Here is a 55,833-nt window from a genome sequence, read left to right as displayed (position 1 = left end):
TCGCCGTAGCGGCTGCCGATGAGCGTGCCGAGGATCATCCCGACCAGCCCGACCCCGCCCGCGATGGCGGCCGCCGGGCCCTCCTGCAGGTCGTAGGCGCGCTGGTAGTAGCTCGGCATCCAGAAGAACAGTCCGCCGAGCCCGAAGAACAGGATGGTCAGGCCCGAGACGACCGAGCGGAGCGTCCGGATCGCCCACAGCCCGCGCAGCTGCTCCATCAGCGGCTCACCGGGCCCCTTCTCCGCGTCCGGGGCAGCCGCGGGCGCGGTCCCGCCCCGCCGGAGCGCCTCGACCCGGTCGGCGAGGCCGCGCACGGGTTCGCGGACCGTCAGGCAGGCCAGCGCGATCAGGACGCCCGGCAGGGCGATGAGGAAGAACATGGTGCGCCAGCCGAGCAGCTGGGACAGCGCCCCGCCCGCCATGATCCCGAGCGGCAGCCCGGCGAAGTAGGCGAAGCGCTCCAGGCCGAAGGCCCGGGCCCGGGAGCGGCCGGGATAGTAGTCGGCGATCAGGCTCGACCCCGACGGGTTGTAGAGCAGGCCCGCCCCGCCGAGCAGGACCCGGACGGTGAAGAGCATCGCGTAGGACTGGACGAGGCCGCTGCCCAGGGTGAGCAGCGACCAGACGGCCACGACGACGGCGATCGTCCAGGTCCGGCGTGATCTGTCGGCGAGCCGTCCGGCGGGGATGAGCAGCACGACCCCGGCGACGGCCGCGGCGGTGGCGATGGCCCCGCCCGCGGTGTCGCCGAAGCCGAACTCCTCTTGGATGTCGGGCAGGGCCCCCGCCATGAGGTTGGCCTCGACCCGGTCGATCAGCGCGACCAGTGCCACGCAGCCGGCCGGCCACCACCCGAAGGGCGCGGTGGCCGCCGGATCGACCTTGACGGGGGGCCTGCCTGCGAAGGCCTCGACCTCGGCGCTGGTCACGGCCATCTCAGGACGCTCCGGCCAGGGTCTCGATCGTCCCAGCGGACAGCTGACCCGAGTAGTAGGCGCCGCCGGGATAGTAGGAGGCGGTGTGGGTTCCGGTGAGGTCGTCGACGGCCCAGCCGACCGCGAGGGTCTGCAGGATCGCGATGTTCGCCGCCTGAGGGGTGCCGCAGGCGAGGGTGCCGACGGCGTCGGTGCTCGCGCCCTCGGCGTCGGTGTGGGCCCCGCCGAGGATCCGGACGCCGACGAACGGCCGGTGCAGCTTCGCCTGGACGGCGTCGGTGCCGCTGCCGCTGTTGTTGCAGATGCCGTCGGGTCCGGAGACGGTGCGGACCGGAAGGGCGATGGTGTCGAGACCGGCGAGGGCGGTGTCGGTGTTGGAGCCGATGAAGGACTTCACCGGGTCGAGGAGGACGACCCCGCGCAGGCCCGTCCAGGCGGCCGGGTAGGCGGTGCGGACCCTGTTCGCGACGTAGGCGACGGCCTCGCCGCCCGCCGAGTGGCCGGCGAAGACGAGGTTCGTGGGCAGGGACAGCTCGGGACGTCCGGCGGCGGACCTGGCCTTGGCGAAGCTGCGGCCGAGCTTGTCGGAGGGGTCGGCGGCCTTGCCGAACAGGTCGGCGACGTTGCCGAGGAACCCGGTGTTGTCTCCGATGTTCTGCAGCGTGCAGCCGAAGAGGTTCGCGGTCGGCAGGGTCGGGGCGAAGGCCACGAAGCCCCGCGCGGCGAACTTCGCCGCCAGGTCCCTGACGTGGTCGTTGGCGCGGGCGAAGCCGTGCTGCACCCAGACCAGGCCCTTCGGGGCGCCCGCGGGCAGGAACCAGTCGGCGCTCTGGCTGAGCGTGGTGAACGAGCAGCGGATGTCGACGGTCGTCGTGACTCTGGTGACGGCGACGTCCGCGTGGGCGGGTGCCGCCAGGGCGGCCGCGGCGAGCGCGGCGGCCCCTACCAGGCTGGGAAGCCTCATGATCCCTCCGGTGCGTTTCCCTCATGGAAACACTGTTGCCATTTCGACGACACCCATTAGCCCCCGGCGGGAGAGCTGAGTCAACCAGAAACCCGAACGCGGTTCAGTAACGAATCGGTCAGACCGGATATGCGCCGGGCGCGAGGCCGCCGCCGCCGGCCCGGAACGCCGCCGGAGCATGGACGACGCAGGTCTGGACGTACTCCGCCAGGCCCTCCACGCCGTACTCGCGGCCGAAACCACTGCGCTTCACCCCGCCGAAGGGGGCGCGCAGCGCCATCCCGGTCCGGTTGTGGGTGTTGACGAAGGTGAAACCCGCCTCGAACCGGCGGGCGAAGGCGAAGGCCCGCTCCTCGTCGGCCGACCACACCGACGCCCCGAGCCCCAGTTCCCCGTCGTTGGCCCTGGCCAGCACCGATTCCTCGTCGTCGTAGGTCAGCAGCGGCACGATCGGCCCGAACTGCTCCTCGCGGACGGCCGGGGCGTCGTCGGCGGCGCCGAGCAGCAGCACGGGCCGCACGAAGTGGCCGCGCGCCGGGTCGCAGGCCACGGTGCCGAGTTCCACGGCCGTGCCGTCACCACGCAGGGCCAGGACCCGCTCGGCAGCCTCGGCGCTGATCACCGGGCCGACGGTCGTCCGCGGGTCCAGCGGATCACCCAGGACCAGGATCCGGGCCGCCGCGGCCGTGTAGGCCTCCCGGAACTCCCGTTCCCTGCGCGCCGGGACGTACAGGCGCTTGGCCGCCATGCAGACCTGGCCCGCGCTGGCGAAGGAGGCCAGGACCAGGCGTTCCATCGCCGGTTCCGACAGGTCGGCGTCGTCGAGGAGGACCGCCGCGTCGTTGCCGCCCAGCTCCATGACCACCGGAGTGATCATCGCTCCGGCCGCGGCGCCGATGGCCCGGCCCGCGGCCTCGCCTCCGGTGAAGGCGATCTTGCGGACGAGGGGATGGCCGACCAGGGCCGCTCCGGTGGCCGCTCCCCCGTGGACGACCCGCACGAGGCCGTCCGGGAAGAGCCCCGCGACCGCGGAGATCGTCAGCGGGGCGAGGGGCGAGGGCTTCACCACCACCGTGTTGCCCGCCGCCAGGGCGGGCCCGAGTTTCAGCATCGCCAGGATGATCGGGGCGTTCCACGGGGTGATCGCGGCGACCACCCCGTAGGGACGCCTGCTCAGCAGGAGGCGTCCGGCCTCGTCGTCGACCTCCGCGTCGGCGTAGGCGGCGGGCGCCCGCTCGACGACCCAGCGCAGGTAGGCGGCCGAGAAACGCAGCTCGCCCCGGCAGTCGCCGACCGGTTTGCCGGTCTCCCGCGCCAGCAGGACCGCCTGCTCCTCCGTGCCGAGCAGGTCCGCGACCCGGTCGAGGGCGGCCAGCCGCTCCGGCAGGGGCGTCGCGGCCCAGGCCCGCTGGGCCGCGTCCGCGGCCCTGACGACGGCGTCCACCTCCGTCTCCGGGGTCTCGGGGACCCTGCCGGCGATCTCGCCGAGCCGGGCGGGGTTCTCCCGCTCGATCCACCCGGTCACGCGACGGGCCGCAGCGAGGCGATCATCGAGGTGCGGAGCAGGTGGGCGCGGGCGGCGACGGGATCGGCGGCCAGGGCCCGCAGGCCCGCCCGGTGCGCCTCCGGATCCCGCAGCTGCTCCCAGTTGGCGTGGGTGATCCGCTGGACGTACGACAGCGCCACGTCGCGGCGGCGGGCGGCCGCCGCGGTCAGGGCCTCGTCGTCGTCCCAGGCCTCGGCGTAGGCGACGGCGTCGTGGACACCGCTGTTCAGCCCCATGCCGCCGAGCGGGTTGTTGACGTGGGCCGCGTCCCCCGCGAGCAGGACGCCGCCGGTCCTGAACACCGAGGCCACCCGCTGGTGGACCCGGTAGAGGGTCGAGTGGGCGACCTTCCAGTCCCGGTCGGCGACGCCGCGCAGCCGTTCGGGCAGCCGGGCCAGCTCGACCTCGTCCGGGGTGTCAGGCGGGGTCGGGAACAGCACCCGCCAGTGGTCGGGCGTGCGCAGCAGGACCAGCCACTCGTCGGGGTCGAACACGTAGTTGACGGCCGCCACGCCGGGGATCAGGGACTCCAGGTCCTCCTCGGTGGAGGCGACCAGGAACCGCTCGGGATAGGTGATGCCCTCGAACGGCAGGCCCAGGGACCGGCGGACCGCCGAATGGGCTCCGTCGGCGCCGATCAGCCGCTCCGCCCGGTGCGTCCGGCCGTCGGCGGTCTCGACGACGACGCCTCCCGCGTGGACGGACGCCCCGGTGACGGCCGCCCCGAACCTGATCTCGCCGCCGAGCCCGCACAGGGCCTCCAGGAGGATCGGGGTCAGCTTCGACTGCTCGCACTGCACCCGGAAGGGGAACCGGGTGTCGCCCGCCAGCAGCGAGAGATCGAGTTCCGCGACGACGCCGCCGCCCCGGTCACGGTACTGGAAGGTCTCGGAGACCAGGCCGCGCTCCATCAGGGCGGGCAGGACGCCCAGGTCGTCCAGCATCTCCAGGGTCGGCGGATGGTAGGTCGAGGCGCGCGACTCCGTGGCCAGGGCGTCCCCGGCCTCCAGTACCGTGACCTGAACGCCCCTGCGGGCCAGCGCGAGCGCGGCGGTCAGCCCGACCGGTCCCGCGCCCGCGACGAGGACCCCGGTCACGGCTCCCCCGCGTGCAGGGCGAAGCCGCCCTCGACGCCGACGACCTGCGGGTTGGTGAAGAAGCGGAGCGTCTCCTCCGTTCCCTCCTCGCCCAGGCCGGAGGCGCCCCAGGCGGGACGGGGGGCGAACAGGTGGAGGCTCATGATGCTGGAGCCGTTCACCTTCACCTCGCCCGCCCGGATCCTGCGCGCGACCGCGAGCGCGAACTCCTCGTCGGTGCCGAAGACGTAGGCCTCGAGCCCGTAGGCGGTGCCGTTGGCCAGCGCCACGGCCTCCTCGACGCTCTCATAGGGATGGACGGTCGCGACCGGGCCGAAGATCTCCTCCAGGGCCCGTTCGGGCGCGACCCCGGCGACCAGGACGGGGGCGAGGTAATTCCCCACGTCGGGGACCTTCGTCGCCGAGTGCGGGAGCCCGCCCAGCTCGTCGCGCCGCCGGGCCACCTGGGCGCGGTGCGCGGAGTGGATGAGGGGGCCGAGATCGGTGGTCTCCTCCAGCGGCGGCCCCGCCGTCAACGCGGCGAGCCGTCCGGAGATCGCGGCCAGGAGCTCGGCCTCGAGGGCGGCGGGCACGATGAGGCGGCCCAGCGCCCGGCACCACTGCCCGTTGAGCGTGGTCAGCAGGTCGACCGCGGCCCTGGCCGCGGCGGAGACGTCGGCGTCGGGCAGGACCACGAGCGGGTTGTTGCCGCCCAGTTCGAGCTGGACGGGCTTCAGCCCCGCGGCGCAGGCCGCCGCGACGGACGCCCCGCCGGCTGCTCCTCCGGTGAAGGAGACCGCCCTGATCCTCGGATCGGCGGTGAGGGCCGCTCCGGTGCTCCCGTCGCCGTGCAGGAACTGGAACACCCCGTCGGGCACGCCGTTCTCGCGGAGGGTCGCGGCGACGACCTCGGCGAGGACCTGGCTGCCGTGCGGGGCGTACTCGCTGGCCTTGAGGACGGTGGGGCAGCCCGCCGCCAGCGCATTGGCGATCTTGTGCGCGGCCATCGGGGCGGGGGCGTTCCACGGGGTCAGGCAGAGCGCGGGACCCCACGGTCGCAGCCGCACCTCGGCCGTCCGGCCGTCGGGACGCTCGAGGACCCGTTCCAGCAGGCCCTCGCGCAGCTGTGCCGCGGCCAGCGCGAACGACCCCGTGACGATCATCCCGAGCGGGCCGGTCTGCCGGATCGGCACCCCGGTGGCGGCCGACTCCAGCGCGGCGATCTCGCCCGTCCGCGGAGCCAGCGCAGCCGCCACGGAGTCCAGGATCGCGGCCCGGTCGGCGGCGGGCGTCTCGGCCCAGGCGGTCGCGGCGGAGGCGGCTGCCAGGGCCCGTTCGATCCGGTCGCCGCCGGTGGCGCGCGCCGGGCCCAGATCCGCCCCTGTGGCGGGATCCTCCAGGCGCAGCCCGAGCTCGACCTCGGCGTCCGCCCACTCCCCCGCCACGAGATCGCGCTGCGGGCTCACGGGTTCACGCTCGCGAACAGCTCGTTCTCCTTGTCCGAGGTGATCATCTGGGCGGCCTCCAGCCTGCCCCGCTCGGCGGGGAAGGTCATGACCAGGCCCATCGCCAGGTCCCGCAGGCCCCGGCCGAGGGTGCCGTCGAGCGTGGCGGCGGAGGTGCCGCAGGCCTTGAACGCGCCCAGCGCCACCTGGAAGCAGGATTCGGCGATGTCCCCCTTCGCGATCCGCCACTGCCGGTAGACCTCGGGCTTGGGGCGCAGCGGCGGTTCGGACGTCTCCAGCTCGAGCTGGCGGCGGATCCACAGGTAGGAGGTCTCCAGGCGTTCGGTCATGTCTCCGATGATGACCTGGTGCATCGGCGAGGACGCCACCGGGCGGCCGCTGTCGGCGAAGGACTTGCGGGTCAGGCGCTCGATCGCGAAGTCGTAGACCGACTGCGCCACCCCCAGGTAGACCGCCGAGATCGCCAGCTGGTTGCCGACGAAACTGCCGCGGCTCATGGTGAGCATCCGGACGAACGAGCCGGGGACCGTCAGGGCCTCCTCGGCCGGGACGAACACGCCTTCCAGGGTGATGCCGTGGTTGGCCGACGCCCGCATGCCGAGGCCGTTCCACGGGTCGCGTGAGGCGACCCCGGGGGCGTCGCGCGGCACCAGGAACAGGGCCAGGCCGTCCGCGGTGGTCGTCCCGGCGACCCGGGCGGTCACCAGATAGGTGTCGGCCACCCCGGTCGCGCAGCCGAAGGACTTCACGCCGTCGAGCCGCCAGCCGCCGTCCACGGGGGTCGCCGTGGTGGCGATCGCGATGTTCGCGCCGGAGCTCTTGACCTCCTCGCTGGCGAAGTTCGCCATCCAGGTGCCGCCCGCCATCCGGGTCAGCACCTTGACGGCGAAGTCCCGGACGGCCGGGACGTCCTCCTCGGAGAACAGGCCAGCCTCGATCGCCTCCAGGGGGAGCAGGCCGCGCGAGGCGCTGGTGTTGTGGAAGAAGTAGGCCAGCGCCGTCGAGGGGCAGGCGGTGCCGAGGGTGTAGGTCGCGGCGGCGAGGTCGCGGAGCGAGCCGCCCAGGCCGCCGAACTCCTCCGGGACGACCAGGCCGAGCAGCCCGGCCTCCCGCAGCAGGGTCACGTGCCCGGCCGGGAACTCGGCCTCCTCGTCGGCCTTGACCGCGGCCTCGCGGAGCGCGGGCAGGACGCTCTCGACCTTCTCTGCCCTCGCCCGTTCCTGCGGGGTCATGCCCTCCACCAGCCGCTCGGCGATCAATCTCATGGGGTAGTCCTTCCGGAGGGGATGCGGTAGGTCCTGGCGGGGAGCGGCGCTCCCCAGACCGTGGCGAGCTCGGCGGCGGCACGGACGAGCACCGTCCGGTCCGCCGGGCTCGCCACCTCCAGCCGCTCCGCGAGATAGAGGACGTCGGCGGTGCACAGGCCGCCGTCGACGCCGCCGAGGGTGGCGTCGAAGTGACGGACCCCGCTCTTCATCGCGGTCAGCGCGTTGGCGAGGCCGAGGCCGCCCTGTTCGGTGAACCTGACCCTGACCGGCACGGCGGCGGCCTCGGCCATGGCGTCCTGGAGCAGCTCGCGCACCCGCAGGGGCGAGGCTCCGGGCGGTCCCTCGTCGAGGGCGATCTCGTCGCAGCCGGCGGCGGCCAGCTCGGCCAGCGCCTTGAGGACGCGGTCGTGGCCGTCCCCGGCGAAGGCGTCGGCGATCCGCCCGGCGGTGCGGGCCCCGAGGGCGGCCGCGCGTCCGGCGACGGCCTCGGCGTGGTCGCGGTCCCGGTAGCGGAACTCGACGATCTCGGCCCTTCCGTGGCCGTCCAGCTCCGCGGGGTCGTCCACGAGCACCGAGACGGCCGCGTGACCGGCGGGCCCGCCCGGCAGGGCGACCCGGGTGCGGACGTTGGCCGCGCGCACCGCCTCCAGCAGGGCCGCGGCCGGAAGGCCCCTGCCCCGCAGGGCGGCGGCGAGCCCGGTGTCGGCGACGGTGATCTCGGTGGGCAGGGGGTCGGCGAGCTGGCCCCAGCTGCGTGAGTGGAACAGCAGCGGGGCGGTGCGGCGCGGGGTGCCCGCCGCCACGATCTCGCCGACGAAGATGGTGTGGTCGCCGCCGGGGTAGGCGTGCACGACCCGGCAGTCGAGCCAGCTCAGCGCCGTTTCCAGGACGGGCGAGCCGGTGGGCCCCGCCCGCCAGGGGGCGTCGGCGAAGCGGTCGCCCTGGTGCCGTCCGGCGAACCGCTGGCCGAGGACGGCCTGGTCCTTTCCGAGGACGCTCACCGCGAACACGCCGCCGGCCGAGACCAGCTCATGGGTGTGGATGCGGTGGTCGAGGCAGACCAGGACGAGCGGCGGGTCCAGGCTGACGCTGGTGAGCGAGCTGGCGGTCATGCCGTGCCAGCCGTCCCCGGAGACGGTGGTGACCAGGGCCACCCCTGTGGGCCACTGCCCGAGCGCGGACCGGAAGGTCTCAGCGTCCACGGCCACCGGCGCACTCCTCGTCCCGTATCATGAAGCCCGTTCCGCTTATGGAAACGTTGTACCGCAGAAGGTAACAACGCCCGCGCGAGAGTGTCAACGCGTTTCCCCTGATGTTTCCCAAGGCGAAACGCTTTGCTCTAGACTCCATCTGACGGACCACCCCACGGAAAGGCGGCGTCGTGCCGAGGACAGCGACCACCGCAGGCACCACCGGTGACGAAGGAGAGGGGCAGAGCAGATCCATCGCGGCCGTCGAACGGGCGATGGACGTGCTCCTGCTGTTCGGCCGCAGCGCCCGGCCCGATCTCGGGGTCACCGAGATCGCGACGGAGCTCGGCCTCACCAAGGCGGCGGTGCACCGCATCCTCACCGCGCTGCGCAGCCGGGAGCTCATCACGGTCGACCCGGTCACCCGGCGCTACGCGCTCGGCCACGCCGCGATCTCGCTCGGCCGCGCCTACATGGCCCGGATGGACCTGCGCGCGATGGTCGCCCCCGAACTGCGGCGGCTCTCCCAGCAGACCGGCGAGACCGCGACCCTGTCGGTCCGGCGCGGCGACACCCGCATGTACGTCGACCAGGCGGTGCCGAACCAGGAACTCCGGATGGAGGTCAGCCTCGGCATCCCCTACCCGCTGCACGCGGGCAGCTCGTCCAAGGCGTTCCTGGCCTTCCTCGACGAGGCCGACGTCACCGGCTACCTGACCCGGCATCCGCTCCTCCCGGTGACCGACAAGACCATCGTCGAGGAGGACGCCCTGCGCGCCGAGCTCGCCCTGATCCGCAAGCGCGGGTACGCGGGCTCGCTCGGCGAACGCCAGGAGGGCGCCGGCTCCATCGCCGCCCCCGTCTTCGACCACGACGGCCGGATCATCGCGGTGCTGAGCGTCTCGGGCCCGATGACCCGCTTCAAACCGCACATGAAGGAGTACGCGCCGCTGCTGATCCAGGCGGCCGACCGGGTCTCCGCCCAGCTCGGCCACCACGGCGCGTAGCGGGTGCACGGCCGGCCTCAGGAGAGGTGGGCGCCCGGCTTGAGCACGCCGAGGACGGCGGCCAGCAGGACGCTCGCCCAGATGCCGAAGACGTACGGAAGGCAGCCGTCGACCGAGCGCTTCAGCGCCCTCTCCACGTCCGGGGTCGAGCCCGAGGTCATCAGCGCGCCGAACGCGGGCCCGAACGGGCGCAGTGTCAGCCGGATGCCGAGGCCGCAGCCGATCGCCGCCGTGTAGAGCAGGAGCTTGCCGCCGAGCCACTTCGGGTTCGTGTCGACCCCGAACGGCTCGGCGGCCAGCAGCGTGTAGAGGGCGAGACCGGCGAGCGCCGCGATCAGCGTGATCCGGACCGTCCAGTCGGCGCGCCGCACCCAGGGATAGCGGCCGTGGGTGCGGTGGTCGGCGATCGTGGCCGCCAGCCAGGCCAGGGCGAACACCCAGACGGCCACCACCAGCGGCCAGGCGAAGGGGTCGCGGCCGAAGAGGGTCGCCCCGTGCGGATCGGCCGCCATCAGCGTCACCCCGCTGGGCAGGAACAGCACGAGGCAGATCTTCGGCCCGAGATCGAGCCCGCTCATGATCTGCAGCGCGGTCGAGCGCGCGGGCGGCGACAGGTCGGGGCGCAGCACGAACCGGCTGGAGTAGAAGACGCCGAGGTCCCCGCCCAGCCAGAAGACGAACAGCACCAGGTGGAGAACGATCCACCAGCCGTGCGGATGCGGTCCCAAGGTCATTCTCCCGTGGTGAGTGCGAGCAGTGCGGAGGCGGAGCCGGAACCGGTGACGGCCTCGGCCAGGGCTCGCGCCCTCTCCTCCGGCAGGGCCCGGGCGGCGTTGAGCAGGAACTTGGTGCGCAGGTCGGCCGGTGACAGCGGATGGCCGGGGCCGCCCCGCGAGGAGTCCACGCGGTGCTCCAGGACCGCCCCCTGGACGGTCGTGACCCGCAGGACCGCCGCGAAGGAGGCCGGGAACAGCTCGCTCGCCCGGTCGTCGGCGAAGCAGCGGACCCGGGCGGCGAGCGCCAGCCGGGCGGGGTCCTCGTGCGAGCCCTCGGCGAAGTCGTCGAGGTGCAGGCCGAGGCCTCCGCCGCCGAGCAGGGCGGTGGCGACGGTGAAGGGGCCGGAGAACTTGCCGTGGTAGGCGCTGCGCGGCCGGATCTTCTCCTCCCGCGGTTCGGCGACCGTCCGCAGGACCGGCGCGGCCAGGCCCAGCTCGATCTCCGCGACGTCGGCGGGGTCGAGGCCCCGCGCGCGCAGGGCGAGGGCGCAGTCGATCGCCGGATGGGTGAAGTGGTTCGACGGATAGGGCTTGTAGACGGTGCGGACGGTCTCCCAGCGGGTGCCGAGGCCGTCCAGGAGCGCGGCGGAGTCGTAGCGGCCGCCGAGCCAGGCCTGGAAGAACCCGAAACGGCCCTCCAGCACGGTCGGCGGGCCGGTCACCCCGGCGGCGGCGAGGGCCGCGGCGGTCACGCCCGAGTGGGCGGCCCAGCCGCAGTGGACGCGCTTGACCGTGCCGCCGGTGCGGTTGGCCTCCAGCACGCCCGAGCCCATGCTCGCCGCGATGCCGATCGCCGAGGCGATCCCCTCGGCGTCGAGGCCGTGGAGCAGGGCGGCGGCCGCCGCGGCGCCGAGCGTCCCGCAGATGGAGGTGGCGTGCTGCCCGTTCTCGAAGAACCGGGAGTTGCGCAGCTCCGGCTCGTAGGAGGCCATGCCGAGGCGGTCGCAGATCTCGATCCCGGCGGTGACGGCGGCGACGAGGCCGGTGTCCGTGGAGCCGAGCTCCTCGGCGACGGCCAGCGCGGCCGGGACCACCGAGGCGCTCGGATGCAGCACCGAGGGCAGATGGGTGTCGTCGAAGTCCAGCGCGTGGGCGTAGGTGCCGTTGACCAGGGCGGCGTTCGGCGAGGGCAGCCGCGCCCCCGAGCCGATGACGGTCGCCTGCGGGGCACCGCCCCAGCCGAGGACGGTCGCGAGGACCGCGTTGCCGGGATCTGAGGCCGACCGTTCCTCCGCCCGTCCGGCCAGGCAGTTGCCCAGCACGTCGAGGATCCGGCCGCGGACGTCGGTGTCCACGTGCTCGGGCACTCCCCCGTCGCGCAGGCCGGCGGCGAACTCCGCCAGCAGCCGCACCGCCGTCGGCTCAGCCACGCGGAAGCACCGCCAGCGGCCGGACCGGGGCGCCGGTCGCACCGACCACGTTGAGCGGGTTGAGGACCAGCAGGAACTCGCGGACCCCGGTGTCGAGCAGCTCGGTGAGCCGCATGGTCTCGATGATGTTGATCCCGGCCTCCACGAGCAGGATGCGGTGGCCGGGAAGGGTGGCGTGGCCCCGGCCGGGGGCGATGTGCTCGAACGCGATGGTCTCGCCGCCGGCGGCGCGGACGCCGAGCCCGGCCAGCCAGCGGGCGGCGGCTGCCCCGGGTCCCGGGACACCGCCGGCCGTGCCCACGAAAGCGGCGGGGTCGTCCCAGCGCCGCGACCAGCCGGTGCCGACCAGGGCGACGTCGCCCGGCCGGATCTCCAGGCCGTCCGCGGCGCGTTCGAGATCCGCGACGGTCACCTCGTAGCCCGCCGGAAGGACCTCGACGCCGTGCACCCGGGCGACGTCCAGCAGGACCGCCCGGCCCACGTAGGGAGGGAAGGCGTCGATGCCCAGGTCGGCGAAGCCCCGGTGGCCGGACTCCGCGGGACGGCCCCCGTGCAGCAGCCCGTCCTGGGAGACGTGGGCGAGGGCGTCGACATGGGTGCCGACATGCCCGCCCGTGACGATGATCTCGTTCGCGGCCGAGCCGCCGTCGGCCCTGACCATGTCGCCGTGGCGTCGTTCCAGCAGCATCCGGAACGGGGGATGGTTCGGCGACTGGGGCATCCCGGTGCGCATCGGCTGCGCCAGGTCCAGGGTCCTGGCTCCGGCCAGTTCGTCCCACAGGTCCACGTGCTCAGATCACGCCCTTCGCTTCGAGTGCGGCGAGGTCGCCGTCGTCCAGGCCGAGCCCGGAGTAGACCTCGGCGTTGTCGGCCCCCCTGGCGCGGCCGGTCCAGCGGACGGAGCCGGGGGTGCGGTCGAGCCGGTACAGGACGTTCTGCATCCGCAGCGGCCCCAGGTCCGGGTCGTCTACCGTGGTGATGGAGTCCAGCGCCCGGTACTGGGGGTCCTCGAACACGTCGCGGATGTCGTAGACGGGGGCGACGGCGGCCTGCGCCTCGGTGAAGGCCCGGACGACCTCGTCGGCGTCGCGCTCGGCGATCCAGGAGCCGACGAGTCCGTCCAGGAGGTCGGCGTGCGCGGCCCGCCCCCCGCCGGTCGCGAACCACGGCTCCGCGCAGACCTCGGGATGGCCGACCAGGGTGAGGACCCGTTCGGCGATCGACTGGGCCGAGGTGGACACCGCCAGCCAGCGGCCGTCGCGGGTGCGGTAGGTGTTGCGGGGCGCGTTGTTGACCGACCGGTTGCCGGTGCGTTCCTGGACGATGCCGAGCTGGTCCCAGACGGTCGCCTGCGGGCCGAGCACGGTGAGCAGCGGTTCGATGATCGCCAGATCGACGACCTGGCCCTCGCCGGTGCGCGCCGCGTGGAACAGCGCGGTCATCACGGCCTGGGCGCAGGTCAGGGCCGCGATGCCGTCGGCGAGACCGAACGGCGGCAGGGTGGGCGGCCCCTCGGGCTCACCGGTCATCGCGGCGAACCCGCTCATCGACTCCGCCAGGGTGCCGAAGCCGGGGCGCCCGGCGTAGGGACCGAACTGGCCGAAGCCGGTGACCCTGGCGACGACCAGCCGGGGGTTGGCGGCGTGCAGCGTCTCCGGGGACAGGCCCCAGCGTTCGAGCGTGCCGGGACGGAAGTTCTCGATGAGGACGTCCGCGGTCGCGGCGAGCCGCCGGAGGAGGTCGGCCCCCTCGGGTGAGCCGAGGTCGCACGTGACGGTCCGCTTGTTGCGGCCGAGCATCTTCCACCACAGGCCGTGGCCGTCCTTGGTGTGGCCGTGGGTGCGCGACGGATCGCCCTTCGCCGGATGCTCGATCTTGATCACGTCGGCGCCGTAGTCGCCGAGGATCGTCGCGGCGAGCGGGCCCGCGAACAACGTGGCCAGATCGAGCACGACGACGCCCGTCAGAGGGCCTGAACGCACGGATGTCCTCCTCGAGGGTCGACCTATTTAGGGAAACGACGTTACCCTGTGGGGAACACTAAGCGAAAGGGCGGGTGCTCATGTCCCGATATGACCTGCTCGTCAAGGGGGGCCTCCTGGTCCTGCCGTACCACGGCGAGGTACGCGCCGACCTGGCCGTGCGCGGCGGAAGGATCGTGGCGGTGGGCGAGGATCTGCCCGCCTCCGACGCCGAGGAGGTGCTGGACGCCACCGGAAAGGCGGTCATGCCCGGCGCGGTCGACGCCCATTTCCATCTCGGCATCTACCGCGATCTCGGCGTCGACGCCGCGGAGGAGACGCGCTCGTCCCTGGTCGGCGGGGCCACCACGGTCCTGTCCTACTTCCGGACCGGGCAGCACTACCTGAACCGGACCGGTCCGTACGAGGAGATCTTCCCCGAGGTCCTGGCGGCGGTGGCGGGCCGCTCCTACACCGACTACGGCTTCCACCTGGCCCCGATGACGGTCGGCCAGATCGACGAGATCCCCGCGCTGGTCACCGAGCACGGGGTGACCTCGTTCAAGTACTACATGTTCTACAAGGGCTTCGACCTGGCGGCCAACAGCCGCGACGCCCAGGCCTTCACGATGGGCGACGAGTACGACCTCGGCCACCTCTACCTGATCATGGAGAAGCTGGCGGCCGTCCAGGCCGCCCATCCGGACCGCCGGCTGTCGCTGTCGCTGCACTGTGAGCAGTCCGAGCTGATGCGGGTGTTCATCGACCGGATCCAGCGCAGCGGGCGCCCGCAGAACCTGCGGGCCTACCACGAGGGCAGGCCGCCGCTCACCGAGGAGGTGGCGATCGCCGAGGCGACGACCCTGGCCGGGCACGCGGGGACCAACGTCAACCTGCTGCACCTGTCGAGCGCCGACGCCGTGCGCGCGGCCCGGACCGCCCGCGCCCAGCACGGCACCGACATGCGCCTCGAGGTGACCCTGCACCACCTCTGCCTGGACGTCGACGAGCTCGACGCCCGCGGCGGCCTCGGCGCCAAGGTCAATCCCCCGATCCGCACCCGGGCCGACAACGACTACCTGTGGGAACGCGTCGCGGACGGCACCGTGGACTGGGTCGCCTCCGACCACGCCTGCTGCATGGAGGAGCACAAGGGCGACGAGCTGTGGCCCGCCAGGCCCGGCTTCGGCGGGACCGCGCTGCTCTACCCCGTGCTGCTGTCCGAGGGACACCGCAGGCGCGGGATCCCGCTGTCCCGGATCGCGGAGGCCGTCTCGGCGAACCCGGCGCGCGCCTACGGCCTGTGGGGCCGCAAGGGCGGCCTGGCCGTCGGCTTCGACGCCGACTTCACGATCGTCGACCTCGAACTGGAGCGCGAGGTGACCACCGACATGCTGCTGTCGGGCCAGGACCACTGCCCGTTCGAGGGCGTCACGGTGACGGGCTGGCCGGTCGCCACGGTCGTCGGAGGGCGGCTCGCCTACACCCTCGACAAGGGCGTGATCGGCGAACCGTCCGGCACCTACCTGCACCGGGGCCGGTAGCAGACCCGTCCGGCCCGGTGGCGCGGCCGGGCCGGACGGGAGATCAGGGGAGACGCGCTTCCTCATGGACACCGGTGCCCGGGGATCCTAGGTCGTCCGCGGGCGGCTGGCGGAGAGTTCCGCGAAGACGACCAGGCGGTAGGCGGCCGAGTACTTCGGGTGGCAGGTCGTGAGGGTCAGGGACGCCCGGCGGGCCCGCTCGCCCGGGCGTCCCGGCACCGGGGCCAGCACCGAGAGGTCCGTCGGCAGCACGATCCGGTGGCCCGTCACCCGGTAGACGTGGGTGAGCGTGGCGGTGTCGACGAGGATCTCGTCGCCCGGCACCAGCTCCCCCATCCGGTTGAACGGGGCGAGATAGGTCGTGCGGTGCCCGGAGAAGACCGCGTTGCCGACCTGGCCCGGCTGCGCGGTCCCCGGATAGTGGCCGGGCCCCTTGGCCAGATCGGCGTCCGTGACGCCCTCGACCGCCGTGAAGTGCCACGACGCCCCGAACCGCGGCACGCGCAGGACCGCGAAGGGACGGCCCTTCGCCGGCGCGGGCGCCGGCGGCGTGACCGCGTGGGCCCTGCCCGGCTTGACCGCCACCACCGACTGGGCGCTCCAGACCTTGTCGAGTTCGTCGCTGAGCCCGCGCTGGGCGCGCCTGGTGTAGTCGTCGGTGCCCCATTTCAGGTGCGCCACCAGCAGCGCCAGGACCAGTCCGAACGTGACGAGGAGCTCCGCGATGACGCGGGCGACGGTTCGCATGAGCAGGGACGCTAGCTGTTGAAAAAGGAAACGGCGATCCCGAGAATGAAACAGTTGCGTTTCGCGTCGGCCCCCGCCCTTGACAGGGGCGCACCGGTCGATGTTGCCTAGGCCCAGTTGCGAAACCGAGTTTCCTCTAGCGAAACGGCAGCCCATGAGCGAGAGACAGAGCGTACTGCGCGGCCTGGCGGTCGGCATCACCGCCCTGGCCGCGACCGTCGCCCTGCCGGGGCCGGCGGGCGCGGGCACCGGGACGGTCGCCTACGACTGCCTGATCTTCACCACCCACTTCGACTACAACGCCACGGTCAAGGTCTCCGGATCCGGCTCCACCGGGGTCGGCGACACCGTCACCGTCGAGGCCGACTTCTCCGACCTGCCCGGGACCTCCCCCGTGGCCGTCGACTCCTGGAAGACCACCGGCAAGCTCCTGGCGTCCGGGGCCCAGGACGGCTCCTACGACCTGGCCGGGCCGAACAGGACCGGGCCGATCGCCGCCAAGGCTCCGATCCCGCTGGGCAAGCTGACCGCGTCCGTGCCGCTGACCGCGGCCGGGAAGGTCGACCTCACCGTCGGCGTCATCACCGTGACGGCCGTGGCGTTCGGCTCGTCCGTGCCGATCACCTGCACCCCGAAGGCGGGCGCGCCGGCCCTGCTCAGCCTGACCGTCACCGGGGCGTCCTCCCCGGTCACCGTCCTGGTCGACCCCGTCACCCTCGCCCCCGGCGGCGCCTTCACCGTCACCGGGACCGGCTGGGCGAGCGGGCCCGTCACCGTCGCGCTCTGCGACGGCGAGGGCGGCGGCTGCCAGGCCTCCGGGATCACCGGCAGCACCCTGGCCGTCGACGCCTCCGGCAAGCTCACCGGCGGCGCGAAGATCGCCGCAGGCACGGCCGCCGGAGCCCACCGGATCAGGATCAGCCAGGGCGGTGTCGCCAAGGACGTCGCGGTGACCGTCCGGGACGACACTCCCGCTCCGGTCGACCCCTGCGCGGCCAAGCCCAGCGGGCAGTGCACCGAGCAGAAGATCAACCTGACCGTCAACGGCGGCCGGCTGACCCTCGCCCAGGCGCCCGGCGAGGTCGATCTGACGCCCGTCACGCTCAAGGGCGAGGCGGAGACCGCGACCGGTTCGCTCAAGCGGGTCACCGTCTCCGACGCCCGCGGCGCCTCGACCGGCTGGTCGCTGGTCGGCACGCTCACCGACTTCCGCGGCCCCGCGGGCGCCACGGTCCCGGCGGGGAACCTCACCTGGACCCCGCGGTGCACCGCGCACCCCGGCGCCAGCCCCGTCACCACGGGAACCCCCGGCACGCTCGGGGCGACCGGCGCGCTGCTGTGCTCCGTCGCCGACAGCACCGCGGGCCCCGTCGGCGGCGTGTACGACGCCGACGCCGGGCTCTCGCTGTCCGTCCCCGCCGCGACCGCGGCGGGCGAGTACGACGCGGTCCTCACCCTCACTCTCTCCTGAGCCGCGCCCCCAGTCTCCCCGCCGGACGCCGCACCCGTCCGGCGGGGAATTCTCATCAGAACCGAGGTGTCCGTTGATCCGTCCGCTTCGCCGGCCGCTGGCCGTCCTGACCGTGGCGGGTGCGCTGCTGGGCGGCGCCCCGCCCGCCGCCGCGGCGGAACCCGCTCCGACCGGCAACGGCGCCTGGGCCGTCGGGCCCGCGACCAGCAGCAGGACCTACACGCCGCGGCTGTTCTTCTCCCTCGAGGGGCGGCCCGGCACCGCGATCCGCGACACCGTCCGGATCTGGAACCTGACCGCGAAGCGGATCTCCTTCGACGTCTACGGCGCGGACGGCTACAACACCCCGCGCGACGGCGCCTTCGCCCTGCGGACGGGCGCGGAGACCCAGTCCGGCGTCGGCGCCTGGATCAAGGTGGCCAGGAGCACCCTGTCGGTGCCGGCCCGCGGAACCCTCGACGTGCCGTTCGTGCTGACCGTCCCTGCCAACGCCACCCCCGGCGAGCACATCGGCGGGCTCGTGGCCCTGAACCGGAAGATCGAGGGCGTCCAGGACACGGGAGCGGCGCGGGTCGGGATCCAGCGGGCCGTCGCGGCGCGCGTCTACCTCAAGGTGGCGGGACAGCTCACGCCCGGGGTCAGGGTGGACGGGCTCGCCGTCGACCGCGGCTCCGCCCCCGGCGCGACGATCAGGTACCGGGTCACCAACACCGGGAACGTCCGGTTGTCGCCCGCCGCCCGGGTCCGCGTCACCGGCGCGTTCGGCCGGGTCCTGCGCGACTTCCCCTCCCGTTCGCTGCCCGAGCTGCTGCCGGGCCAGCATCTCGACCTGTCGCTCCCCTGGGCGTCGCCGCCGCCGCTCGACAAGGTGACGGTCACGGTCGAGACCAGCACCGCGACCGGCCTGATCTCCCGCACCCGCACCGGCTACGTGGTCGTGCCCTGGCTCACCGTCCTGATCGGCGCGGCGGCGATGGCGCTCCTCTGGTTCGGGGTCCCTCCGCTGATCCGCAGCTGGCGGCTCCGCGCCGGAATCGTCCGCCGATGAGTCTCCTTCGCGGCACGGCCGCGCTCGTCGCCCTGCTCCTCATCGCGGGTCCCGTTCCCGCAGCGGCCAGGGACGGGGCCGGAGCGAGCGCCGCGCCGGCCGACGCCGCCCCGGGAACGGTCGTGCGGGTCCACGGGGTCGGCTGGCCCGCCGGGATCTCCGTGCAGATCTCCGTCTGCGGCCGGATGGGCGTCAACGGCTCCGCCGACTGCGACGCCTCGGGCGCGGTGACCGTGCCCGTCGCTCCCGACGGCACTCTCGACGCCGGGCTGAGCGTCACCGCTCCCCCCGTTCCGTGCCCCTGCGTGCTGCATCTGACGACTCCGCCGGGTGTTCCCGAGCAGACGCTCAACCTGCCGTTCGAGGTGCTCGGCCATCCGCAGGCCGCGGTCGTCAAGCAGGCGGAGCCCGTCCGGGTGGACCTGATCGACGCCGAGCTGACCGGCGGCGGGACCTGGAGCGAACTGCTCGGCTGGCGGACCCGCAGGACCCTCGTGCTGACCGTCCGCAACAGCGGCGGGCAGAAGGTCGTGAACGCCCCGCTGGTCGTCGGGTGGGGCGCGGGCGGCGAAGCCGACTCCCCGGTGACCGCCCCGCCGACCGGCACCGTCGAGCCGGGGAGGACGGCCGTCTTCCGGGTTCCGGTGGAGCTGCCGCCCGCCTCCTACGGCACGTTCGTGGTCGGCGGGAGGTTCGCGGGCCAGGTGCCGTTCGAGACCTCCTTCAGCACCTATCCCTACGGGCTGTTCGGGGTGAACCTGGCCGCCCTCGTCCTGCTCGTGCTGGGGGTGCGGGCCGCGATCCGCCGACGGCGGCGCCCACCGGCGGCACCCGCGGCGGCCGTCGCGCCCGCGCTGTCCGAGCCGCTGGACCGGTCGGCGCTGCTCGGCTACCTCGAAAGCACCGCGGGCCGCGTCGACGGCGACACCCTCGTCATCGACCGGCCCGCGCTCGTCGCCTATCTGAAGGGCCCCCGGCTGGTGGATCCCGAAGCCCTGGACCGGTTCCTCGCCGGCCGGTCCCCCGACGGGCCGCGCGAGCTCGGGAGCGGACGGTGAAGGCGGCGCGCGTGCCCGGCGCCGCGGCCGCCGCCCCCGGCCTCGGCCTCGGCTCTCTCATCCTGCTCCAGGACGGCCTCGGCGGGATCGTCGGCATCCCCGGCGTCGTCGTCGGCTACATGGCGCTGTCCGGGGTCCTGCTCGGCACCGCCGCGCTGGCGTCGGCGGGAAGGCTCGCCCGCTCCCGGCGGCTCGCCCTCGTGGCCGCCGTTCCCGGCCTGCTGCTGGTCCTGGCCGCCGCGGTCCCCGCGATCCCGGTCTTCGCGACCCTCGTCCTGCTGGCCGGGGCCGCGCTGCCGCCGATCCTGGCCGCCACGCACGGCGCCGGGGCGGGCCGGGTGCCCGTCGGGGTGCTGGGCGGCCTGGCCGGGGCGGTGCTCGTCGCCGCGGTCTGGCAGGACATGCCGCGGCTCGGCCTCGCCGTGGCGGGGATCGGGTCGGCGGTGCTCGGCCTCACCGCGATCGCGGGCGAGGGCGGCCGGATCCGCGACCGGCTCCGGCACTCCCGGGCCGCGCTCGCCGCGCACGCCGGGGCCGGGTACGCCGTCGGCGCGGTCCTCCTGCCGGGGGCGCACCTGCTGCTGTTCCGGTGGGAGGTTTTCGGCGCCGACCGGATGTACCTGCTGCTCGCGGCCGTCGCCGCCGGGGCGCTGCTGGTGGTGCCGCTCGCCCGGCTCGTCGGCGACGTTCCCGCCCTGCTGGTGGTCGCGGCCTGCGGTCCGGTCCTGTGCGCGACCGCTCCGGCGCCCGCCGCGCTGGCGGCGGGCGTCGCGGCCGGGATCGCCGGGGCCGGGGCAGCCGTGGTCCGGCTCGACCACGGCCATCCGCCGGACGCCGCCTGCGCGCTGGTCCTGCTGGGCGGAGGCCTGGCCGGGATCGGCGGCGACGCCCTGGCGGCGGCCCTCACCGGGGCGGGCTCGGCGCTGACCGTCAACGCGATCCCGGTGGCGCTGCTGGCGCTCCTGTCGATCCGGACGCTTCCCGCGCCCGGCCGCACCGGGCCGCCGCTGGCGCTGCACCGGCTGTCCTCCCGGGAGCTGTACAAGATCGGCCTGGTCGCCCGGCCCGGCGAGATCGTCGCCCTGTACGGGCCCGGCGCGGTCGATCTGCTGGACCTGCTCGCCGGGGAGCGGCCCGCCGAGGGCGGCCGGATCCTCTCCGACGGGTGCGACATCACCCGCCTGGACGCCGCCCGCCGCGCCGAGCTGGGCATCTGCCGGCGGATTCCGCACCGGCCCGCCGCCGACCACCGGACGGTCGCCGAGCGGCTGAGTGTTCTGGGCGGCGTCGCGCGATCTCACCGGGTCCTCGACGCCTTCCCGTCGCTGCGTGCCCGGCGCTCCCAGCCGGTCGCCCGGATCGACGATGAGGGCGCCCTGCTCCTGGGCTTCGCCGAGGCGCTCCTGGCCGAACCCCGGTTCGTGCTCGTGGACGCCCGCGAACTCGACCCCGCCCTGGCCGTCGCGGTCACCGGCCTCGCCAGGACCGGCGCGGCCGTGGTGCTCGCCGAACCCGCGCTCGAACTCGCCGCCGCCCTGCCGTGCCGGGCGCATGTGCTGAAGCGCGGCCGGATCGCGAAGGAACTGGTGCGCCCCACCGAACGGCAACTCGCCGAGTGCCTGGAAGGACGACCGTGAAACGCCTCCCCCTGCTCCTCCTTCCCGCCCTGATCGTGACGGCCGTCCCGGCTCCCGCCCTTGCCGCCGCCCCGCCGGTGGTGAAGGTCAGCGCCGTCACCGGCCTCACCGAGGGCCAGAAGATCACCGTGACGGGCGAAGGCTTCCAGCCCGGGCTGAAGCAGATCGCCGTCGGCATGTGCCGGGAGGGCTACACCAACGGCCCGGACGACTGCGATCTCGACGGGGGCGCCGCGTTCGTCAACGCCGACGGGAACGGCAGGATCCGCACCGTCACCCTGACCGTCCACGCCGCGTTCAAGGGCTTCGACTGCCGGAAGCGGCAGTGCGTCATCGGCGTCGCCCCGCTCCCCGGCACCGTGCCGTCGGCGGTCGAGAAGGCCAACACCGCCGTGGTGAACGTGGCCTTCGAGGGCGCCGAGTTCCAGCCCGCCACCGCGGCGCCCTCGGCCGCCGCGACCACCGCGGCGTCCGACCCGGACGGCGTCGGCGGCCCGTCCTGGCCGCTGTGGCTGCTCACCGCCGGCCTGCTCGTCATCGTCACCGTCGTCGCCGCCAGGAACCAGTCCCTCAGGAGGATCACATGAAAGCCTTGAAGACCACCGCGGCCATCGCCCTCGCGGGCGCGCTGGCCTTTTCCAGTGCCGCTCACGCCGCGCCCAAGCTGAGCCTGAGCAAGACCACGGGACTGAAGGTCGGCGACGTCATCTCCGTCACCTCCCTGACGGGCCTGGCGCCCAATCTGCTGTCCGTCGCGGTCGGCCAGTGCAAACCCAAGGTGACGGGTACCAGCGACTGCAACATCAGCGGCTCGCTGCTGGGCACCGGTGACGCGAGCGGCAAGTGGAAGCCGGGAGCCAAGGGCACCAAGATCACCCTGGTCAAGGAGATCGGCGGCACCGACTGCACCGCCAAGGCCGGGGCCTGTGTGATCGGCGTGACCAGCCTGACCGACCCGTCCAACGTTCTCACGATGGTGCCGCTGACCTTCTCCTCGTCCTCCGGCACGACCCCCACGACCAGCAGCTCCGCCAGCCCCGGCACCTCCCCCTCCAGCACGTCGAGCCTGCCGAACACCGGAAGCCCCGATGGTGTCCCCACCTTCGCCCTCGCCGCGTCGGCACTCGTCCTCACCGGGCTCGGTGTGCTGTTCCTGCTCCCTCGCCGCCGCACCCGCTGACGGAGCACGTGAAGGGCCCCGGCCGATCCCTGGAGGACCGGCCGGGGCCTTCATGCTTCCGGTCTCACATGCCGTCGCCGTCCCAGCGGCCGGTGGAGCGGCTGCGGACGGGCAGGGTGGAGGGGATCGGTGCGGGGACGGGCGAACCGGGCTTCCAGGCGCGGCCGCGGCCGCGGTTGTGGGCATGCCCGTCGGTGCGCTCGTCGGGGTGCTCCAGGGCGCGGGGCTCGCCGTCCCAGTGGACGCGCGCGGCTCCGCCCTCGTCGTGCGAGTGGCCGCCCGAGTGGTCATGGGAGTGATCGTCGTGGGAGTGGTCGTGCCCGTGGCCGCCCTGGAGCGAGGCGGCGTCCAGGGCCTTGGCGATGGCGATCAGGCTCTTGTCGGTGCCCCGGCCGTGCGGGACGTAGGGGTCGTCGGACTCGCCCTGGGAGAGCTGGAACTCCACCGAGGCCGTCAGCTCGGCGACGTCGCGCTCCGAGCGGGGTGGTGAGCCCGCGCCCAGGTCGTGCGAGGACTGCGACCAGCGCATCCGGTCGGCGTAGTTGGCCGCCTCGCCGCCCCAGCGGATCCACTCGTTCTGGGTGTACCAGTTGAGCAGCTCCCCGTCGGAGCGCAGGAGCCAGGTCGCCCCGCCCTCCTGGGTGGTGAAGTGGCCGTGCTTCACCCGGGCGGGACGGAAGAAGTAGGTGCCGAGGTCCAGGGTGCCGAAGTTGTACTCCATGTGGCCCTGGGTCGTGTACGCCTCCTCGTAGCAGGGGTGGTGGGCCAGGCGGTGGTCGGTCCAGCCCTCCTGGGCGTGGACGAGCCGGGTGTAGAAGCCGGTCTCGGGGTCCACGTGCAGGTACTTGATGAACAGGCCCGGCATGGGGCCGGCGTTGGGCACGGCGTCCCAGGTCATGGCCTCGGTGTCCAGGGCGATCACCTCCTCGCGGGAGCCGTCGCGGCGGTCCGCTCCGGCGTCGAAACCGGCGTCGCCGTACTCGCGGTAGTGCAGCACCTTGGTGCCCTCGGCGAACACGAGCGCCTCGGCGGGAACGCCCTTCGGCACGTAGAGGTAGCCTCCCTTGCCGTACTCCCTGCCGTCGTAGGTCATCGCCCCGTCGAGGACGTAGAACTCGGTGTTCGCGTGGTGCACGCCGGGACCGCGGCCCCAGCGGGTGTGGAAGTCGACGCGCAGCGAGCAGGAGCCGTCCTCCTCGTCCACCGACAGCCGCCGCTCACTGGCCCGGCCTTCGCCGCCGACGAGCTCGGCGCCGTGCCACACATAGTCGTTCTCCTGGATCAGTTCCACATGCGGCCGCACGTCAGCCTTCCTTTCGCAGTTCTCGCTTGAGGATCTTCCCGGCCGCGTTGCGCGGCAGGGCGGTCACGAGTTCGATCCGGCGGGGCACCTTCGGCCCGGCCAGGACCTCCCGGCAGCGCGCGACGAGCGCGTCCGGGTCGGGGGCGGCGCCGGGCAGCGGGACCACGAACGCGGTGACCCGCTCGCCCCAGCGCTCGTCGGGCAGCCCCACGACGGCGGCCTCCGCGACGCCCGGGCAGCCGGCGAGGACCTCCTCGACCTCGCGCGGGGCGATGTTCACCCCGCCGGAGATGATCATGTCCTTCTTGCGGTCGACGATCGTCACATGGCCGTCGGCGTCCTGGACGGCGATGTCGCCCGAGCTCAAGAAGCCGTCGGGGGACGTGCAGGCGGCGGTGGCGGCGGGATCGTCCAGGTAGCCGTTCATCAGGAACGGTGAGCGCGAGAACAGCTCCCCTGGCTCTCCCGGCGGCACCCGGCGGCCCTCGTCGTCGACGATCCGCAGCTCGGTGAGGAACCACGGCGGCCCGACCGAACCGGGACGGGCGTCGGCGGGACGGCTGTCGGTGACGATCCCCGCCTCGGTCGAGCCGTACAGCTCGTGCACGTCCACGCCGGGGAAGGCCTCGCGCACCCAGTCCTTGAGGGCGGCGGGCAGCGCTGCGGCGTTGAAGTAGAGGGTGTCGAGACTGGACAGGTCATGCCTGCCGACGGCGCCCGAGGCCCGGAGCTGGTGGGCGTGGGTCGGCACCAGGAAGACGCTCTGCGCCCGCACCTCCGCGACGAGCGCGAGCAGGCCGTCGGGATCGAAGGAGCGCAGCATCGCCACGGTCCCGCCGGTGAACACCGGGGCGTACCCGAACGCGAACCCCGCGCCGTGGTACATCGGCGCGACCGCGACGCTGACCCGCCCGGGGCCGAGCCGCCACTCCAGCGCCGCGCAGTAGAAGGTCAGCACCCGGGAGCGGTGGCTGATGACCACGCCCTTCGGCCGTCCCGTCGTGCCGGAGGTGTAGACGATCGTGAACGGATCGTGCTCGCCGACCGGCACCAGCGGGTCGGTCGGCGAGGCTCCGGTGAGCGCGCCCTCGTAGTTCCCGCCCAGTTCCAGGACCACCGGCGGCGGCTCGGCCACGGCCCGGGACAGCTCCCGGTCGACGACCAGCGCAGCGCAGCCCGAGTGCTCGAGGATGTACCGGTTCTCCGCCGGGGTCGACCTGGTCCCGAGCGGCACCAGGACCAGTCCCGCCTTGGCTAGCCCGGCGGCGATCTCGGGCCATTCGAGCCGGTTCCCCAGCAGCACCGCGACCCTCGCCCCGGGGGCCAGGCCCGCCGACAGCAGCGCGTTGGCCAGCCGGCTCGACCGGTCGTGCAGCCCTCGGAAGGTGAGCCTGCGCGCGCCGTCGATCACCGCGACGCCGTCCGGGCTCGCGACCGCGAACTGGCGGATCCCGCCCGCTATGGAGAGCTGCATCCCGTCTCCCGCTTGTTTCGGATGGAGAAACAGTGTTTCATTATGCCCGCAAGCATGGTCGCCGCCGGGCGGCCACGTCAAGGCGGTCGGAGGAGCGAGGGTGACCCTGCACGAGGCCCGGATCGGCAAGTACTACGAGGACTTCGAGCCGGGCGCGATCTACCAGCACCCGTTCGGGCGGACCATCAGCGAGGCCGACAACACCTGGTTCACGCTGCTGACCCTCAACACGAACCAGAACCACTTCAACGCCGACTTCGCGGCCCGGGCCCCCTACGGCCGGATCATCGTGAACTCGGGCCTGACGGTCGCGCTCGTCCTGGGCCTGTCGGTCATCGACATGAGCCAGACCGCGCTGCTCAACCTGGCCTGGACCGACATCAAGCTCACCCACCCGGTGTTCGTGGGCGACACCGTCTACGCCGAGTCGATCGTCACGGACAAGCGCGAGTCGAAGTCGCGGCCGTACGCGGGCATCCTGTCGTGCCGGACCCGCGGGCTGAACCAGGACGGCGAGGAGATCATCTCCTGGAACCGGACCGTCATGCTCTACAAGCGCGACGCCCCCCACGACAAGGGCTACTTCCCCACCGCCAAGACGGGCCCGATGCAGCCGTGAGGATCGGCTACGCCCCCTGGGGCGAGACCCTCGGCGAGCTCGTCGACGCCGCGGTCCGGGCCGAGCGGGCGGGCGCGGACACGCTGTGGGTCTCCGAACTGCACCGCAGCGCGACCGTGACCGCCGCCGCCGTGGCGGCCCGCACCGAGCGGGCCAGGATCGGCACCGCCGTCGCGCTCGCCTTCGCCCGCAGCCCCCTCGTCACCGCGCTGGAGGCTCTCGACCTGGACGAGCTGAGCGGCGGCCGGCTCGTCCTCGGCCTCGGCTCGGGGGTCCGCCGGCTGATCGAGGACTGGCACGGCCAGCCGTTCGAGGGACCGGTCGGCCGGATGCGCGACACCGTCGAGATCATCCGGCTGGTCGTCGCCTCGGCCCACACCGGGGAACCCCTGCTCCACGAGGGCGCGCGCCGCTCGCTGCGGATGCGCGGCTACCGGCGCCCCGAGCCGGTCCGCACCCGGATCCCGGTCCACCTCGCGGCGGTCGGGCCCGCCATGACCGCGCTCGCCGGGGAGATCGCCGACGGCTGGATCTCCCACGAGCTGGGCTCGCCCCGCTACCTCGCCGAGCGGATCGCCCCCGGGCTGGCCGCCGCCGGCCGCACCCCGGAGATCGTGGTGTCGGCCTGCTGCTCGATCGATCCCGACCCGGCCGCCGCCCGCCGCGCCGCCGCCGGGACGGTCGGCTTCTACGCCTCGGTCCGCACCTACGCGGACTTCTTCGCCTTCCACGGCTTCGCCGGGGAGCACGCGGCCGTCGGCGCCGCGTTCCGGGCCGGACTCCCCCCGGACGTGCCGGAGGAGATGGCCGCCGCGCTGACCCTTTCGGGCGACCCCGAGGAGGTCGCCGAGGGCGTCCGCGCCTACGCCGGGACGGCCTCCTCGATCAAGCTCGCCCCTCCCGTCCACGGGCTCGAACCGGAGCGCACCCGGCGCGCCCAGGACCGGATCATCGACCTGATCGGAGCGCTCTAGATGCGGCCCCTGCAAGACGTGCGGATCGTCAGCCTCGAACAGTACGGAGCGGGCCCCTTCGGCTCTCTGCACCTCGCCGACCTCGGCGCGGAGATCATCAAGATCGAGGACCCGAACACCGGCGGCGACGTCGGCCGGTACGTCCCGCCCTACGCCGAGGACGAGGACTCCCTGTTCTTCGAGGCGTTCAACCGCAACAAGCGGTCGGTGTCCCTGGACCTGTCGCTGCCCTCCGGACGGTCGGTGTTCGAGGATCTCGTCCGGGTCAGCGACGTCGTCTACTCCAACCTCCGCGGCGACGTCCCGGCCAAGCTGGGGATCACCTACGCCGACCTGAAGCACCTGAACCCGGCGATCGTCTGCTGCTCCCTCACCGGATTCGGCATGACGGGGCCGCGCTCGGCCGAGCCCGGATACGACTACATCCTGCAGGGGCTCGCGGGCTGGATGGACCTCACCGGCGAGCCCGACGGGCCCCCGGCCAAGTCGGGGCTGTCCCTGGTCGACTACTCCGGCGGTTTCGTCGCGGCCCTCGCCCTGCTGGCCGGGCTGCACGCGGCCCGCCGCGACGGCGTCGGCATGGACTGCGACGTCTCCCTGTTCGACACCGCCGTCTCGATGCTCACCTATCCCGGGGTGTGGCACCTCAACGCGGGCTTCTCCCCGGTCCGCACCCGCAACTCCGCCCATCCCTCGCTCGTGCCGTTCCAGGCCTTCCGGGCCGCCGACGCCTGGATCGTCGTCGGCTGCGCGAAGGAGAAGTTCTGGCAGCGGCTCACGGTCGTCATCGACCGTCCCGACCTGGCGGCCGACCCCCGGTACGCGACCTTCGCCGACCGCCGCGAGCACGCCGGGACCCTCGTCCCCGAGCTGGAGCGGATCTTCGCGGCCCGTCCGGCCGGCGAGTGGCTGGCCGCGCTGGGCGCCGCCGCCATCCCCAGCGGGCCGATCAACGACGTCGCCGCCGCGCTCGCCGATCCGCACACCGCCGCCCGCGGCCTGATCGCCGAGACCGAGCACCCCCGCTACGGCACCCTGCGCAACCTCGTCTCGCCCGTCAGGGTCGGCGACGCACCGGCCGAGCACCGCAGGGCGCCGCGCCGGGGCGAGGACTTCGACCCGATCGTGCGGGACCTGCTCGGCTACGACTCCGTCCGGATCTCGGCGTTGAACGCCGCGGGGGCCTTCGGATGAGCGTCGGCCGAACCCTGGCGGAGTGGACGCCCCGGCCGCCGGAGCGGGCCGTGACGCGCCTGCTCCTCGACGGTCTCGGCTGCGTGATGGCGGCCGTCAGGGAGGGGGCGGCCGGGCCCGCGATCACGGTGGCGCGGGCGTTCGGCGGAGTGCCCGAGGCCACGGTCCTTCCCGGACCGCTCCGGCTGCCCGCGCCCGCCGCGGCCTTCGCCAACGGCGCCCTCGCCCACGCGCTGGACTTCGACGACACCCACGCGGGCGGTCTCGTCCACCCGACGGCCGTGGTGCTGCCGGTGGCGTTCTCGGTGGGCGAGGAGACCGGCGCGAGCGGGGCGGAGATCGTCGCCGCCGCGGGGGCCGGCATCGAGACGATCTGCCGGCTGGCCGCCGCGGTCCCGCACGGCTTCCACGCGCGGGGCCTGCACGCCACATCGGTGTGCGGGGTGTTCGGGGCCGCGCTGACGGCGGCGCGGCTGTACCGGCTCGACGCCGACCGAACGGTCCACGCGCTCGGCATCGCCGGCAGCAGGGCGGCCGGGCTGCTGGAGTTCCTGCGCAGCGGCGGCACCGTCAAGCAGGTCCACACCGGGTTCGCCGCGCAGGACGGCGTGCTCTCCGCCCGGCTGGCCGAGGCCGGGCTGACCGGGCCCGAACGGATCCTCGACGGCGAGTACGGCCTCTACCGGGCGCTCCTCGGGGAGACCCCGGCCGCCACCGCGATCCTGGACGGCCTGGGCGAACGCTGGGAACTGGAACAGGTCTCCGTCAAGCCCTACCCGGCCTGCCGGCTGCTCCACGCCGCCCTCGACGCGGCCGTCCTGGTCAGGCCCTCCGTCGATCCGGCCGCCGTGGAGCGGATCGAGGTCACCCTGCACCCCGACGCCGTGCCGATCGTCTGCGGCGAGCCCCCCGTGACGCCCTACGACGCCAAGTTCAGCCTGGCGTGGAGCGTCGCGGCGCTCCTCCTCGACGGGACGCTCGACTACTCGGTGATCGACCGCCCCGAGGTCCGCGCCCTGGCCGGCCGGATCGTCGCGGTGCCCGTCGGCTCCCCGGGACCCGCCGCCGACCAGCCCGCCCGGATCACCGTCCGGCAGACCGGCGGCGCCGTGCGGCAGCGGACGGTCCCCCGCGCCTCGGGCGCCCCCGGCGACCCCCGCGTGGAACGGATCATCCGTACCAAGGCCTCGCTCGGCCCGGTCGCCGATCTCGTCCTCGACCTGGCCTCCCTGCCCTCCCTCTCCCCCGTCCTCACCGCACTGGAGGTACATCAGTGACGCTCCGCCTGCCCGGCGTCCCCGGCTACGCGGCGGCGCTCGACGCGCTCGCCTCGCACGCCTTCGACGTCGGCGACCTCGTCCATGTCACCGAGTACGTGACGGGGGCTCCGCCCGACCGGTCACCGCTCGGCGGCCACCCCGTTCCCGTCTCCACCGTGCGGGTCGCGGCCCTGCCCGGCGTCGAGGGCGGAACGCTGGTGGAGCTCACCGCCCACCCCGGCGGCGGTGAGCCGGTCCGCACCCGCGACGCGGTCGCCCGGATCGCCGACGACACCGTCTACCTGCCGAGCCTGCGCCCGCGCACCAACGGCGACTTCCGCGAGCAGTACCGCGACTGCCTCCTCCAGGCCGCCGATCTGCTGGCCGCGGCGGGACTGCGGCCCGGCGCCCTCGTCCGCACCACCGACTACACCGAGACGGCCACGCGCGCCGACTACCCCCGGTGCGGACGGCCCCGCCGCGAACTGCTCGGCGGAACCGACCGCGACGGGGCCCCGGTCTTCCCCGCCTCGGCCGGGATCCTCGTGGACGGCCTGGACTCCCGCGTCTCCCTGGACGCCCTCGCCTCCCGGGCCCCGCTGAAGACCGTCAACCCGGGATGGGAGCGGTACGACACCCTCACCTACCGTCCCGGCGTCCTGGCCGGGCGGACCCTGTTCATGTCCGGCTTCGCCGCGCTCGAACCGGTCACCCAGCGGGCGCTGTTCCCCGGCGACCTGGCCGCCCAGGCCGACTTCACCTACGCCAACGTCCAGACCGTGCTGCGGCAGGTCCCGGGCGCCGAGATCGTCTCCCTGGTGGAGTACGCGACGCCCGAGGCCGTCCCCGCCCTCGCGGCCCTGGCCCCGCTGCGGGAGAAGTACTTCGGGCCGGTCCCCGCGGTGACGACCGTGGTCTGCTCCGCGCTGCTGCGGCCGGAGTTCCTGCTCGAGGTCGTCCCCACGGCGGTGCTGCGATGAGCCTGCTCACCCCCGAGATCGAGGCGATGGTCGGCCGCGAGGTCGTCTACACCGCGCCGGAGGAGCTCGGCCGGGCGGCCATCCGCTACTTCGCGCAGGCCGTCGGCGACCGCAACCCGCTGTACACCGACGCCGCCCACGCGCGCGAGCACGGCCATCCCGACGTGATCGCCCCGCCGACGCTGCTCTGCGAGACCAACCAGTTCACCGGGCTGCCCCGCGACGACCACGGCTTCCCCGGCCACGGCTGGGACCTCGAGATCCCCGGCACCCGGCTGATCCGCGGCGGCAACTCCTACGCCTTCCACCGGCCGGCGGGCCCGTCGGACGTCGTCACCACGACCTGGCGGCTCGAGGCGGTGACCGAGCGGACCGCGGGCAACGGCGCGGCCATGCTCGTCGTGACCTCGGTCGCCCGCTACACCGACCAGCACGGCACGCTGCTGGCCACCAACGAGGAGACCCTCATCCATCTCGCCCTGGACCCGCGGTGACCGCGGTCCCGCCGCTCGAGCGGAAGATCGAGCTCGCCGACATGATCGCCTACGCCGGGGCCACCTGGGACTGGCACCGGCTCCACTACGACCCGTCCTACCTCGCCGAACGCGGTCTCGACGCCCCTGTCGTGGACGGCCAGATGTTCGGCGCCCTCCTCGCCGCGCAGGTCCAGGACTGGCTCGGCCCCGGCTGGGAGCTGACCGGGCTGCACTTCCGGTTCCGCAGCCTCGTCTTCGCCGGGGAGACCGTCCGCTGCCTCGGTGAGGTCACGGCCGAGAGCGACGACGAGATCACCGTCGCCCTGCGGATCGAGGCGGACGGCCGGGTCGCGGTCGCCCCGGCCGGCGCGGTCCTGCGCAGGCGCGGGTGAGCGTCGCGATCGCCGGGGCGGCCGAGTCCGACCTCGGCCTCACCGGGAAGTCGATCCTCCAGCTCCAGGCGCAGGCGGTCGGGCGGGCTCTCGCCGACGCGGGGCTCGCCCTCGGCGACGTCGACGGTCTCGCCACCGCGGGCGCCGGCCGGTTCTCCGCCGCGCAGGTCGCCGACTACCTCGGGCTGCGCCCGGTCTGGACCGACTCGACGTTCGCGGGCGGCTCGGCGTTCGAGATGTACGTGGCCAGGGCCGTCCAGGCGATCGAGGCCGGGCAGTGCACGACCGTGCTGATCACCTACGGTTCGGACCAGCGCTCCGCCCGCTCGCGCAGCCTCGGCGGCGCCGTCGACCCCTGGACGCCCGAAGCGCAGTTCGAGACCCCCTACGCCCCGCTGTATCCGCTGTCGTACTACGCGATGGCCGCCCAGCGCTATCTCCACGTCCACGGGCGCGGCCGGGAGTTCCTGGCGGAGATCGCCGTGGCGGCCCGCGCGTGGGCGCTGCTCAACCCGGCGGCCTTCCGTCACGAGGCGGGCCCGCTCACGGTCGAGGAGGTGCTCGCCGCCCCCATGATCTCCTCCCCGATCGGCGCGCTCGACGCCTGCCTGGTCACCGACGGCGGCGGCGCGATCGTCCTCACCTCCGCCGACCGGGCACGCGACCTGCGCCGCCCCCCGGTCCACGTCCTGGGCTACGGCGAGTGCACCACGGGAAGCTCGATGAGCCAGTCGCCCGACCTGCTGCGGACCGGCGCCCTGGTCTCCGGCCGGGCCGCGTTCGCCAGGGCGGGGCTGCGCCCGGACGACGTCGACGTCGCCCAGATCTACGACTCGTTCACCATCACCGTCGCGCTCTCCCTGGAGGACCTCGGATTCTGCGGCCGCGGCGAGGCACCGGACTTCGTCTCCGGCGGCCGGATCGCCCCCGGCGGCTCCTTCCCGCTGAACACCACCGGCGGCGGCCTGTCCTCCTGCCATCCCGGCATGCTCGGGCTGCTCCTGCTGGTGGAGGCCGTCCGGCAGCTGCGCGGCGACTGCGGGGCCCGCCAGGTGCCGGACGCGAAGATCGCTCTGGCGCACGGCACCGGCGGCATCCTGTCGTCGCACGCGACGGTCCTGCTCGGGACCGAGGAGGCGCTCCCGTGACCCCCGACGAGATCACCGCACCGTGGTGGGAGGCGACCCGGCGCCGCGTCCTGACCGTGCAGCGCTGCCTGGAGTGCGGACGGCTCCAGCACTACCCGCGCGCCCTGTGCACCGGATGCGGCGGTGACGCGCTCGACCTCGTCGAGGTCTCCGGCCGCGGCACCGTCGACTCCTTCACCGTCGTGCACCGCTCCCCTGCCGGAGAGTCCACGCCCTACACGGTCGCCCGGGTCAGGCTCGAGGAGGGCCCGATCCTGCTGACCCGGCTCACCGGCGACGGGCCGTGGGCCTGCGACCAGCCCGTCCGGCTCTCCTGGACGCCCCTCCCCGACGGGCTCAACCTGCCCGTCTTCACACCGCTGGAGCACCCCTGATGGACTTCGAGCTCACCGCCGAGCAGCGCCTGTTCCGCGCCACCCTGCGGGACTTCGCCGACCGGGAGATCCGGCCCGTGGCCCGCGAGTGGGAGGCGAGCGGCCGCTATCCCACCGAGATCGTCGCGGGAATGCGCGAGCTCGGCCTGTTCGGCCTGACCGTGCCCGAGGAGTACGGCGGGCTCGGCGCCGACCTCGTCTCCTTCGCCCTGGTCTTCGAGGAACTGTCCAAGGCGTGGATGGGGATCGCGGGAATCCTCGGCAGCCACACCCTGGCCTGCTGGATGATCGCCCGGCACGGCACGTCCGGGCAGAAGGAGCGGTACCTGCCCGAGCTCGCGACCGGCGCCCGGCGCAGCGGGATCGGCCTCACCGAACCGGGCGCGGGCACCGACCTCCAGGGCATCTCCACGGTCGCCCGCAGGGACGGCGACCGCTACCTGGTCAGCGGCACCAAGACCTGGATCACCAACGCCCGGTACGCCGACCCGCTGCCCGTCCTGGTCAAGACCGATCCGGCGGCCGACCCCGCCCACCGCGGCATGTCGGTCCTGCTCGTCGAGGCCGGGACCCCCGGCTACCGGGTCCTGCGCGACCTGCCGAAGCTCGGCTACAAGGGCACCGAGTCCTGCGAGATCGTCATGGACGCGGCCGAGGTCCCGGCCGACCGGCTGCTCGGCGGAGTCGAGGGGCGGGGGCTCCAGCAGGTCCTTTCCGCGCTGGAGATCGGCCGGATCAACGTCGCGGCCCGGTCGCTGGGCATCGCCCAGGCCGCCTACGACGCCGCCCTCGCCTACGCGGGGCAGCGGGAGGCGTTCGGGCAGAAGATCCACGACTTCCAGGCGATCCAGATGAAGCTCGCCGACATGGCCATCAAGGTGCAGTCGGCGCGCCTGCTGGTCTACTGGGCGGCCTCGCGCGCCGACGCCGGGCGCCGGGTCGACACCGAGGCCGGCATGGCCAAGACCGTCGCCTCCGAGGCGGCCATCGACTGCTCGCTCGCCGCGATGCAGATCCACGGCGGCTACGGCTACTCCACCGAGTTCGACGTCGAGCGCCTCTACCGCGACGCCCCCCTGATGAGCATCGGCGAGGGGACCAACGACATCATGCGGACCGTCATCGCCCGCGGCCTCATCTCGGGCAAGGACGTGATCGGATGAGGTCGGCGCTGTACGTGCCGGGCGACTCCCCCGCCAAACTCGCCAAGGCCCTCGGCAGCGGCGCCGACGCCCTGATCGTCGATCTCGAGGACGCCGTCCCGCTCTCGGGCAAGGCCGCGGCCAGGGGGGAGGTCGCCGCCTGGCTCGACTCCCTCGGTGACGGGGACCGTCCCGAGCTGTGGGTGCGGATCAACCCCGGCGAGGCGGGGCACGAGGACGTCCGGGCGGTGTCGCGGCCGGTCCTGGCGGGGTTCTGCGTGGCGAAGGCCGAGTCCGTGGCCGGGCTCGCCGGGCTGCTCCCCCTCCTGGACGGCCACCACCGGCTGGTCCCGCTGCTGGAGTCCGCCGCCGCGGTCCTGGCGGCGGCCGAGCTGGCCCGGGCGCCGAGGGTCGTGCGGCTCCAGCTCGGCGAGGCCGACCTGGGCGCCGACCTGGGGGTACGTCCTGGGCCGGAGGGGCTCGAGCTGCTGCTGGCCCGGTCGATGGTCGTCCTGGCGTCTGCAGCCGCCGGGATCGCGCCGGCGATGGCTCCGGTGAGCACGGAGTTCCGCGACCTCGACGCCTTCCGTGCCTCCACCGAGCGGCTGCGGGCGCTGGGCTTCGCCGGCCGGGCGTGCATCCATCCGCACCAGATCCCCGTCGTGCACGACGTCTTCACTCCCTCGGCCGACGAGATCAAGGCCGCCGAGGACGTGGTCGGCCGGTACACCGCCGCGCTGGCCGCCGGATCGGCCGTCTGCGTCGACGCCCATGGGAGGCTCGTCGACGAGGCGGTCGTCCGGTCGGCCAGGCGGGTGCTCAGCCTGCCGCGCTGAGCAGGGTCAGGGCTCGGCCGAGCGGCACGACCTCGCCGTACTTGTGCCGCAGGTCGAACAGCGCCGCCTCGTGCGGGCGGGCGTCCCGGTCGCCGCAGGCGTCCTCCACCACGTAGGGCACGAAGCCGTGCTGGAGGGCGTCCACCGCGGTGGCGCGCACGCAACCGCTGGTGGACAGCCCGCAGATCAGCAGGGAGTCGACGCCCGTCGCGGTGAGCGTCGCGGCCAGCGAGGTGCCGAAGAACGCGCTCGCGTACTGCTTGACCACCACCACCTCGCCGGGCAGCGGCGCCGGGTCCGCGGGGAACCCGCCCAGCGGGTTGCCCGCCTCGAACGCGGCGAGCGCGGGCACCTTCCGGTGGAACAGCCCGCCGTCGGCGCCGCCCGGCTGGTACTCCACCCGGGTGAACACGACCGGCACCCCGCTCTCCCTGGCCGCCGCGACCAGGGTCGCGGAGGCGGCGACCGCGTCCTCCACCCCCGCGTACAGCGGGGAGTCCGGCTCCAGGTAGGCGAGCGCGACATCGACCACCAGGACGGCCGGACGCCGCCCGAAGGCCAGGGTCCCGCCGAATCCGGCCTTCGCGTAGTCCTCTTCGAGATCCATCAGGGCGCCTAGACGGAGGCCTGGCCGAGCATCAGCCGCTTCAGGTGGGACGGAGCGACCAGGGTGCAGTAGTGCTGCCCGCGGAAGGACTCCGGCAGCAGCACCCACGACCACGGCGCCGACAGCGCCTTGGACGGCAGGTGCAGCTTCCCGTCCCACCAGGCGACGTAGGCGACGGGGAAGTCCATCAGCCAGTCCCAGCCGGTGAAGCCGGGGAAGTCGCCGTCGACGACCACGTTCTCGGGACGGAAGCGCGCCGCGGCCCGCTCCGCGGGGCTGAGGCCCGCGGCGACCTGCCGGAGCGTCTCGGCGTTGACCACCGAGCAGGCCTGCTCGGGGCCCGCGACGGCCTGTCCGTAGACGGCCTGGAGATGGTCGGCGGTCTTGCCCTTGCACCTGATCTGCTCGGGCAGCGTCCCCGCCTCGTCCTCGTAGGTGACGTAGGAGCCGGTCGTCAGCGGGCTGACCTGCGGCTTCGACTTCTCGAACGACGCCTTGTCGGGATAGTCGACATTGGTCATCGTCCCTCCGGCCGCCGCGAACTCCGCCTTGTGGACGTTCGCCACCTGCCCTTGCGCCCGCAGGCACAGTTCCGCCGCTCCGGATCCCTCGGCGGCGGCCGGGCCCGCTCCGACCGTCAGCGCCCCCACCACCGTCCCGGCCGCGACCATCGCCCGTCCAGCTCTCAGTACCACCGTGCGCTCCCGTCTCTCGCTCAAGCCCTCACCATAAGGGAAACAGCGTTTCCAAAACAGGTCTCCCGTGGCGGGAAAACGGGACGGCCCGCCCCCTCGGTGAGGAAGGGCGGGCCGTGCGGCGCTCGGGCGGGCCGTCAGGCCGGTGCGAGGAGGCGGATCAGAAGGTCGTCCAGGCTGATCAGCCCGGTCGGCGTGCCGTCCGGGGCGTGGACCAGGGCGAGCTGGCTGTGCTGCTCGCGCAGCAGCGCCACCGCGTCCGCGACCCCGGTGCCCTCGGCCAGGGACGGCACCGGATGGGCCTTCGACTCCGGGTCGTAGGCACTGCCGAGGGCCCGGGCCAGGTGGGCGTCGCGGGCGTGGACGAGCCTCGGCAGGACGGTCCCGTCGGCGGCGCGGAGCAGCAGGCGGGTGTGGCCCGTGCGCCGCGCCGTCGCGATGACCGCCGCGGCGTCGTCCCGGACGGAGACGGTCGTGACGTCCGCGAGCGGAGTGGTGATCTCCTCGACCCCCGCGTTCGGGGCCGCGAGTGCCCGGCTGAGGACGTTGCGGTCCGCCTCCTCGATCAGGCCCAGCCGGCGCGACTCCTCGATGAGATGGCCGAGCTGCTCCGGGGTCCGTGACACCTCGAAGGCGTCGCGGGGATGGACCTTGACCAGGCGCAGCAGGGTGTTGGAGATCCCGTTGAGCAGGGTGAGAACCGGCCGGAACAGCTTGGTGAAGCCGCGGAACGGCAGCGCCAGGAGCGTCGCCGACCGTTCCGGGTGGGCGATCGCCCAGGACTTCGGCGCCATCTCTCCGATGACCATGTGGAGGAAGGTCACCAGGGCGAGCGCGATCGCGAAGGAGATGACGTGCGAGACACCGGTGGAGAGCCCGACCTGGTGGAAGAGCGGGGTGAGGACCGAGGCGATCACCGGCTCGGACACCACGCCGAGGCCGAGCGAGCACATCGTGATGCCGAGCTGGGCCCCGGCGAGCATCAGCGACAGCTCGCGGATGCCCGCGACGGCGGAGGCCGCGGCGCGGCTCCCCTCCGCCGCGGCCTGTTCGAGCCGGGGCCGCTTGGCGGCGACCAGCGCGAACTCCGCGGCGACGAAGAAGCCGTTGCCGACGAGCAGCAGGAGGGTCAGGAGCAGGCCGGTGGCGAGGTTCATCGCTGGTCCTCCGCCAGGACGGGCTCGCCGCGCAGCCGGATCCGTTCCGGGACGTGATGGTCGATGGTCAGCACTTCGATGGAAATGTCGGTGTCCGGTCCGGTGAGATGGATGAGGTCCCCGGCCCTGGCGAGGCGGCCCAGGCGGTGCTGGATCAGCCCGGCGACGGTGTCGTAGTCGCCCTCGGGCAGGTCGACGCCCGTCACCTGGGCGGTCTCGTCGATGCGCAGCCCGGCGTCGAGGTGCCACCAGCCGGAGCGCTGGAGGGCGAGCGGATGGTCGAGGTCGTCCTCGTCGGCGATCTCGCCGACCAGTTCCTCGGCGACGTCCTCCAGGGTGAGCATTCCGGCGAAGCCGCCGTACTCGTCGATGACGCAGACGACCTCATCGCCGCGGTCGTGCATCTCGGCGAAGACGTCCGGGAGCGCCAGGCTGCCGGGCAGGACGATCGCGGGACGCGCGATGTCGCGGGCCAGGACCTCCCCCTCCCGCTCGGGCGGGACGGGCAGGAGCTCACGGAGCCCGACGACGCCCATGATGTCGTCGACCCGGTCGCCGAGCACCGGATAGTGGGTGTGACCGTGCTCGGCCATCACCTTGTTGATCTCCGTGACGGTCGCCGTCGCGGAGACGGTGACCACGTCGACGCGGGGGATCATCGCCTCGTCGGCGGTGTGGTCGGAGAAGACCAGGGCCCGTTCGAGCAGGTCGACGTGCTCGTGGTCGAGGTGCTGCTCGGACTCGCCGATGATGTGCCCGAGCTCCTGGAGCGTCGCCCCGTGGTGGAGTTCCTCGACGGGTTCGACCCCCACGGCCCGCAGCAGGCGGTTGGCCGCGGAGTCGAACAACTTGATCAGCGGGGCGGCGACCCGCAGGTAGAGCAGCGTGGACGGGGCCAGGATGCGGGCCAGCTCCTCCGGCTTGGCCATGGCGAGGTTCTTGGGCAGCAGCTCGCCCAGCACCATCTGGATCACGGTGGCCAGCGCGAAGCCGAGCCCGAGGGCCAGCCCGTCGACCATGCCGGAGGAGATGCCGAGCGGTTCGAGCAGCGGGGAGATCACCTCGGCGAGGGCGGGCTTGGCGATGAAGCCCACGACCAGTGTGGTGACGGTGATGCCGAGCTGCGCGCCGGAGAGCATGAACGACAGCCGTTCGAGCACCCGGACCGCGCGGGCGGCCCTCTTGTCCCCCTCGTCGGCCGCCCGGCGCAGCGCCAGCCGGTCGGCGGTGACATAAGCGAATTCCTGCGCCACGAAGTATCCCGTGGCGGCGGTCAGCACGAAGACCGCGACAAGACCGAGCGCGACCGTCATCGGCTCGCCTCCCGAGCTCGCGGTCGCCTGCGTCTATGACCGGGGTCCGAACTACCGGACACCAGCGCTCCTTTCCTGAAGACGTGTTCTGACCTGCCAACGAACCATGACGATCAGAAGTTGCACCAAGATCACCCTAGCGGAACGGGCCCCGCTCGCCGGACGCCTCGACGAGATGGCGGGTCCGGTTCAGCAGGCTCCGGCCCAGGCCCCCTTCGGGCTCGGCCTCGGGACCCGTCTCGGTCCTGGGCGCCAGGAAGGGAAGGATGCCGATCGGCACCGCCACCGCGATGATCACCGCGACGAAGCTGATCCCGAGCCAGTAAGGCAGGAGTTCGGGGAGGACGCTCGCACCCCAGGTGACCACTCCCTCGTAGATCACCACTCCTACGATCTTCACCAACGTGCCGACAAAGCCGCCCATGGCCACAAACGTTCCCCGAACGGCCGGGCCAAACCGGTGGATCTCGCGCGGGATCACCGGTGGATCACGCCTCGGCCCGGGCGCACCCGCCGGGACGCCCGCCGGTCAGGAGCGGAAGGCGAAGCGCGGAAGCGGCGGGCCGCCGTCGGCGAGGTCGGCGACGAGCTCACCGAGGAGCGGGGTGAACTTCGCGCCGTGGCCCGAGCAGGCGGAGCACACGATGATGTCGCCGCTGCGGTCGATGACGAAGTCCTCCTCCCGCACCCAGGTGTAGAGGCAGGACGTCTCACCGGCCGGAACGGGGTCGAGCCCGGGAAGCCACCGCGCCACGTAGGCAGTGACCCGTTCTCTGGCGGCGGGATCGACGACGAAGTCCCTGGCCTCCGCGGTGGTCGGGGTTCCAGGAGAGTGCTCGCCGATCTTCATCAGCGGCCCTTCGGGAAGGGCGTAGATCAGGTCACCGTCGTCGCTGTCGTGGACGAGCGTCGGCCACGGCCTCCCGGGGCCGGGGCGGAAGTAGAACGCCTGCTGCTGGCCGACCGTGAGCGGGAGGAGCCCGGCCAGGTCCGGCAGCAGCGGCACCGTCCATCCGCCGGCGGCCACGACGACGGTGCGCGCGTGCCGCACGCCCTCGTCGGTGTGCAGGAGCACCCCGTGCCCGTCCGGCTCGAGCCGGCGGACGGGGGTCTCGTAGTGGACCCGGGCGCCCGACAGCGCGAGGAGGGCGGCGATCGTCCGCTCGGGGTCGAGGACCCCGCACTCCGGGTCGAAGACGACGGGCCCGTCGAAGACCACGCCCGGACGGTGGGCCGCCGCCTCGCCCGCCGTCCACAGCTCGGCGGCGACGCCGTGCTCGCGGAGCAGTTCCACCAGCCGTGCGGGCTCACGCGCGGAGCCGTGGTCGAGGCCGCCGGTCACGGTCAGCAGCCGTTCGCCCGACTCCGCCTCCACCTGGTGCCAGAGGGTGCGGGCGCGCCCGGTCAGCTCGATGTAGAACGGGTCGAGATAGCCGCGGCGGAAGATCCGGGCACTGCCGTGCGAGCTCCCGTTGCGATGGCCGGGAGCGAAGGCCTCGAAAACCGTCACCGAACGGCCCCGGCGGCTCAGCGCCCGGGCCGACGCCGCCCCCGCCAGCCCGAGCCCGACGACGGCCACGTCCATGCTGTCCATGCCCCGATCATCTCAAGGGCGGATTCACCAGGTGGAACCGCGGGCGAGCAGAACGTCCCGGACGAGCCGGACGTGCGGATGGATCTGAGCGCCGACCCGCTGCGCCAGGTAGGCGGTGTTGATCGGCGGATCGTCGGGGTCGAGCAGCCGGACCAGGGTTCCCGCGTCGAGTTCGGCGGCGCACAGGTAGTGCGGCAGGACGGTGGCCCCCGCCCCCGCGACGGCCGCCGACAGCACGGCCCGCAGATCCGGGACGACGATCGCGGGGTCCGCCGCCAGCCGGGCGCCGAAGACATGCCGCCAGTAGCGCCGCAGAATCGGCAGATCCTCGGCGTAGGAGAGCAGGGGGACCCCCGCGAGCAGGGCGGGGCCGCCACCGTCCGGCGGCACCTGGCCCAGCCGGTCCGCCCAGGAGGGCGCGGCGACCAGCACGAACTCCTCGTCCATGAGCGGCTCGGCCAGCAGGCTCCTGCCGCGCGGGCGGACCGCCGAGACCACGAGGTCGAACCGGCCGGACCGCAGCCCGTCGAGCAGCCCGTCGGCGAGGCCGGACGTGACGCGCAGCCGGACGCCCCGGCCCGCCAGCGGGGCCAGCGCGGGAAGGGCCAGCACGGCCAGCATCTCGGCGGGGCCGCCGAGCAGCACGGGCGGAGCGGGCGCGGGTTCCTCGCGGGTACCGCCGCCGGCGATCGCCTCGAGGGCGTCCATCGGCCCGGCCAGCCGCGCGGCGAGCTCGTCCGCGGCCGCGGTCGGGGCGACACCACGGGGCAGCCGTTCGAACAGCGGCCGCCCCAGGCTCTTCTCCAGCGCCTTCAGCTGGGTCGTCACGGTGGGCTGCGACAGGCCGACCAGCCTGGCGGCGGCGGTCAGGGACCCGGCGCGGTAGACCGACAGAAAGGTCCGCAGCTGGGCGAGATCCAGCGATCCATTGGTATTCCTATCGATCACATCGGTCAGTCTATTTTGCGGCTTGAGCCTTCCGGCCTAGCGTGGAAATCCGGAAACCTTAAGGAGACAGCGATGTCCAAGATTCTCTTCGTGGTCACCGGCGCCCGCCACTGGACTTTGAACGACGGCACCGAGCACCCGACCGGCTACTGGGCCGAGGAGCTGCTCGCCCCGTTCCGCGCCTTCACCGGGGCGGGTCACGAGGTCGTGTTCGCCACCCCCGGCGGGGTCGAGCCGGTGGCCGACCAGGGCAGTCTCGCCCCCGAGGCCAACGGCGGCGAGGACCCGGCGCCCGGCCTGGCCGCCATCTCCGGGCTGGCGAAGCCGCTGAAGCTCGAGGAGGCCGACCTCGGCGACTACGACGCGGTGTTCTACCCCGGCGGCCACGGCCCGATGGAGGACCTGGCCGTGGACTCCGCCTCCGGCGCCCTGCTCACCGCCGCGCTCGAGTCCGGCAAGCCCCTCGGCGTGGTCTGCCACGGTCCGGCCGCGCTGCTGGCCGCCAGGAACGCCGACGGCACCTCGCCGTTCGCCGGAAGGAAGATCACCGCCTTCTCCAACGAGGAGGAGCGGCAGGCGGGCCTCGCGGCCAAGGCGCCCTGGCTTCTGGAGGACCGTCTCAACGAGATCGGCGCCGACGTCAGGACCGGCGCCCCGTGGACGCCGCACGTGATCGTCGACCGGAACCTCGTGACGGGCCAGAACCCGATGTCGTCCGCGCCGCTCGCCGCCGAGCTGCTGAAGAAGCTGGGCTGACCCCGTCCCCGCGGACGGCCGCGCCTGCCGGGGCGGCCGTCCGGGTGAGACGATGGCGGGGATGACCGGTAGCGGGGCGGCCGGGGCCGCGAGGGAGCGCGTCGAGGCCGTCGGTGACGACCTCGGGGCGCGGCTCGGCCTGGCCACCGCGTTCTACCGGGACGGGATCGAGCGGTACGGGCGGGCCGAGCTGGGCTTCCTGCGCTGGGAGATCGCCCGCGGGGTGCTGGACCCCGCCGACGGCAGCCCCTGGTGGCGCGCCGTCAACGACAGGCTGTTGCGCGACAAGACCGAGGCGGCCCTGCTGGAGGCGGGGACCCGCGGCCCGGCCTCGGGGCCGAGCGTCGCGTTGTGGCGCCGGTTCCTTCGCGCGCCCTCCCCGGCCGCCTGGTACCTCGCCCACAACTCCAGCATCGTCGGCGGGTACCTCGTGCACGAGGACCTCGCCGAACGGGAGCTGCCCGCCGAGCGATTCATGATCAACGTAGCGTTGCTGCGGGTCCTCTACACCCATGCCCTGGTGGCCTGGCCGCGCCTGGCGCTGGGACGGCTCGCCGCCCTGGGACCCCGGCTCGGTGATCCGCGCGGCCGGTCGGTCGGCGCGTTCCTCGACCTCAGGAACTCCTTCCCGCAGGACTACCCCCTCACCGGCGGCACCGTCACGGACGTCGCCCGGCAGGAGGGCGTCCTCGCCCAGATCCTGGACCACGGCGTGATCGTGCCGCGGCTGCGCAGGCTGTACGCGGTCGCCGCGTCCGAGCTGCCGGAACCGCGTCTCGCCGCCCTGCTGCGCCCCGATGGCGTGCCCTGCTACGCCGATCCCGCCATCGACGGCTCCGTCTTCGTCACGCCGAGGCGCCTGGCCCGCGTCGCGACCCTGGTGACGGTGCCGAGATGAGAATGGGGCCTCAGCCGAGGGAATCCAGCCAGGCGTTCAGCCGCTCGCCCTCGCGGCTCATGATCGTGGGATCGCGCAGGACGTTCGTGAGCACCGACATCCCCTGGTAGGCGGCGATGAGGCTGATCGCGAGCCCGGCGGGATCGTGCTGCCCCATGGCGCGGAACTGGCTCTCGGTCCAGTCGAGGAGGAGGCGGAGCACCCGGGCGGCCTCCTGGTCGAGGCCGCCCTCGCGCTTGTCGAGCTCGGTGGCGAGGGTGCCGAAGGGGCAGCCGTAGCGGGCGGCCAGGTCCCGCTGCCCGATCCACTCCCCGACCAGGGTCTTGAGCCGCTCGCGCGGGTCGGACAGCTCGTCGAGCGCCGCCGTGGTCTCCGCGAGCCCCGCCGCGTGCTCGGCGAGGGCCGCCTCGATCAGCTCGTCCTTGGTCTTGAAGTAGTAGTAGACGTTGCCCACGGGCACCCCGGCCTCGCGCGCGATGTCGGCGATCGTGGTGCGTTCCACGCCCCGCTCGTAGAGCACGCGGGCGGAGGCGGCCATCAGGCGCTCCCGCTTCCCGGCCTTGCCCCGGGCCCGGAACAATTCTGAGTCAGTCACCTGACTCACTATAGACAAGCCGCTTTCCGGGCCGCTAGCCTCCGCTTTAGTCAGCTAACTAACTAACTCAAGGAGAACCCCCGTGGATCACGCGATCCCCTCCGCCCTGGCGGACCAGCGGGGCAGGCTCGTCCTCGCCCTGCTCTGCCTCGTCGCCTTCCTCGACTTCGTCGACGCCTCGATCGTCAATGTGGCGCTGCCCGCGATGAGCGAGGACCTGGACTTCTCCATCCAGGCCCTCCAGTGGGTGCCGAGCGGCTATCTGCTCACCTACGGCGGGTTCATGCTGCTCGGCGGCCGCGCCGCCGACCTCCTCGGCCGCCGGCGGGTGCTGCTGGCCGGAACATCGCTGTTCGCGGTGGCCTCGCTGGCCGGCGGGCTCGCCACCGCGGCGGGCGTCCTGGTGGCGGCGCGGCTCGGGCAGGGCGTCGGGGCGGCGATGATGCTCCCCGCCGGGCTCTCCCTGCTCACCACCACCTTCCACAGCGGCGCCGACCGGGCCAAGGCCCTCGGCGCCTGGGGCGGGATGGCCGGGCTCGGCTCGGCCGCGGGCGTGCTGTTCGGCGGCCTGCTCACCGAGGGGCCCGGCTGGCGCTGGGTCATGTTCGTCAACCTTCCGGCCGCCGCGATCGTGCTCGCCGGCGTGCTGCTCCTCGTCCCGGACGACCGGCGGGAGGGCAGGCTCGCGGTGTTCGACCTCCCGGGTGCGATCCTGTCCACGGCGGGGATGCTGCTGCTCGTGTTCACCCTGATCAAGGCACCCGACACCGGCTGGGACTCCGCCCGGACGATCGGCGGGCTCGCCGGGGCCCTGGTGCTCCTCGCCGTCTTCGTCCTCAACGAGCGCCGCAGCCCCCACCCGCTGCTGCCCCTGTCGCTGTTCCGGATCCGGGGTCTGGCGGCGGCGAACGTCACCCAGCTGCTCGGCATCGCCGGCTTTCTCGCGATGTTCTTCTTCCTGACCCTCTACATGCAGGAGGTCCTCGCCTACTCCCCCATCACCACCGGGCTCGCCTATCTGCCGGTCACGGCCGGGGTGGGGCTCGCCGCGGGCGTCACACCCAAGCTGGTCGGTTCGGCCGGCACCCGGCCGGTGATCGTGGCCGGCTCCCTGGTCGCCTCGGCCGGAGTGGCCCTGCTGGCCCGGATGCCGGTCGGCGGTTCCTACCTCACCGACCTGCTGCCGGGGCTGCTGGTGATGTCGTTGGGGCTCGGCGCGGTGTTCGTGTCCGTGACGACCGCCGCCAACGCGGGCGTCCCCGCCCACCAGGCCGGATCGGCCGCGGCCCTGCTCAGCGCGTCACAGCAGCTGGGCGGCGCGCTCGGCCTGGCGATCCTCACCGCCATCGCCACCTCGCGCACCGGCCATCTGCTCGCCGGGAACGCCTCCCCACAGGAGGCCCTGACGGGCGGATTCCGCCACGGCCTCCTGGCCGGCGCCGCCTTCCTGGCCGTCGCCGCCCTGGTCGGGCTGCGCGCGGCCGACGTCAAGCGGGAACCGGCCCCCGAGCCCACCGCCGCTCTCGCCGCCTAGCCTTAACCCTCTTAGCCCTCGACCTCGGACCGGTCGCCGGACCAGAGGGTGTGGAAGGAGCCCTCGCGGTCGATGCGGCGGTAGGTGTGCGCGCCGAAGAAGTCCCGCTGGCCCTGGGTGAGGGCGGCGGGGAGTCTCTCGGCGCGCAGCGCGTCGTAGTAAGCCAGGGCGGCGGAGAAGCCCGGGGTCGGAACGCCCTGCGTGACGGCGGTGGAGATCACGTCGCGCCAGTCGGGCTGGGCCTCGGTGATCTCCTTGGCGAAGCCCGGGTCCGACAGCAGGCTCGGCAGGGCCGGGTCGGCGTCATAGGCGGAGCGGATGCGGTCGAGGAACGCGGCGCGGATGATGCAGCCCGCCCGCCAGATCGCCGCGACCTCGCCCTGGTCGATGTCCCAGTCGTACTCGGCGGCCCCACCGGCGATCTCGTGGAATCCCTGCGTGTACGACACGATCTTCGAGGCGTACAGCGCCTGCTCGACCTTGTCGGCGAAGGCCTTCGCGGCCTCCGGGTCGAGCCGGGCCGGCGCCGGCCCCGGCAGGTCGCGTGAGGCGGCCCGCAGCTCGGCGTGGCCCGACAGCGACCTCGCGAAGACGGCCTCGGCGATCCCGGAGACCGGGACGCCCAGGTCGAGGGCGATCTGGACGGTCCACCGCCCGGTGCCCTTCTGCTCGGCCCTGTCCTGGACGACGTCCACGAACGGCTTCCCGGTCGCGGCGTCCACGTGGGAGAGCACCTCCGCGGTGATCTCGATCAGGTAGGAGTCGAGCCGCCCGGTGTTCCAGGTGCGGAAGACCTCGGCGATCTCCGCGGGCTCGTAGCCGCCGACGTCGCGCAGCAGCTGGTAGGCCTCGCCGATCAGCTGCATGTCGGCGTACTCGATGCCGTTGTGGACCATCTTGACGAAGTGACCCGCTCCATCGGGGCCGATGTGGGCGACGCAGGGCGATCCGTCGGGCGCTTTGGCGGCGATCCTCTCCAGCATCGGCCCGAGCGAGGCGTAGGACTCGGCGGAGCCGCCCGGCATGATCGACGGGCCGTTCAGCGCCCCCTCCTCTCCGCCGGAGACCCCGGTCCCGACGAAGTGGATGCCCTGCTCGCGCAGCGACTGCTCGCGCCTGCGGGTGTCGGCGAAGTGGGCGTTGCCGCCATCGATGATCACGTCGCCGGGCTCCAGCAGCGGAGCGAACTCCTCGATGACGGCGTCGGTCGGGTCACCGGCCTTCACCATGATCACCAGTCGCCGCGGCCGTTCGAGCGCGTCGACGAACTCCCGGGCGGACTCCGCGGCCACGAAGGCGCCCTCGTCTCCGAACTCCTCGACGAGGGCGCGGGTCTTGGCGGCGGTCCTGTTGTGCACCGCCACCGTGTAGCCGTTGCGGGCGAAGTTGCGGGCGAGATTGCGTCCCATCACCGCGAGGCCGGTGACGCCGATCTGCGCTGAAGCGGTCATTCCGGATGCTCCTGTCAGTAGGTGATCTCCACGTCCTACCCCGAAGCCGGCCCTGGCCACCGGCCGGATGGTCCAGGTACGCACGGGCAGGACGAAAAGCTCACCCCCGGCTACGAACCCGGCACCGGCTGGGGCGGGACCGGGCCGACGTACCGGGCGGCCGGACGGATGATCTTCGAGTCGGCGGCCTGCTCGAGGATGTTCGCGGACCAGCCGACGACGCGGGCGGCGGCGAAGGTCGGGGTGAACATCTCGCGCGGCAGGCCGGACAGCTCCATGACCACCCCGGCGTAGTACTCGACGTTGGTGTGGAGTTCCCGGCCGGGCTTCAGCTCGGCGAGGATCTCCACGACCCTGCTCTCGACCTCGACGGCGAAATCCACGAGCGGGCCGCCGAAGGACAGGGCGATCTCCCGGAGCAGCCGCGAGCGGGGGTCCTCGGTGCGGTAGACGGCATGACCGAAGCCCATGATCCGCTCGCCGCGCAGGACCTTCGCCCGGATCCACGGGTCGATGCGGCCGGGAGCGCCGATCGCGTCGAGGGTGTCGAGGGCCCGGCTCGGCGCCCCTCCGTGCAGCGGGCCCGACAGGGCGCCGAGCGCCCCCACGACCGCGGACGCCAGGTCCGCCCCCGTCGAGGCGATGACCCTCGCGGTGAAGGTCGAGGCGTTGAAGCCGTGGTCGATCGTGGAGATCAGGTACTGCTCGATCGCCCTGGCCCGCCGCGGATCCGGATCCTCGCCGGTCAGCATGTACAGGTAGTTGGCGGCGCACGGCAGGTCGTCGCGCGGCTCGATCGGCTCGAGGCCCTGGTTCAGCCGGTGCAGGGCGGTGAGCAGGGTCGGGACGACGGCGCTGATCTCCAGGGCGTCCCTGACCCTGCGCCAGTGGTCGGTGTCGTAGACCGGGCGCAGGCCCCTGGCCGCTCCGACGAGGGTGAGCGCGGCGCGCAGGCCGTCGAGGGGGCCTCCGCCCGCCGTGGCGCGGGCCAGCCCGGGCAGCAGCGCGGCGACCTCGGCGGGGACGCGGCGCAGCGGCGCGATCTCGGCGGCGAACCTGGCCGCCTGCTCCGCGCCGGGCAGCTCGCCCTTGATCATCAGATGCCAGACGTCCTCGAACGTGCGCTTCTCGGCGAGTTCGACGGCCGAGTACTGGCGGTAGTGGAAGAAGCCCTCCAGCCCTCGGACGTCTCCGATCTCGGTCTCGGTGACGACGACTCCGGCCAGGCCCCTGGGTGCGATTGTCTGCATGGAATCAACATGTATCAATATATTCAATATTGTCAATGTGTCCTAGGATTCATCTCGATGAACACCAACTCAGCGAAGCGGCTGACGACCCTCCAGGTGGCCGAGCGCCTGGGGGTCAAGGTCGAGACCGTCTACGCCTACGCGAGCCGCGGCCTCCTGCGCAGCGCCCGCACGCCCGGCAGCCGGGGCAGCACGTTCGACGCCGCCGAGGTGGAGCGCTTCGCCGAGCAGGGGCAGCGGACCGTCAGGGGCACGGGGTTCACCGAGGACTTCCCCCGCATCGACACCACGATCACCCGGATCGAGGACGGCCGGTTCAGCTACCGCGACGCCGACGCCGTGGACCTCGCCGCACGCCTCGGCTTCGAGCGGACCGCCGGCTGGGTCTGGACCGGACGGCCCGAGCTGCCCGGCGGCTTCACCGCGCTGCCCGCCCAGATCGAGGCCGTCGACCGGGTCGGCGCCGCGATGCCCGCCTCCTCGACCCTCACCGACCGGATCAGGATGGCCGTGGTCACCGCGGCCGCCGCCGACCCGCTCCGCTACGACCTGCGGGCCGAGAGCGTCCTGTCGGCGGGCCGGGCCATCGTCGCGGCGGCGGTCCGCGGCGTCTGCGGGCCCCCAGCGCCGATCGAGGCGCCGATCGAGGCCCCGATCGCGGAACGGCTGCGGTCGGCACTCGCCGAGGACGCCGACGACCGGTTCGGACCCGTCATCGACCAGGCGCTCGCCCTGCTCATCGACCACGACCTCGCCGTCTCGACCCTGGCCGTCCGGGTCGCCGCCTCCGCCAGGGCCCATCCGTACGCGGTGGTCTCGGCCGGCCTCGGCGCCCTCGACGGCCCCCTGCACGGGGCGGCCGCCGGAGAGTGCCACCGGATCCTGTCGGACGTCATGGAGCGCGGTGACGCCACGGCCCTCGTGCCCGAGCTGCTGCGGCACGGCCGGACGGTGCCGGGCTTCGGCCACCGCCTCTACCCCCAGGGCGACCCGCGCGCCCGGGCCCTGTTCCGGCTGCTCGAGGACGTGCCCTCCTCGGACCGGGCCCTGCACGCCGCGCGGCGGCTGACCGAGGTGGTGGCCAGGGACACCGTCGACTCCCCCAACGTCGACCTCGCCCTCGCCACCCTCTGCCTGGCCGGCGGGATGGTCCCCGAAGCCCCGGAGGCGATCTTCGCCGTCGCCAGGGTCGTCGGCTGGATCGCCCACGCCCTCGAGGAGTACCGCGAGCCCGAGCTGCGGTTCCGGGTGGTGACCGCGCATGGACAAGGCGGCTAGGGCGGGACGGATCAGGGCCGAGGCGCTCGGGGTCTTCGCCGCGAAGGGCTACTCGGCGACGGCGCTGGCCGAGATCGCCTCCGCCGCGGGGATCACCAGGACCAGCCTGTACGAGCACTTCGCCTCCAAGCGGGAGCTCTACATGGCCGTCCTGCGCGAGCAGACCGAGGCGGCCGTCGCCTACGTGAGCACGCGGGTGACCGGGGACGGCACCCCCGAACAGCGGATGCGGGCGGCCGTCGACGCCTACTTCGCCTACGCCGAGACGAACCCGGCCGCCGCCCGGCTGCTGTTCGACCGGAGCCGTGAGGGCGACCCCGAGCTGCGGGAACTGCGCCGCGAGGTCCGCGACGGCGGCATCGAGGTGGCGCGTGTTCTGCTCACCGCCGATCTCGCCGCCGTCGGGATCGACCCCGAGCCGCCGAACGGCTGGGCGGCGGTGGAGGTGATCGTGTCGGCGCTCGACGGCGGCATCCGCTGGTGGGACCGGCACCCCTCGACCCCGCGCGCCGATTTGGTCGACGCCGTGATAGCCACGCTCAAGGGCGGTTTCGCCCCGGCCTGACGCTCAGACCTCGAGTCCCGTCCACAGCATGCGCATCGCGATCGCCGTGATCTCCTCGTGGGAGAGCCCGTCGTGCTCCTCCCACCAGCGGGCCAGCCCGTCGAGGCCGGACAGGAACACCTCCGCGCGCAGCCCCGCGGCGTCCGAGCCGGGTTCGATCCCGATCCGCAGCAGATCCGGGCCGAGCAGCAGCGCGAGCGTCCTGGTCCTGGACTCGGCGATCCCGTGCCGGACGATGCGGATCTCCGGATCGTCCTCGGGCGCGACGTCGAACAGCAGCCGCCGCCCGGACCGGCACGCTCGGGCGTAGCGCAGATAGCCCTCGACGACCGCGGCGATCCGCCCCCGGGTCCCCGTGTGGCCCGCGAGGCCGACGCCCAGCGCGGCCAGCACCGCGACATGCTGCTCCTGCAGGACCGTCAGGTAGAGCGCCCGCTTGGACGGGAAACGGTCGTAGAGGATCGACCGGTTCACCCCGGACGCCTCGGCGATGTCGGCCATCGCGGTCGCGCGGTAGCCCTTCTCGGCGAAGACCTCGAGCGCGGTCCCCGTCAGGTCGGCGCGGCGCTGCGCCGGGGTCATGCGCCGCCGCGCCGCCACCTCCGGATCCCCTTCGCGCAGGCCCTCCACACGGGAGAGTCTATTTCGTGGCCGCGGGCTGCTGCTCCGCGGTGATCGGCTTGCCGGACGGGTCGACCATCTTCTCGTCGAGCGCGCCCGCCGAGGTCATGTCGGTGACCAGCCAGTGGCCCCTCTGCTTGATCAGCTTGAGGTCGAGATGGGTGGCCGTGGTCCACTTCGTCCAGGCCTTGGTGTGCATCTCGGAGTCGACGATGACCACGGCGGCCGCCAGGTTGCCGTTGATCTCACCGACGTAGACCGAGCGGACCCTGGCCGTCGACCTCGCCTCCAGCTGCTTGATCGACGGGACGACGCCCGCCTCGAACTGGGTGCGGTAGGACTCGGCGAAGTCGCCGGTGATCAGGCTGGTGACGGCGTTCTTCGCGGCGTCGACGTCGCGGTGGTCGTAGCTGAGGAACCTCGTGCCGAACCGGTCGGCGGCCCGCTCCACCGCGGCGCGCTCCGCCCGCTCCCCCGCCAGCGACCGCCACTGCCAGCAGCCCAGCACCGCCAGCACGGCCAGGGCCGCCACCAGAGCACCGCTGATCGCCCGGCCGGGCGAGATCCGCCGCCGCCACCCCTTCGCCGCCTCGGCGACCTCGGGCTCGGCCGCCGCCTCTGCCTCGGGCTCCTCGGCCGCGGGCGCCTCGGGCTCCTTGGCCGCTTCGGGTTCCTCGGGCGCCTCGGCCTCGGCCTCGGGGAGCTCTTCGGTCTTCGTCTTCACTGTCATGGTCATCTCCTGCGGTTGCGGGCGTTGCGGACGAAGGCGGTGAGGGTGCCCGACCCCGCCTTGACGAGGACGGCGAGCGCGAGGATCGGCGGCAGGTAGACCAGCCAGCCGGACGGCCCGAGGGCGGAGCCGCCGCCGGAGTTCGTCACCGCGACCCCGGTGGGCCCCGAGGCGGCGGGCGTCGCGGGGGCCGGTCGCGCGCCGGCCTTCTCCGCGGCCGTCCCGGGCGTCCGCGCGGTGGGCCGGGCGGTCCCGTCGCACGTCGGGACGGCGGGCACCGTGGGCACGGCCTGGTTCCTCTCGAACTCCACGGCCGGCTTCGGGCTGAGCAGGGTCACGACCACGTTGGCGCGCAGGACGGGCTTGTCCGCGGTGCCGCCGCTCACGTCGTTCAGCACCTTCACGAGGGCGGGCGCGGCAGCGAGCGTCCTGTCGAGGTCCCTGGCCCGGGCGGTCGAGAACACCTCGGGGAGCGCCCCGCCGACCGCGTCGAGCAGGCAGCCGGCCTGCGGCATCGCGTCGAGCAGCCCGTTGAGGTCCTTCAGGGTTCCGGGCGCGGTGTCGCGCAGCTTCGCCAGGTCGTGGCGCAGGTCGGCGAGGGCCGAGGTCGTGGTGGCGAGGTCGTCGAGGCCCCGGGCCAGCCGGGTGCGCTTGGCGGCGTAGGTGTGGGTGATCTTCGCCAGCTCGCGGTAGGTGGTGTCGAGCTCCGTCGCGTGCCCGGCGAAGGCCGAGGTGAGCTGGTCGGCCCCGTCGAGGATCTCCGCCAGAGACTCGCCCCGGCCGTTCCAGCCGACCGCGAGCTCGTGGACGAGCTTCCTGGTGTCCTGCGGCGACAGCAGCCGCAGCAGCTTGAGCGTGCTGCCGAACAGGTCGTTGTAGGACAGCGGCCGGCTCGTGCGCTCGACGGGGACGACCGCGCCGGGAGACAGGAACGGCCCGGTTCCCTGGTCTCCCGGCGCGGGCTCGAACTCGACGTACGGCTCGCCGACGGCGGACTTGCGCCGGGCGGAGGCCGTCGCCGAAGCGGGGACGCGGGCGTCGTGGTCGACCTCGAGGTCCACGACGACCTTGCGGTCGGCGAGCCGGACGGCCCGCACGGTGCCGATCCGCACACCGAGATAGGCGGCGTCGAAACCGGGCCGCAGCCCCGGTGAGGTCCCGAACTCGACGGTCACCCGGTAGGGCTCGTCGGTGAGCTTGAGCTTGAACAGCCCGAACGCCGCCCACACCACGACGACGGAGGCCAGCAGCGCGAAGACGGTCAGGTTGAGCAGGACACGTCGGTTCATCTCAGTTCCCCTCCAGCAGCGGAAGGACGAGCCCGGGCGGAACGGCCCCGGCCGCGGGCGGACGGCCGCTGCCGCCCGGCATGATCACCCTGAGGGTGGCCGAGATCAGGATCTGGCCGTCGTAGACCGCGCGCGGGAACCTCTCCTCGAACATGAGGAGCTGGTCGATCAGCCGGGTCAGCGAGGCCCTGCTGCCGCCGAGCGAGGCCAGGACGGGATCGATGCGCCTGAGCATCGTGTCCAGGCGGGCGGTGTTCGCGCCCAGCACGGTGTCGTTGGTGACCTCGGCGAGCCGGGTCAGCTTCCTCACCGTGTCCACCATCTTCTGCCGGTCCGCGGCCAGGGCGCTCGTCGTGCGCTGGATCTTGCCGGGGAGGTCCGCGTAGACCTCGTGGTTCTTCGCCAGGTCCCGGCCGAGCCGCGCGAAGTCGTCGATCGCGGCGGTGAGCGCGGCCCGCTGGTCGGCGAACACCTTCACCAGCGACGCCGAGTCCTTGATCATTTTGTTGAGCTTCGCGCCCTTGTCCGCGAAGGCCTCGGTGTAGGCGTCCACGACGCCGCCCATGTCGTGCGAGGCCAGTGCGGTGATGACGGCGCCCGCCTTGTCGACGACCTGCTCGAAGTCGGGCTGGACGCTGGTCGAGGCGAAGGAGGCACCCGACGCCATGAACGGCCCGCGCTCGAGGTCGGTGTCCTGCGGGATCGTCAGCTTGACGTAGTTCTCGCCGAGCAGCGAGGTCTTGGCGACCTCGGCCGTGGTCCCCTCGGGGACGCGGTACCGGTCGGAGATCGACAGGGTGACACGGGCCCGGTAGCCGACCAGTTCGACCTTGGTGACGGTCCCGACCCTGACATCGGCCATCTGGACCCCGTGACCCTCGACCAGTGTCTGGACGTCGTCGAAGGTGGCGGTCAGCCGCACCTTCCCCATCGGCGCTCCAGCGGTGCGCAGGGAGCAGCCCGACAGGGCCAGCACGAGCAGGACGAGCAGCACGCGTCTCATTTCTTCTTCTCCTGCCACGGGCAGTTGGAGAACGGCTCGGGCAGGCAGGGCACGGGCCCCTTGAGGCCGAGCGCTCGGAAGATGGGCTTCATCCAGGAGCGGACGAAGGCGTCGGTGGCGACGCGCAGGGTGAGGGAGTGGTGCTCGCCGTCCCAGGCGTTGGTGAGGACTCCGGCGACCTTCGGCAGCACCTCCAGCAGGTCCGCGACGGCCTTGGAGTTCGTCTTGAGGGAGAGGGCGATGTCGGTGAAGGCGGCGAGGTCGCCGGGCAGCTGCTGCCGGTAGGCCTTGATGAGCACGTCGCCGCGCCTGACCAGGCCGACGAGGGCGCGGATCAGCCGCTGGACGTCGTCGCGTTCGGAGGCGATGAGCCCCGTGACGGTCGTGAAGTCGTCGAGCAGGGCGTCGAGGGTCTTCTCCCGGCCCTTCACGACCCCGGCGAGGGTGTCGAGGTTCCCGGCGACCTTGAGCAGCCGGTCGCTCTGCCCGGCGAGGGTCCTGGTCATCGTCGCGGACTCCCGGACGACCTCGTTGAACCGTTCGCCGTTGCCGTCGAGGGCGTCGGCGGCGCGGGACACCCCGTCGCTCAGGACCTCGGGGTCGAAGGCGTTGTTGAGCTCGGTGAAGGCCTGAAGGGCGTCGTCGACCTCGACGGGGAGCTCGGTCCGCGTCCGCGGGATCACGGTGCCGGCGCCCGCCTTGGCGTCGCCGGGCTTCCAGGCGGGGAACAGGACGATGTTCCGCTCGCCGACCAGGTTCAGCGGGACGATCCCGGCATGGACGCCCTGCGGCACCGGCACGGACTCGTCGACGCTGAAGTCGACGCGGACCTGGTCGCCCTCCACCTTGATCCGGGTGACCTCGCCGACGTCGATTCCCATGATCTTCACCCGGGAGCCCTCGTAGAAGGCGACGGTCCGGTCGAAGTAGGCGCTCATCGCGTAGGTCGGGGCCAGGGGGCTGCGGCCGCCCGCGGGCAGGAGAGCGCAGCCCGAGGTCAGGAGCACCGCGACCAGCGCGGCTATGAGGCGCCTCATGGCGTCCCTCCGATGAATCCGGGGTTGAGGAGGACCGCGCCGACCGGACCCGCGTCGATCCACGGTCCCGACTCCCCCGCCCTGGCCAGGCCCTGGAAGGTCGGGGCGAGCAGCGCGAGGCTGGTGTTGAGGTCGCCGAGCCCTCCGTGCAGGGTCCGCCCCGCCAGGTGGAGGTCGTCGAGCAGCGCGGTGATCTTCTGCTGCTTGGCGGCGATGACCTTGTCGAGGGCGGTGACGGCATCGGCGCCCTGGCCCAGGGCGGTGGACAGGTCGTCGCGGCGCTTCACGAGCTCGGCCAGCAGGAGCCCGCTGGACTCCAGGAGCTGGACGAGCTGGGTGTCCTTGGCCGACAGGGCCGTCGTCAGCTTCTCGCTGTCCTGGACGAGCTGCTCGAAGTCGCCGCTGTGGGCGTTGAGGGTGGCCGTCAGGGTGCCGAGATTGTCCAGCATCCGCCGGATCTTCTGCCGGTCGGGGTACTTGAGCCCGTTGGTCTGGTCGAGGAGCTTCCTGACCGTCTTGGTGTCGATGCGCTCGGCGATCCTCGTCGACTCGGAGACCGCGTCGGTGACGGTGAACGGGACGCTCGTCCGGCCGGCGGGGATGCGCCGGTCCTTCTGGGAGTCGAGGTAGGGGGCGGACACCGGGCCGGAGAGCTTGATGTACCTGCCGCCGAGCAGGGTCGCGAGCTGGACGTCGGCCCGGGTGTTCCGGCCGAGCCTGATCCCGTGGTCGACCTTGAAGGAGATGATCACCTGGCCGTGGTCGAAGTCGGGCTTCACGTCCGCGACCCGCCCGACCGGAACCCCGGCCAGCCGGATCTCGTCGCCGCGTTTGATCCCGCCGCTGTCGGCGAAGACCGCGCTGACCATGTAACCGCGTTCGAACAGGCGCAGGCTGCCCGCGGCGAAGGCGAACGCCACCGTCGCGGCGATGACGCCGAGGCAGACCAGGGCGAGCCGCCGCTTGGGCATGTCGCGGAAGGAGCCGGGCCCTCTCACTGGCCCCCCAGCATCTGGGAGGCGAGGTCCTGCCGGGGCGGCAGGACCGGCGGGTAGGGGCACGGTGCTGCGTCGAACTTGATGCAGGGCGCGGTCAGCCGCACGTACTTGCCTCCGTTGGTGCCGCTGAACAGGGCCTGGAGCGCGGGCGGCAGGCCTTTCAGCATCTTTCCGAGCGAGCCGACGTTCAGCCTCGCCGTTCCCGTGAGCGCCTCGGTGCTGTCGATGAGACGGCCCAGCCGGGTGGCGTCGGTGCCGAGGATCACGTTCAGGTCCCTGGTGGCGGCCGAGGTCTCCTTCAGGGCGTCGGTCAGGATCCCCCTGTTGTCGGCGAAGGTCTTCGACAGGGTGACCAGGTCGTCGACCGCACGGGCGATCTGCCGGTCGCGGCGGCCCAGCGCCTCGGAGACCGTCCGGTAGTCCTCGACCATCTGGCCGATCTGGCCGTTGCGGGCGGCGAAGGCCGACAGCAGGGCGTCGAGGTTGCCGGTGATCTGGGCGAGGTTGCCCTCGTTGCCGTCGATCGCCTCGGAGAACGCCGTCAGCAGCTTGTTGATCTGCGCGGGGTCGAGGCTGCGGGTGAGCGGGCCGAGGTTGTTGACGACGGCGCTGAGGTCGACGACGGAGCGGGTGCGGGTGACCCGGGCGCCGTCGGCGAGCATCGTCCGGCTCTGCCCGGGGTTGAGGTAGACCATCCGCTGGCCGATGGTGTTGCGCCAGCGGATCGCGATCTCGGAGTCCTCGGGGACCCTGATGCCGTTGTCGATCCGCAGGGTGACCACGGCCCTGCCGTCCTCGACCCTGATGCCGCCGACCTGGCCGACGGGCGCTCCGGCGATCTTCACCTGGTCGCCTTCGAGCAGGCCGCTGACGTCGTCGAACACCGCGACGACCTGGTAGCGCCCGCCGAGGTGCAGTTGCAGGACCTGGCCGGCGATGTAGAGCGTCAGGGCTCCGGTGACGAGGAAGAACAGGCCGAACCGGACGGCGGCGTGCCGGACCATCACCGGCCTCCCTTCACCGGGCAGACGTCGAGGATGATCGCGCAGATGTCGAGCGGGAGGACGATGTCGGCCGAGCCCATGAGCGTCCCGTCCGG

56 protein-coding genes (2 of these 56 running past the window's edge) are annotated in these 55,833 nt (G+C 73.2%); 24 read left to right on the top strand and 32 right to left on the bottom strand.

The genetic code is table 11. The features are described 5' to 3' along the window. The 7 genes from ABD785_RS08805 to ABD785_RS08775 all read right to left on the bottom strand — a co-directional run. Window positions 1-935, bottom strand: partial view of an MFS transporter gene (locus ABD785_RS08805; protein ID WP_344824465.1) — the 5' portion only. The gene continues 409 nt to the left of window position 1, outside the view; 935 of the gene's 1,344 nt are visible here — the first part of the coding sequence; its start codon is at window positions 933-935; the stop codon falls past the left edge of the window. Between the two features lies 1 nt (window position 936). After that, on the bottom strand, window positions 937-1,899 hold the full coding sequence (locus tag ABD785_RS08800) for an alpha/beta fold hydrolase (RefSeq protein ID WP_344824462.1): 963 nt from the start codon (window positions 1,897-1,899) through the stop codon (window positions 937-939). Window positions 1,900-2,017: 118 nt separating this feature from the next. After that, on the bottom strand, window positions 2,018-3,424 hold the full coding sequence (locus ABD785_RS08795; protein WP_344824459.1) for an aldehyde dehydrogenase family protein: 1,407 nt from the start codon (window positions 3,422-3,424) through the stop codon (window positions 2,018-2,020). After that, a complete protein-coding gene (locus tag ABD785_RS08790) occupies window positions 3,421-4,542 on the bottom strand; it encodes an FAD-dependent oxidoreductase (protein WP_344824456.1) in 1,122 nt (373 codons plus the stop codon). Before ABD785_RS08790 ends, ABD785_RS08795 begins: the two co-directional genes overlap by 4 nt. Further along, the gene (locus tag ABD785_RS08785; protein WP_344824453.1) at window positions 4,539-5,987 is read right to left on the bottom strand and encodes an aldehyde dehydrogenase family protein; all 1,449 of its coding nucleotides are present in this window, start codon (window positions 5,985-5,987) and stop codon (window positions 4,539-4,541) included. The genes ABD785_RS08790 and ABD785_RS08785 overlap by 4 nt, the downstream gene beginning before the upstream one ends. Next, window positions 5,984-7,252 (bottom strand): acyl-CoA dehydrogenase family protein, encoded by a 1,269-nt coding sequence (locus ABD785_RS08780; RefSeq protein ID WP_344824450.1) that lies wholly within the window; start codon window positions 7,250-7,252, stop codon window positions 5,984-5,986. Before ABD785_RS08780 ends, ABD785_RS08785 begins: the two co-directional genes overlap by 4 nt. Continuing rightward, complete coding sequence (locus ABD785_RS08775; protein WP_344824447.1) at window positions 7,249-8,463, bottom strand: flavin reductase; 1,215 nt, start codon at window positions 8,461-8,463, stop codon at window positions 7,249-7,251. Before ABD785_RS08775 ends, ABD785_RS08780 begins: the two co-directional genes overlap by 4 nt. Window positions 8,464-8,636: 173 nt before the next feature. Here ABD785_RS08775 and ABD785_RS08770 point away from each other — a divergent pair, with 173 nt between their 5' ends. Beyond that, entirely contained in the window at window positions 8,637-9,452 is an 816-nt protein-coding gene (locus ABD785_RS08770; protein ID WP_344824444.1) for an IclR family transcriptional regulator, read from the top strand. A 17-nt stretch (window positions 9,453-9,469) separates the two neighbouring features. Here ABD785_RS08770 and ABD785_RS08765 read toward each other — a convergent pair whose 3' ends face one another. From ABD785_RS08765 to ABD785_RS08750, 4 genes are read right to left on the bottom strand one after another with little or no spacing between them, the layout of a single operon-like run. After that, the gene (locus ABD785_RS08765; RefSeq protein ID WP_344824441.1) at window positions 9,470-10,186 is read right to left on the bottom strand and encodes a hypothetical protein; all 717 of its coding nucleotides are present in this window, start codon (window positions 10,184-10,186) and stop codon (window positions 9,470-9,472) included. After that, complete coding sequence (locus ABD785_RS08760; protein ID WP_344824438.1) at window positions 10,183-11,598, bottom strand: MmgE/PrpD family protein; 1,416 nt, start codon at window positions 11,596-11,598, stop codon at window positions 10,183-10,185. The genes ABD785_RS08765 and ABD785_RS08760 overlap by 4 nt, the downstream gene beginning before the upstream one ends. Continuing rightward, window positions 11,591-12,385 carry a cyclase family protein gene (locus ABD785_RS08755; protein WP_344824435.1) on the bottom strand — a complete coding sequence of 265 codons (795 nt, stop codon included), beginning with the start codon at window positions 12,383-12,385 and terminating at the stop codon, window positions 11,591-11,593. Before ABD785_RS08755 ends, ABD785_RS08760 begins: the two co-directional genes overlap by 8 nt. A 4-nt stretch (window positions 12,386-12,389) precedes the next feature. Further along, window positions 12,390-13,580, bottom strand: coding sequence for a CaiB/BaiF CoA transferase family protein (locus ABD785_RS08750; protein WP_344824433.1), 1,191 nt, complete (start codon window positions 13,578-13,580; stop codon window positions 12,390-12,392). 80 nt (window positions 13,581-13,660) lie between these two features. On the opposite strand from ABD785_RS08750, the gene ABD785_RS08745 reads away from it, so the two are divergent. Continuing rightward, a complete protein-coding gene (locus ABD785_RS08745) occupies window positions 13,661-15,103 on the top strand; it encodes a dihydroorotase (RefSeq protein WP_344824430.1) in 1,443 nt (480 codons plus the stop codon). An 87-nt stretch (window positions 15,104-15,190) separates the two neighbouring features. On the opposite strand, the gene ABD785_RS08740 is transcribed toward ABD785_RS08745, so the two are convergent. Continuing rightward, complete coding sequence (locus ABD785_RS08740) at window positions 15,191-15,850, bottom strand: class E sortase (RefSeq protein ID WP_344824427.1); 660 nt, start codon at window positions 15,848-15,850, stop codon at window positions 15,191-15,193. 154 nt (window positions 15,851-16,004) lie between these two features. On the opposite strand from ABD785_RS08740, the gene ABD785_RS08735 reads away from it, so the two are divergent. The 6 genes from ABD785_RS08735 (at window position 16,005) to ABD785_RS08710 (ending at window position 22,244) form a co-directional block, all read left to right on the top strand. Continuing rightward, entirely contained in the window at window positions 16,005-17,321 is a 1,317-nt protein-coding gene (locus tag ABD785_RS08735; RefSeq protein ID WP_344824424.1) for a WxL domain-containing protein, read from the top strand. Between the two features lie 73 nt (window positions 17,322-17,394). Beyond that, window positions 17,395-18,369 (top strand): hypothetical protein, encoded by a 975-nt coding sequence (locus tag ABD785_RS08730; protein WP_344824421.1) that lies wholly within the window; start codon window positions 17,395-17,397, stop codon window positions 18,367-18,369. Next, the gene (locus ABD785_RS08725) at window positions 18,366-19,427 is read left to right on the top strand and encodes a hypothetical protein (RefSeq protein WP_344824418.1); all 1,062 of its coding nucleotides are present in this window, start codon (window positions 18,366-18,368) and stop codon (window positions 19,425-19,427) included. The genes ABD785_RS08730 and ABD785_RS08725 overlap by 4 nt, the downstream gene beginning before the upstream one ends. Next, window positions 19,424-21,064, top strand: coding sequence for a P-loop NTPase family protein (locus ABD785_RS08720; RefSeq protein ID WP_344824416.1), 1,641 nt, complete (start codon window positions 19,424-19,426; stop codon window positions 21,062-21,064). The genes ABD785_RS08725 and ABD785_RS08720 overlap by 4 nt, the downstream gene beginning before the upstream one ends. Then, window positions 21,061-21,651, top strand: a complete 591-nt coding sequence (locus tag ABD785_RS08715; RefSeq protein ID WP_344824413.1) for a neocarzinostatin apoprotein domain-containing protein — start codon at window positions 21,061-21,063, stop codon at window positions 21,649-21,651. Before ABD785_RS08720 ends, ABD785_RS08715 begins: the two co-directional genes overlap by 4 nt. Continuing rightward, a complete protein-coding gene (locus tag ABD785_RS08710) occupies window positions 21,648-22,244 on the top strand; it encodes a neocarzinostatin apoprotein domain-containing protein (RefSeq protein ID WP_344824410.1) in 597 nt (198 codons plus the stop codon). Before ABD785_RS08715 ends, ABD785_RS08710 begins: the two co-directional genes overlap by 4 nt. A gap of 64 nt (window positions 22,245-22,308) precedes the next feature. Here the strand turns inward: ABD785_RS08710 and ABD785_RS08705 are convergent, their stop codons facing one another. Both ABD785_RS08705 and ABD785_RS08700 read right to left on the bottom strand, forming a co-directional pair. Beyond that, window positions 22,309-23,547, bottom strand: coding sequence for a DUF4437 domain-containing protein (locus ABD785_RS08705; RefSeq protein WP_344824407.1), 1,239 nt, complete (start codon window positions 23,545-23,547; stop codon window positions 22,309-22,311). 1 nt (window position 23,548) lies between these two features. Next, entirely contained in the window at window positions 23,549-25,021 is a 1,473-nt protein-coding gene (locus tag ABD785_RS08700; RefSeq protein WP_344824404.1) for a class I adenylate-forming enzyme family protein, read from the bottom strand. Window positions 25,022-25,121: 100 nt separating this feature from the next. Between ABD785_RS08700 and ABD785_RS08695 the strand changes: the two genes are divergently transcribed. From ABD785_RS08695 to ABD785_RS08645, 11 genes are read left to right on the top strand one after another with little or no spacing between them, the layout of a single operon-like run. After that, window positions 25,122-25,640: a MaoC family dehydratase gene (locus ABD785_RS08695; protein ID WP_344824401.1), complete on the top strand. Its 519-nt coding sequence runs from the start codon at window positions 25,122-25,124 to the stop codon at window positions 25,638-25,640. After that, a complete protein-coding gene (locus ABD785_RS08690) occupies window positions 25,637-26,614 on the top strand; it encodes an LLM class flavin-dependent oxidoreductase (protein ID WP_344824397.1) in 978 nt (325 codons plus the stop codon). The genes ABD785_RS08695 and ABD785_RS08690 overlap by 4 nt, the downstream gene beginning before the upstream one ends. Further along, window positions 26,615-27,808, top strand: coding sequence for a CaiB/BaiF CoA transferase family protein (locus ABD785_RS08685; RefSeq protein WP_344824394.1), 1,194 nt, complete (start codon window positions 26,615-26,617; stop codon window positions 27,806-27,808). Beyond that, window positions 27,805-29,085 (top strand): MmgE/PrpD family protein, encoded by a 1,281-nt coding sequence (locus ABD785_RS08680; RefSeq protein WP_344824391.1) that lies wholly within the window; start codon window positions 27,805-27,807, stop codon window positions 29,083-29,085. The genes ABD785_RS08685 and ABD785_RS08680 overlap by 4 nt, the downstream gene beginning before the upstream one ends. Beyond that, entirely contained in the window at window positions 29,082-30,047 is a 966-nt protein-coding gene (locus ABD785_RS08675; RefSeq protein ID WP_344824388.1) for a RidA family protein, read from the top strand. The genes ABD785_RS08680 and ABD785_RS08675 overlap by 4 nt, the downstream gene beginning before the upstream one ends. Next, on the top strand, window positions 30,044-30,541 hold the full coding sequence (locus tag ABD785_RS08670; RefSeq protein WP_344824385.1) for an FAS1-like dehydratase domain-containing protein: 498 nt from the start codon (window positions 30,044-30,046) through the stop codon (window positions 30,539-30,541). The genes ABD785_RS08675 and ABD785_RS08670 overlap by 4 nt, the downstream gene beginning before the upstream one ends. Then, window positions 30,538-30,915: a MaoC/PaaZ C-terminal domain-containing protein gene (locus ABD785_RS08665; RefSeq protein ID WP_344824382.1), complete on the top strand. Its 378-nt coding sequence runs from the start codon at window positions 30,538-30,540 to the stop codon at window positions 30,913-30,915. The genes ABD785_RS08670 and ABD785_RS08665 overlap by 4 nt, the downstream gene beginning before the upstream one ends. Then, window positions 30,912-32,063: an acetyl-CoA acetyltransferase gene (locus ABD785_RS08660; RefSeq protein WP_344824379.1), complete on the top strand. Its 1,152-nt coding sequence runs from the start codon at window positions 30,912-30,914 to the stop codon at window positions 32,061-32,063. The genes ABD785_RS08665 and ABD785_RS08660 overlap by 4 nt, the downstream gene beginning before the upstream one ends. Beyond that, a complete protein-coding gene (locus ABD785_RS08655; protein ID WP_344824376.1) occupies window positions 32,060-32,437 on the top strand; it encodes a Zn-ribbon domain-containing OB-fold protein in 378 nt (125 codons plus the stop codon). The genes ABD785_RS08660 and ABD785_RS08655 overlap by 4 nt, the downstream gene beginning before the upstream one ends. Further along, entirely contained in the window at window positions 32,437-33,600 is a 1,164-nt protein-coding gene (locus ABD785_RS08650) for an acyl-CoA dehydrogenase family protein (protein ID WP_344824374.1), read from the top strand. Before ABD785_RS08655 ends, ABD785_RS08650 begins: the two co-directional genes overlap by 1 nt. Beyond that, window positions 33,597-34,415: an HpcH/HpaI aldolase/citrate lyase family protein gene (locus tag ABD785_RS08645; RefSeq protein WP_344824371.1), complete on the top strand. Its 819-nt coding sequence runs from the start codon at window positions 33,597-33,599 to the stop codon at window positions 34,413-34,415. The genes ABD785_RS08650 and ABD785_RS08645 overlap by 4 nt, the downstream gene beginning before the upstream one ends. Here ABD785_RS08645 and ABD785_RS08640 read toward each other — a convergent pair. From ABD785_RS08640 to ABD785_RS08610, 7 genes are all read right to left on the bottom strand, one after another. Continuing rightward, on the bottom strand, window positions 34,399-35,022 hold the full coding sequence (locus ABD785_RS08640; protein ID WP_344824368.1) for an isochorismatase family protein: 624 nt from the start codon (window positions 35,020-35,022) through the stop codon (window positions 34,399-34,401). The genes ABD785_RS08645 and ABD785_RS08640 overlap by 17 nt on opposite strands. Before the next feature lie 8 nt (window positions 35,023-35,030). Next, window positions 35,031-35,741, bottom strand: coding sequence for a hypothetical protein (locus ABD785_RS08635; protein WP_344824366.1), 711 nt, complete (start codon window positions 35,739-35,741; stop codon window positions 35,031-35,033). A 113-nt stretch (window positions 35,742-35,854) separates the two neighbouring features. Further along, entirely contained in the window at window positions 35,855-36,874 is a 1,020-nt protein-coding gene (locus ABD785_RS08630) for a hemolysin family protein (protein ID WP_344824364.1), read from the bottom strand. Continuing rightward, entirely contained in the window at window positions 36,871-38,187 is a 1,317-nt protein-coding gene (locus tag ABD785_RS08625; RefSeq protein ID WP_344824362.1) for a hemolysin family protein, read from the bottom strand. The genes ABD785_RS08630 and ABD785_RS08625 overlap by 4 nt, the downstream gene beginning before the upstream one ends. Window positions 38,188-38,323: 136 nt before the next feature. Then, window positions 38,324-38,569, bottom strand: coding sequence for a hypothetical protein (locus ABD785_RS08620; RefSeq protein WP_344824360.1), 246 nt, complete (start codon window positions 38,567-38,569; stop codon window positions 38,324-38,326). 147 nt (window positions 38,570-38,716) lie between these two features. Further along, on the bottom strand, window positions 38,717-39,781 hold the full coding sequence (locus ABD785_RS08615; RefSeq protein ID WP_344824358.1) for an FAD-dependent oxidoreductase: 1,065 nt from the start codon (window positions 39,779-39,781) through the stop codon (window positions 38,717-38,719). A gap of 24 nt (window positions 39,782-39,805) precedes the next feature. Continuing rightward, entirely contained in the window at window positions 39,806-40,729 is a 924-nt protein-coding gene (locus ABD785_RS08610) for a LysR family transcriptional regulator (RefSeq protein WP_344824356.1), read from the bottom strand. Between the two features lie 72 nt (window positions 40,730-40,801). Between ABD785_RS08610 and ABD785_RS08605 the strand changes: the two genes are divergently transcribed. Together ABD785_RS08605 and ABD785_RS08600 are read left to right on the top strand one after the other, a co-directional pair. Then, entirely contained in the window at window positions 40,802-41,485 is a 684-nt protein-coding gene (locus ABD785_RS08605; RefSeq protein WP_344824354.1) for a type 1 glutamine amidotransferase domain-containing protein, read from the top strand. Between the two features lie 61 nt (window positions 41,486-41,546). Continuing rightward, entirely contained in the window at window positions 41,547-42,383 is an 837-nt protein-coding gene (locus ABD785_RS08600; RefSeq protein ID WP_344824352.1) for a hypothetical protein, read from the top strand. 10 nt (window positions 42,384-42,393) lie between these two features. Here ABD785_RS08600 and ABD785_RS08595 read toward each other — a convergent pair whose 3' ends face one another. After that, entirely contained in the window at window positions 42,394-42,978 is a 585-nt protein-coding gene (locus ABD785_RS08595) for a TetR/AcrR family transcriptional regulator (protein ID WP_344824350.1), read from the bottom strand. Window positions 42,979-43,060: 82 nt separating this feature from the next. Here ABD785_RS08595 and ABD785_RS08590 point away from each other — a divergent pair, with 82 nt between their 5' ends. After that, the gene (locus ABD785_RS08590; RefSeq protein WP_344824347.1) at window positions 43,061-44,512 is read left to right on the top strand and encodes an MFS transporter; all 1,452 of its coding nucleotides are present in this window, start codon (window positions 43,061-43,063) and stop codon (window positions 44,510-44,512) included. An 11-nt stretch (window positions 44,513-44,523) separates the two neighbouring features. Here ABD785_RS08590 and gndA read toward each other — a convergent pair whose 3' ends face one another. Then, entirely contained in the window at window positions 44,524-45,963 is a 1,440-nt protein-coding gene (gene gndA, locus ABD785_RS08585) for an NADP-dependent phosphogluconate dehydrogenase (protein ID WP_344824344.1), read from the bottom strand. 110 nt (window positions 45,964-46,073) lie between these two features. Next, the gene (locus tag ABD785_RS08580; protein ID WP_344824341.1) at window positions 46,074-47,213 is read right to left on the bottom strand and encodes a citrate synthase/methylcitrate synthase; all 1,140 of its coding nucleotides are present in this window, start codon (window positions 47,211-47,213) and stop codon (window positions 46,074-46,076) included. A gap of 57 nt (window positions 47,214-47,270) precedes the next feature. Between ABD785_RS08580 and ABD785_RS08575 the strand changes: the two genes are divergently transcribed. Beyond that, a complete protein-coding gene (locus ABD785_RS08575; protein WP_344824338.1) occupies window positions 47,271-48,491 on the top strand; it encodes a citrate/2-methylcitrate synthase in 1,221 nt (406 codons plus the stop codon). Beyond that, window positions 48,475-49,056 (top strand): TetR/AcrR family transcriptional regulator, encoded by a 582-nt coding sequence (locus ABD785_RS08570; protein ID WP_344824335.1) that lies wholly within the window; start codon window positions 48,475-48,477, stop codon window positions 49,054-49,056. Before ABD785_RS08575 ends, ABD785_RS08570 begins: the two co-directional genes overlap by 17 nt. 3 nt (window positions 49,057-49,059) lie before the next feature. Here ABD785_RS08570 and ABD785_RS08565 read toward each other — a convergent pair whose 3' ends face one another. The 8 genes in view from ABD785_RS08565 to ABD785_RS08530 are tightly spaced (at most 23 nt apart) and all read right to left on the bottom strand, a layout consistent with a single transcriptional unit that may run on beyond the window. Further along, window positions 49,060-49,686: a TetR/AcrR family transcriptional regulator gene (locus ABD785_RS08565; RefSeq protein ID WP_344824332.1), complete on the bottom strand. Its 627-nt coding sequence runs from the start codon at window positions 49,684-49,686 to the stop codon at window positions 49,060-49,062. Window positions 49,687-49,696: 10 nt separating this feature from the next. Further along, entirely contained in the window at window positions 49,697-50,407 is a 711-nt protein-coding gene (locus tag ABD785_RS08560; RefSeq protein ID WP_344824329.1) for a hypothetical protein, read from the bottom strand. Window positions 50,408-50,409: 2 nt separating this feature from the next. After that, window positions 50,410-51,696 (bottom strand): MCE family protein, encoded by a 1,287-nt coding sequence (locus ABD785_RS08555; protein WP_344824326.1) that lies wholly within the window; start codon window positions 51,694-51,696, stop codon window positions 50,410-50,412. Between the two features lies 1 nt (window position 51,697). Further along, on the bottom strand, window positions 51,698-52,699 hold the full coding sequence (locus ABD785_RS08550; RefSeq protein WP_344824323.1) for an MCE family protein: 1,002 nt from the start codon (window positions 52,697-52,699) through the stop codon (window positions 51,698-51,700). Continuing rightward, window positions 52,696-53,736, bottom strand: coding sequence for an MCE family protein (locus tag ABD785_RS08545; RefSeq protein WP_344824320.1), 1,041 nt, complete (start codon window positions 53,734-53,736; stop codon window positions 52,696-52,698). Before ABD785_RS08545 ends, ABD785_RS08550 begins: the two co-directional genes overlap by 4 nt. Then, window positions 53,733-54,707, bottom strand: coding sequence for an MCE family protein (locus ABD785_RS08540; protein WP_344824317.1), 975 nt, complete (start codon window positions 54,705-54,707; stop codon window positions 53,733-53,735). The genes ABD785_RS08545 and ABD785_RS08540 overlap by 4 nt, the downstream gene beginning before the upstream one ends. A gap of 23 nt (window positions 54,708-54,730) precedes the next feature. Next, window positions 54,731-55,738 carry an MCE family protein gene (locus ABD785_RS08535; RefSeq protein ID WP_344824314.1) on the bottom strand — a complete coding sequence of 336 codons (1,008 nt, stop codon included), beginning with the start codon at window positions 55,736-55,738 and terminating at the stop codon, window positions 54,731-54,733. After that, window positions 55,738-55,833: the end of an MlaD family protein gene (locus tag ABD785_RS08530; protein WP_344824311.1), read on the bottom strand. The gene runs 927 nt beyond the window's last position; 96 of the gene's 1,023 nt are visible here — the last part of the coding sequence; the start codon falls outside the window, past its right edge — the gene reads right to left on this strand; its stop codon occupies window positions 55,738-55,740. Before ABD785_RS08530 ends, ABD785_RS08535 begins: the two co-directional genes overlap by 1 nt.

It is taken from the genome of Actinocorallia longicatena (assembly GCF_039534125.1).
GTDB lineage: Bacteria > Actinomycetota > Actinomycetes > Streptosporangiales > Streptosporangiaceae > Actinocorallia > Actinocorallia longicatena.
Note: the sequence above shows the minus strand (reverse complement) of the source record. Positions and strands in the feature narration are given on the sequence as shown.

Bases quoted from the DNA above. Each gene is read 5' to 3' on its own strand.
- ABD785_RS08800 (WP_344824462.1), bottom strand. From the start codon at position 1,899: ATGAGGCTTCCCAGCCTGGTAGGGGCCGCCGCGCTCGCCGCGGCCGCC.
- ABD785_RS08780 (WP_344824450.1), bottom strand. From the start codon at position 7,252: ATGAGATTGATCGCCGAGCGGCTGGTGGAGGGCATGACCCCGCAGGAA.
- ABD785_RS08765 (WP_344824441.1), bottom strand. From the start codon at position 10,186: ATGACCTTGGGACCGCATCCGCACGGCTGGTGGATCGTTCTCCACCTG.
- ABD785_RS08745 (WP_344824430.1), top strand. From the start codon at position 13,661: ATGTCCCGATATGACCTGCTCGTCAAGGGGGGCCTCCTGGTCCTGCCG.
- ABD785_RS08740 (WP_344824427.1), bottom strand. From the start codon at position 15,850: ATGCGAACCGTCGCCCGCGTCATCGCGGAGCTCCTCGTCACGTTCGGA.
- ABD785_RS08735 (WP_344824424.1), top strand. From the start codon at position 16,005: ATGAGCGAGAGACAGAGCGTACTGCGCGGCCTGGCGGTCGGCATCACC.
- ABD785_RS08725 (WP_344824418.1), top strand. From the start codon at position 18,366: ATGAGTCTCCTTCGCGGCACGGCCGCGCTCGTCGCCCTGCTCCTCATC.
- ABD785_RS08710 (WP_344824410.1), top strand. From the start codon at position 21,648: ATGAAAGCCTTGAAGACCACCGCGGCCATCGCCCTCGCGGGCGCGCTG.
- ABD785_RS08700 (WP_344824404.1), bottom strand. From the start codon at position 25,021: ATGCAGCTCTCCATAGCGGGCGGGATCCGCCAGTTCGCGGTCGCGAGC.
- ABD785_RS08685 (WP_344824394.1), top strand. From the start codon at position 26,615: ATGCGGCCCCTGCAAGACGTGCGGATCGTCAGCCTCGAACAGTACGGA.
- ABD785_RS08680 (WP_344824391.1), top strand. From the start codon at position 27,805: ATGAGCGTCGGCCGAACCCTGGCGGAGTGGACGCCCCGGCCGCCGGAG.
- ABD785_RS08670 (WP_344824385.1), top strand. From the start codon at position 30,044: ATGAGCCTGCTCACCCCCGAGATCGAGGCGATGGTCGGCCGCGAGGTC.
- ABD785_RS08650 (WP_344824374.1), top strand. From the start codon at position 32,437: ATGGACTTCGAGCTCACCGCCGAGCAGCGCCTGTTCCGCGCCACCCTG.
- ABD785_RS08645 (WP_344824371.1), top strand. From the start codon at position 33,597: ATGAGGTCGGCGCTGTACGTGCCGGGCGACTCCCCCGCCAAACTCGCC.
- ABD785_RS08640 (WP_344824368.1), bottom strand. From the start codon at position 35,022: ATGGATCTCGAAGAGGACTACGCGAAGGCCGGATTCGGCGGGACCCTG.
- ABD785_RS08630 (WP_344824364.1), bottom strand. From the start codon at position 36,874: ATGAACCTCGCCACCGGCCTGCTCCTGACCCTCCTGCTGCTCGTCGGC.
- ABD785_RS08625 (WP_344824362.1), bottom strand. From the start codon at position 38,187: ATGACGGTCGCGCTCGGTCTTGTCGCGGTCTTCGTGCTGACCGCCGCC.
- ABD785_RS08615 (WP_344824358.1), bottom strand. From the start codon at position 39,781: ATGGACAGCATGGACGTGGCCGTCGTCGGGCTCGGGCTGGCGGGGGCG.
- ABD785_RS08605 (WP_344824354.1), top strand. From the start codon at position 40,802: ATGTCCAAGATTCTCTTCGTGGTCACCGGCGCCCGCCACTGGACTTTG.
- ABD785_RS08600 (WP_344824352.1), top strand. From the start codon at position 41,547: ATGACCGGTAGCGGGGCGGCCGGGGCCGCGAGGGAGCGCGTCGAGGCC.
- gndA (WP_344824344.1), bottom strand. From the start codon at position 45,963: ATGACCGCTTCAGCGCAGATCGGCGTCACCGGCCTCGCGGTGATGGGA.
- ABD785_RS08580 (WP_344824341.1), bottom strand. From the start codon at position 47,213: ATGCAGACAATCGCACCCAGGGGCCTGGCCGGAGTCGTCGTCACCGAG.
- ABD785_RS08575 (WP_344824338.1), top strand. From the start codon at position 47,271: ATGAACACCAACTCAGCGAAGCGGCTGACGACCCTCCAGGTGGCCGAG.
- ABD785_RS08570 (WP_344824335.1), top strand. From the start codon at position 48,475: ATGGACAAGGCGGCTAGGGCGGGACGGATCAGGGCCGAGGCGCTCGGG.
- ABD785_RS08560 (WP_344824329.1), bottom strand. From the start codon at position 50,407: ATGACAGTGAAGACGAAGACCGAAGAGCTCCCCGAGGCCGAGGCCGAG.
- ABD785_RS08555 (WP_344824326.1), bottom strand. From the start codon at position 51,696: ATGAACCGACGTGTCCTGCTCAACCTGACCGTCTTCGCGCTGCTGGCC.
- ABD785_RS08550 (WP_344824323.1), bottom strand. From the start codon at position 52,699: ATGAGACGCGTGCTGCTCGTCCTGCTCGTGCTGGCCCTGTCGGGCTGC.
- ABD785_RS08545 (WP_344824320.1), bottom strand. From the start codon at position 53,736: ATGAGGCGCCTCATAGCCGCGCTGGTCGCGGTGCTCCTGACCTCGGGC.
- ABD785_RS08540 (WP_344824317.1), bottom strand. From the start codon at position 54,707: ATGCCCAAGCGGCGGCTCGCCCTGGTCTGCCTCGGCGTCATCGCCGCG.
- ABD785_RS08535 (WP_344824314.1), bottom strand. From the start codon at position 55,738: ATGGTCCGGCACGCCGCCGTCCGGTTCGGCCTGTTCTTCCTCGTCACC.